This window comes from Paraglaciecola polaris LMG 21857 (assembly GCF_000315055.1).
GTDB lineage: Bacteria > Pseudomonadota > Gammaproteobacteria > Enterobacterales > Alteromonadaceae > Paraglaciecola > Paraglaciecola polaris.
In genome coordinates this window covers 1-49,292 of sequence record NZ_BAER01000013.1, presented here as the reverse complement: position 1 = coordinate 49,292, position 49,292 = coordinate 1, and the positions used below count along the sequence as shown (strand labels likewise).

General features: G+C 43.7%; 34 protein-coding genes and 1 pseudogene. 21 read left to right on the top strand and 14 right to left on the bottom strand.

Annotated elements, in window-relative coordinates; all coding sequences use genetic code 11:
- Positions 1 to 612 (bottom strand): Ig-like domain-containing protein (locus GPLA_RS22855; protein WP_193362930.1); only part of this gene is annotated, 612 nt, incomplete at its 3' end.
- A gap of 77 nt (positions 613 to 689) precedes the next feature.
- Positions 690 to 1,913 (bottom strand): retention module-containing protein, encoded by a 1,224-nt coding sequence (locus tag GPLA_RS22850; protein WP_007102943.1) that lies wholly within the window; start codon positions 1,911 to 1,913, stop codon positions 690 to 692.
- Between the two features lie 247 nt (positions 1,914 to 2,160).
- Here GPLA_RS22850 and GPLA_RS01070 point away from each other — a divergent pair, with 247 nt between their 5' ends.
- The 3 genes from GPLA_RS01070 to GPLA_RS01060 all read left to right on the top strand — a co-directional run bounded on the left by GPLA_RS01070 (position 2,161) and on the right by GPLA_RS01060 (position 7,271).
- The gene (locus GPLA_RS01070; protein WP_007102942.1) at positions 2,161 to 3,516 is read left to right on the top strand and encodes a TolC family outer membrane protein; all 1,356 of its coding nucleotides are present in this window, start codon (positions 2,161 to 2,163) and stop codon (positions 3,514 to 3,516) included.
- Positions 3,517 to 3,705: 189 nt separating this feature from the next.
- A complete protein-coding gene (locus GPLA_RS01065; RefSeq protein WP_007102941.1) occupies positions 3,706 to 5,844 on the top strand; it encodes a type I secretion system permease/ATPase in 2,139 nt (712 codons plus the stop codon).
- Positions 5,841 to 7,271 carry an HlyD family type I secretion periplasmic adaptor subunit gene (locus tag GPLA_RS01060; RefSeq protein WP_007102940.1) on the top strand — a complete coding sequence of 477 codons (1,431 nt, stop codon included), beginning with the start codon at positions 5,841 to 5,843 and terminating at the stop codon, positions 7,269 to 7,271. The genes GPLA_RS01065 and GPLA_RS01060 overlap by 4 nt, the downstream gene beginning before the upstream one ends.
- 95 nt (positions 7,272 to 7,366) lie before the next feature.
- Here the strand turns inward: GPLA_RS01060 and GPLA_RS01055 are convergent, their stop codons facing one another.
- A complete protein-coding gene (locus GPLA_RS01055) occupies positions 7,367 to 9,289 on the bottom strand; it encodes a bifunctional diguanylate cyclase/phosphodiesterase (RefSeq protein ID WP_007102939.1) in 1,923 nt (640 codons plus the stop codon).
- A 31-nt stretch (positions 9,290 to 9,320) separates the two neighbouring features.
- Complete coding sequence (locus GPLA_RS01050; RefSeq protein ID WP_007102938.1) at positions 9,321 to 10,073, bottom strand: transglutaminase-like cysteine peptidase; 753 nt, start codon at positions 10,071 to 10,073, stop codon at positions 9,321 to 9,323.
- Positions 10,074 to 10,280: 207 nt separating this feature from the next.
- On the opposite strand from GPLA_RS01050, the gene GPLA_RS01045 reads away from it, so the two are divergent.
- The 3 genes from GPLA_RS01045 to rimO all read left to right on the top strand — a co-directional run bounded on the left by GPLA_RS01045 (position 10,281) and on the right by rimO (position 15,285).
- Positions 10,281 to 12,422 carry a TonB-dependent siderophore receptor gene (locus tag GPLA_RS01045; RefSeq protein WP_007102937.1) on the top strand — a complete coding sequence of 714 codons (2,142 nt, stop codon included), beginning with the start codon at positions 10,281 to 10,283 and terminating at the stop codon, positions 12,420 to 12,422.
- Between the two features lie 129 nt (positions 12,423 to 12,551).
- Complete coding sequence (locus GPLA_RS01040; protein ID WP_007102936.1) at positions 12,552 to 13,670, top strand: PepSY-associated TM helix domain-containing protein; 1,119 nt, start codon at positions 12,552 to 12,554, stop codon at positions 13,668 to 13,670.
- Positions 13,671 to 13,878: 208 nt separating this feature from the next.
- Positions 13,879 to 15,285 carry a 30S ribosomal protein S12 methylthiotransferase RimO gene (rimO, locus tag GPLA_RS01035; RefSeq protein WP_007102935.1) on the top strand — a complete coding sequence of 469 codons (1,407 nt, stop codon included), beginning with the start codon at positions 13,879 to 13,881 and terminating at the stop codon, positions 15,283 to 15,285.
- Positions 15,286 to 15,501: 216 nt separating this feature from the next.
- Here the strand turns inward: rimO and GPLA_RS01030 are convergent, their stop codons facing one another.
- Entirely contained in the window at positions 15,502 to 18,285 is a 2,784-nt protein-coding gene (locus GPLA_RS01030; RefSeq protein ID WP_226993025.1) for a TonB-dependent receptor domain-containing protein, read from the bottom strand.
- Between the two features lie 467 nt (positions 18,286 to 18,752).
- A complete protein-coding gene (locus GPLA_RS01025) occupies positions 18,753 to 20,873 on the bottom strand; it encodes a winged helix-turn-helix domain-containing protein (RefSeq protein ID WP_007102933.1) in 2,121 nt (706 codons plus the stop codon).
- 389 nt (positions 20,874 to 21,262) lie between these two features.
- On the opposite strand from GPLA_RS01025, the gene GPLA_RS01020 reads away from it, so the two are divergent.
- The 10 genes and pseudogenes from GPLA_RS01020 (at position 21,263) to fghA (ending at position 29,033) form a co-directional block, all read left to right on the top strand.
- The gene (locus tag GPLA_RS01020; RefSeq protein ID WP_007102931.1) at positions 21,263 to 21,958 is read left to right on the top strand and encodes a hypothetical protein; all 696 of its coding nucleotides are present in this window, start codon (positions 21,263 to 21,265) and stop codon (positions 21,956 to 21,958) included.
- 2 nt (positions 21,959 to 21,960) lie between these two features.
- Positions 21,961 to 23,832, top strand: coding sequence for a 2Fe-2S iron-sulfur cluster-binding protein (locus GPLA_RS01015; RefSeq protein ID WP_007102930.1), 1,872 nt, complete (start codon positions 21,961 to 21,963; stop codon positions 23,830 to 23,832).
- Positions 23,833 to 24,010: 178 nt separating this feature from the next.
- Positions 24,011 to 24,298, top strand: a pseudogene (locus GPLA_RS01010) (30S ribosomal protein S12 methylthiotransferase); the annotation flags it as partial.
- Between the two features lie 3 nt (positions 24,299 to 24,301).
- Positions 24,302 to 24,751, top strand: a complete 450-nt coding sequence (locus GPLA_RS01005) for a DUF2721 domain-containing protein (protein ID WP_007102928.1) — start codon at positions 24,302 to 24,304, stop codon at positions 24,749 to 24,751.
- Positions 24,752 to 24,800: 49 nt separating this feature from the next.
- Positions 24,801 to 25,568, top strand: a complete 768-nt coding sequence (locus GPLA_RS01000; protein WP_007102927.1) for an SDR family NAD(P)-dependent oxidoreductase — start codon at positions 24,801 to 24,803, stop codon at positions 25,566 to 25,568.
- Positions 25,569 to 25,588: 20 nt separating this feature from the next.
- Positions 25,589 to 25,867 carry a hypothetical protein gene (locus tag GPLA_RS23800; RefSeq protein ID WP_226993024.1) on the top strand — a complete coding sequence of 93 codons (279 nt, stop codon included), beginning with the start codon at positions 25,589 to 25,591 and terminating at the stop codon, positions 25,865 to 25,867.
- 52 nt (positions 25,868 to 25,919) lie between these two features.
- Positions 25,920 to 26,444: an amidohydrolase family protein gene (locus GPLA_RS00995; RefSeq protein ID WP_264370802.1), complete on the top strand. Its 525-nt coding sequence runs from the start codon at positions 25,920 to 25,922 to the stop codon at positions 26,442 to 26,444.
- 104 nt (positions 26,445 to 26,548) lie between these two features.
- Complete coding sequence (locus tag GPLA_RS00990; protein WP_226993022.1) at positions 26,549 to 26,989, top strand: hypothetical protein; 441 nt, start codon at positions 26,549 to 26,551, stop codon at positions 26,987 to 26,989.
- 56 nt (positions 26,990 to 27,045) lie between these two features.
- A complete protein-coding gene (locus tag GPLA_RS00985; protein WP_007102925.1) occupies positions 27,046 to 28,164 on the top strand; it encodes an S-(hydroxymethyl)glutathione dehydrogenase/class III alcohol dehydrogenase in 1,119 nt (372 codons plus the stop codon).
- Positions 28,164 to 29,033, top strand: coding sequence for an S-formylglutathione hydrolase (gene fghA, locus GPLA_RS00980; RefSeq protein WP_007102924.1), 870 nt, complete (start codon positions 28,164 to 28,166; stop codon positions 29,031 to 29,033). The genes GPLA_RS00985 and fghA overlap by 1 nt, the downstream gene beginning before the upstream one ends.
- Positions 29,034 to 29,139: 106 nt before the next feature.
- On the opposite strand, the gene GPLA_RS00975 is transcribed toward fghA, so the two are convergent.
- The gene (locus GPLA_RS00975; RefSeq protein ID WP_007102923.1) at positions 29,140 to 31,845 is read right to left on the bottom strand and encodes a M14 metallopeptidase family protein; all 2,706 of its coding nucleotides are present in this window, start codon (positions 31,843 to 31,845) and stop codon (positions 29,140 to 29,142) included.
- A 482-nt stretch (positions 31,846 to 32,327) separates the two neighbouring features.
- Here GPLA_RS00975 and GPLA_RS00970 point away from each other — a divergent pair, with 482 nt between their 5' ends.
- The gene (locus GPLA_RS00970; RefSeq protein ID WP_007102921.1) at positions 32,328 to 35,213 is read left to right on the top strand and encodes a TonB-dependent receptor; all 2,886 of its coding nucleotides are present in this window, start codon (positions 32,328 to 32,330) and stop codon (positions 35,211 to 35,213) included.
- A 135-nt stretch (positions 35,214 to 35,348) separates the two neighbouring features.
- Here GPLA_RS00970 and treF read toward each other — a convergent pair whose 3' ends face one another.
- The 3 genes from treF to GPLA_RS00955 form a co-directional block, all read right to left on the bottom strand.
- Entirely contained in the window at positions 35,349 to 36,890 is a 1,542-nt protein-coding gene (gene treF, locus GPLA_RS00965) for an alpha,alpha-trehalase TreF (RefSeq protein ID WP_007102920.1), read from the bottom strand.
- A gap of 4 nt (positions 36,891 to 36,894) precedes the next feature.
- The gene (locus GPLA_RS00960) at positions 36,895 to 38,142 is read right to left on the bottom strand and encodes an MFS transporter (protein ID WP_193362929.1); all 1,248 of its coding nucleotides are present in this window, start codon (positions 38,140 to 38,142) and stop codon (positions 36,895 to 36,897) included.
- Positions 38,143 to 38,245: 103 nt separating this feature from the next.
- A complete protein-coding gene (locus GPLA_RS00955) occupies positions 38,246 to 39,271 on the bottom strand; it encodes a LacI family DNA-binding transcriptional regulator (RefSeq protein WP_007102918.1) in 1,026 nt (341 codons plus the stop codon).
- A 260-nt stretch (positions 39,272 to 39,531) separates the two neighbouring features.
- On the opposite strand from GPLA_RS00955, the gene GPLA_RS00950 reads away from it, so the two are divergent.
- Positions 39,532 to 41,808, top strand: a complete 2,277-nt coding sequence (locus tag GPLA_RS00950; RefSeq protein WP_040513706.1) for a TonB-dependent receptor — start codon at positions 39,532 to 39,534, stop codon at positions 41,806 to 41,808.
- A gap of 74 nt (positions 41,809 to 41,882) precedes the next feature.
- Here the strand turns inward: GPLA_RS00950 and GPLA_RS00945 are convergent, their stop codons facing one another.
- The gene (locus GPLA_RS00945) at positions 41,883 to 43,247 is read right to left on the bottom strand and encodes a pyridoxal phosphate-dependent decarboxylase family protein (RefSeq protein ID WP_007102916.1); all 1,365 of its coding nucleotides are present in this window, start codon (positions 43,245 to 43,247) and stop codon (positions 41,883 to 41,885) included.
- A 104-nt stretch (positions 43,248 to 43,351) separates the two neighbouring features.
- On the opposite strand from GPLA_RS00945, the gene GPLA_RS00940 reads away from it, so the two are divergent.
- The 3 genes from GPLA_RS00940 (at position 43,352) to GPLA_RS00930 (ending at position 47,495) form a co-directional block, all read left to right on the top strand.
- Positions 43,352 to 44,797 (top strand): aminotransferase-like domain-containing protein, encoded by a 1,446-nt coding sequence (locus GPLA_RS00940; RefSeq protein WP_007102915.1) that lies wholly within the window; start codon positions 43,352 to 43,354, stop codon positions 44,795 to 44,797.
- Between the two features lie 161 nt (positions 44,798 to 44,958).
- The gene (locus GPLA_RS00935) at positions 44,959 to 46,257 is read left to right on the top strand and encodes a YHYH protein (protein ID WP_040513696.1); all 1,299 of its coding nucleotides are present in this window, start codon (positions 44,959 to 44,961) and stop codon (positions 46,255 to 46,257) included.
- Positions 46,258 to 46,583: 326 nt separating this feature from the next.
- Positions 46,584 to 47,495, top strand: coding sequence for a 2OG-Fe(II) oxygenase family protein (locus GPLA_RS00930; protein WP_040513700.1), 912 nt, complete (start codon positions 46,584 to 46,586; stop codon positions 47,493 to 47,495).
- A gap of 162 nt (positions 47,496 to 47,657) precedes the next feature.
- Here GPLA_RS00930 and GPLA_RS23020 read toward each other — a convergent pair whose 3' ends face one another.
- The 3 genes from GPLA_RS23020 to GPLA_RS00915 form a co-directional block, all read right to left on the bottom strand.
- Positions 47,658 to 47,819, bottom strand: coding sequence for a DUF1328 domain-containing protein (locus tag GPLA_RS23020; RefSeq protein ID WP_007102912.1), 162 nt, complete (start codon positions 47,817 to 47,819; stop codon positions 47,658 to 47,660).
- A 350-nt stretch (positions 47,820 to 48,169) separates the two neighbouring features.
- Positions 48,170 to 48,367, bottom strand: coding sequence for a CsbD family protein (locus tag GPLA_RS00920; protein ID WP_007102911.1), 198 nt, complete (start codon positions 48,365 to 48,367; stop codon positions 48,170 to 48,172).
- Between the two features lie 240 nt (positions 48,368 to 48,607).
- Complete coding sequence (locus GPLA_RS00915) at positions 48,608 to 49,063, bottom strand: MmcQ/YjbR family DNA-binding protein (RefSeq protein WP_007102909.1); 456 nt, start codon at positions 49,061 to 49,063, stop codon at positions 48,608 to 48,610.
- Positions 49,064 to 49,292 lie beyond the last annotated feature (229 nt).

Genomic DNA, 49,292 nt, shown 5'->3' with positions numbered 1-49,292 from the left:
GTCATTGCTGTCATCTGGGGCGTCTACCGTTAGCGTCGGTAAAATGGTATCCACGCTGCCAGTATCGTTGGCGATGGCCTCGTTACCCGCGGTATCCGATACCGTGGCCGCAGCACTATAATTGCCTTCCGCTAAATCTACTGGTACCTCTACGCTGTACGTGCCGTTTGCTTGCACTGTCGCGTTAAGTGTTTGCACAGCACCGTTATTGCCAGTGATCGTAAGATTAACCACTGAATTGACAGGCGCGTCGGTTGTGCCGGTAATAGTCGGGGTCGGGTCATTGCTATTATCCGGGGCGTCCACGGTTAAAGTTGGTGGCAGGGAGTCTATATTACCTGTTGTCGTATCTGAGCTGGTGTTACCCGCACTGTCAGTGACTTCGGTAACAAGGGTAAATTCCCCTTGGGCTAACGCGTTCGCTGGGCTAGCTGAATAACTTCCGTCTTCTTGCACAACCGCATTCATAACTTGGCTGTCGCCATTGGCATCCGTCACCGTCATCGTCACCGCACTGCCTGGCTCGGCATTTGTGGTTCCGGTAAATGTAGGCGTATCACTATTGTTGTCGGTTGTTGTGGTATCCGTCACCACAGGTGCGCTGGTATCCACATTGCCTGTGCTCGTATCAGAACTGGTGTTACCCGCACTGTCAGTGACTTCGGTAACAAGGGTAAATTCCCCTTGGGCTAACGCGTTCGCTGGGCTAGCTGAATAACTCCGTCTTCTTGCACAACCGCATTCATAACTTGGCTGTCGCCATTGGCATCCGTCACCGTCATCGTCACCGCACTGCCTGGCTCGGCATTTGTGGTTCCGGTAAATGTAGGCGTATCACTATTGTTGTCGGTTGTTGTGGTATCCGTCACCACAGGTGCAGTGGTATCCACATTGCCTGTGATCGTTGCAGATGTGGTATTGCCTGCGTTATCCGTCACTTGCGCAACAAGGGTAAAATCGCCGTCGACTAAAGGACTTTCAGGTATGGCACTGAAACTGCCATCACCTTGTACAACTGAGTTCAATAGTTGACTATCGCCATTGCCGTCGATCAGTGTAACTACCACAGCTGTGCCAGGCTCGGCATCTGTGCTGCCAGATATAGCTGGCGTATTGTTACCCGCTTCAACAGTCAAGTCAGCAATAATTGGGGCGGTAATATCCACCGAAGAGCTAACAGAAACTGTTGTGGTATTACCCGCATTATCGGTAATGCTCGCTTCAACTGTGAACGTCCCCTCAGGCAAGGCGTTACCTACATTGACGGTAAATGTGCCATCGTCTTGTACTACACTGGTCACATTCTGCGTGGTGCCGTTTTGATCGGTAATAAGCACATCGACTGCACTGCCAGCGGGTGCAGATGTGGTTCCAACAAAGGTGGGAGTGACTTCATTAATCACAGATCCTAAGTCAAACTCAATATCAAAGTCAGCTGCTGACACTTCTTGTGTCTCAAGCTGAACTGAGTCGTTTCCGGTTTGCGCATATTCAAAAGCGACTGGGTCAACATCTTCTGAAATACGCTCCACACGCACAAACGATGAACCGTCGGTATCCTGACCACTAGAGTCTGAACCAGCAGCAGTCGACTCTAGTGAGTCGAGTAAATCACCGTCGCCATCAAGTGCTGCCAGAAAATCATCATCAACATTGATTTCTTCCGCTTCGTCATCTTGATTACCTTGTTGCGAAGCTAAATCTGCAGTAATAAAAACATCTACGCTATTATCGATAACAATGTTTTGACCACCGGCCGTTAAAACAACTTGGCCACCTTCAAAAGATAGAATTGTGTCACCGGCATTAATTACCTCGCCCACTGATGCAAATCGAATATCACCGTTTTCACTAATTACAGTTATTGAATCATCACCTTCAATACGCTCTACGGTATATTCTAACTCAGCCATAAACACCTCTAACACCACCAACAATAATTAGATTGTAGTGTCTATATCAGCACAGTCTATAAGACCTAAGTTCAAGAATTAACTCACTTTAAAACATCAAATATTTAAAACTTGATAAATATTTTTTTACCGCTACCGTTAGGAAATGCTAATAAAAAACAGCCCCCTTAGGAGGACTTATTTTAATTTATTTCTTTTCCATTACTCCGCACTTTATTTTATTTACCTTTTCACATGAGCATTATTTATGAAATTTATTTTTCTTACCGTATCTGTTGTTTTATTAACATCTTCAATGACTTACGCTCAAGAAACGGATGACATTTCCAGCGCTATTTATGACGCTATTGAGACTAATCCTGAAGTACAAGCAAACTGGCATACATTTTATGCCGCTAAACATAGCCTTAGGGCAGCCAAGGCGGGCAATAAACCTACCGTAGATTTGGTCGCAAATTCGCAGTATAAAGATCGTAATTACGGCAGCGACACAGAGTTTTCTAGCAATGATGTTGAGGTAGTATTAACCCAGTCTTTATACAATGGCTCTAAAGTAAAACATGAGGTCAATCGCTTCCGTCAGGTACAGATGGTGAGGTACTTTGAGTTCATCAATAGTGTGGAAAATACTGCCAGAGAAACCGCCCTTGCCTACCTAGACGTGCAGCAATATCAGGCACTGGTTAAGCTTGCCAACGACAACCTCAATACCCACGAAAAAGTATTCTCACAAATTGAAGAAAGTGTTAGCGCAGGCGTATCCCGTGCCGCTGATTTAGAACAAATAAACGGCCGTTTGGCTTTGTCCGAATCTAACGTAATTACAGACACTAATAACTTGTATGATGTGAGCGCACGGTTCCTTCGTATTGTCGGCCGTCAACCAAAAGACAATCTGCAAACCATATCAACACAAGGCATTGTAATAGCTAAAGAATTACCAGTAATACTTGAACAAACCTATCGCACAAGTCCCGCTTTTTTCGCGACTATGCATAACATAGAAGCTGAAAAAATAGGCGTTAAAACGCAAAAATCAAACTATAAACCACAGCTAGATTTTGTGGCCAGATATGGCAGTCAGAGTAGAGACCAATTTGGCTTAAACAACACCATAACCGAAGGGTCTGTGGGGCTCCAATTTCGGTATAATTTGTTTCGAGGCGGGCGTGATAAAGCCACTATCAAACAAGCACAAGAGCAAGTGAATGTGGCCAAGGATCTACGAGATAAAACTTGCCGGGATGTTCGTCAAAATATTCAAATCGCGTTCAATGAATACACAACGTCAAATAGACTTATTCCAGTTTTGAACCAACACAAATTGTCTTCAAGTCGGGTGAAAACAGCGTATAAAGATCAATTCGATATTGGTCAACGTACCCTACTCGACGTACTGGATGCGGAGAACGAATATTTTGAATCGAGCCGCGCCTATATCGATGCTCAGTATCGCCAAAAGCAAGCACTAATAAATGTATTGGCTGAAATCGGAATATTAGTGAAAAGCTTAAATGTAACATTAAATAACCTCCCAAACATTAACGACTTAGAGAAAGCTCATATTCAATCTGATATTCAGTACTCATGTCCAAAAAATTAAAAAACAACATTAATGAAATAAAGGAATACTACTTTACAGCATTAATTAAAATTATAACTCGGGCTAAATAAAATAATATATGAAGTGATTCCATCAACAGCTTATGTTTCAATTTTTATACATAGGTATGAAAATTAATAACTAAAATTTTTTTAAATTACGCATACAGAAGTTTATCGAGAATGAATTATGGAAAACCCTTCAGGGAAATTAGAAAGAGAAGAGTTAAGTAATTGCTTATATGTAATATGTGAACACTACAACTTAACATTCTCTAAGGATGTACTGCTTTCAGGGTTACCGTTAATTGCTGGTGATTTAACACCGTCAATATTTTCCCGGGCAGCAAAACGAGCTGGGCTGAAATCAAAAATTGCCACTCGTTCATTAACCCAAATTAATACCTCGTTACTACCCGCAGTGTTAATTCTTAAGGGGAATAAATCCTGCGTGTTATTAGAATTCGACGCAGCTCAAAAAACAGCTAAAGTAATATATCCTGACTTACCTGGCGCCTCAGTAGACGAGTCTCTCGAGACATTAGCTCAGCTATTTACCGAGCAAGTGATATTCGTACGCCCTAAACATCAGTTTGACAAACGTGCTCCCACTATAAATCGTAAGACCACTGGACATTGGTTCTGGAGTGTCATACGTGAATGTCGCGGTCTCTACCGAGATGTCATTTTATCCGCTGTGGTGATCAACCTATTCTCAGTTGCCATGCCATTATTCGTAATGAATATATATGACAGAGTCGTTCCTAATGGCGCTATCGAAACCTTATGGATGCTAGCCTCAGGCGTGGCTATTGTATTATTGGCTGACCTAATACTCAAAATGGTACGTAATTATTACGTCGAGCTTGCGGCGAGTCGCATCGATGTAAAAGTATCCTCGTCCTTAATGGAGAAAATTCTCAATATTCGCCTAGCGGATAGGCCTCCGTCTTCCGGGGCATTTGCCAGTGGCATACAATCTTTTGAATCCATTCGCGGGTTGTTGAGCTCGCTAACATTGGTTTCATTTGTTGATCTACCTTTTGTACTGTTATTTAGCATTATCATTGCCATTATTTCTCCGGTACTCGTGATACCCATAGTGGTCGGCTCGTTACTAATTGTGGGATACGCATTTTCAGCCCAAAAGAAACTCCACGCTTTAGCAAATGGGGCTATGCAATCCGGTGCACTACGAAATGCCATATTGGTAGAAAGCATCGATAATATTGAAGAAATAAAGAGTTTTCACGCGGAATCGAAAGTCCAGGTAGATTGGGAAAAAAGCACGATATTTCTGGCACGTACCCAATCACAAATTCGCTTTATCTCCTCATCCATCAGCAACGTCTCGCAATTTATTCAGCAGGTGGTCGGCATCCTTATTTTGATTGTCGGTGTCTATCTCATTATTGAGGGCAACCTCACCCAAGGTGCCCTTATTGCGGCCTATATGCTTAGCAGCCGAGCGATGAATCCAATTAATTTAGTTGCCGGTGTGATTGCCCAGTACCACAGTGCAGCGACGTCAATGGAAGTGCTTAATGCCTTAATGGAGCAACCTTCAGAACGCCCTATCAACACCCATAAAGTTAACCACGCCACGTTCAAGGGCGAAATTGAGTTTAAAAATGTGTCGTTTCGTTACGACGACGATTCCAAAGATGTGTTATCCGATGTCAGCTTTAAAATTAATGCTGGGGACCATGTGGCTATTTTAGGTAAAAACGGCTCGGGTAAAAGTACCATTCAGAAATTATTGCTGGGTTTATATACCCCCACAGCAGGACACATCTATATTGATGGCATAGAACTGCAACAACTCGAATTGTCCGAACTTCGTAACAATGTGGGTTATGTGCCCCAGGAAATATCTCTGTTCTTTGGCTCGCTCAGAGACAACATCATGTATTTAGCTAAACATGCAGAACCTCGTGCATTGACCCGTGCATTGAAGTTAAGTGGGCTAATGTCGGTGGTAAATAACCACCCTGATGGCTTAGACCTGCAAGTGGGCGAACATGGACATCACCTTTCCGGGGGGCAAAAACAAGCGGTTGCTATTGCACGAGCCATTGTTGCCAACCCACCATTTTTACTGCTTGATGAGCCTACTTCATCCTTGGATCACCTAGCCGAGGATCAAGTCAAACGCGCATTAGAAAGTGTCAGCGAAAACCGTACTATGTTAATGGTTACCCACCGAGTGTCGTTACTTTCCATGGTCAAGAAAATCATCGTTTTAGATGCAGGTAAAATTGTCATCCAGGGCGAAAAAAACCAGGTGCTCGAAGCCCTAAAAAGCGGCAAAGTAAAGGCCACACTATGAGTGATAAAAAAGCACATCAATCCACAACCGAACAACAATCATTTGATAAGCTCGGCGCAATTTTTGGCTCCAATAACGAGCCTAAAACAAGTTACGTTGGACGCATATTTAACCGCTGGTTATCGCCACCCAAAAATAATGACTGGGTACTTGACGCCGACTGGGAGCAACTGCAACAAAACCCATTGCGCGCCAGAATGTTGCTGTACTTTATCGTGTTTGCCTTTGCAGCCCTGTTAATTTGGGCCGCTAACGCAACGCTCAACGAGGTTACTCGCGGCGACGGTAAAGTGGTGCCGACCAACCAATTACAAGTGGTGCAATCCTATGATGGTGGCATAGTCAAAGAGATTTTAACCCGGGAAGGACAAACGGTGAATGCGGGTGATATTTTGCTTAGGCTTGACCCTACGCGTTTCATGTCAACCCTGCGAGAGAATCGCAGTCAGTTTTTATCATTAAGTGCAAAATTAGCGCGCTTAAAAGCGCTTACTGAAAATATTGACCCGGTGTTTTCAGAAAAACTGGTGAAACAAGCACCTGAAATCGTGCGACATGAGCGAAATCAATACGCAGCGAATGTGGAAGAGTTGGCCCAACATATCTCCATGTATCAGCAGCAAACACGCCAGCGGGAACATGAACTGCAAGAAGCCCAATCGGCAAAAGAGCAGTACACCCGTACTAAAGCACTCATACATAGAGAACTCGCGGTCACGCGTCCTTTGTTAAAATCTGGGGCGATTTCTGATATCGATATCATTCGTCTCGAGAGGCAGTTGGTTGAAATAGAGGGCGAGATAAAACGTAATGCGTCAGTCATCAGGCGCAACGAGTCCGAAATAACCGAAGCCAATTCCAAGATAAGAGAGAAAGAACTCACAACCACTAACCGCTGGCGCAATGAGTTAAGTGACGTGGCAACTGAGCTTAACTCCATCAAAGAGACTGAATCTGGCTTAGCGGATATCGTCTACCAAGCGGATCTTAAGTCACCGGTGAAAGGGACGATAAAACGTTTGTTTACCAACACTATTGGCGGAGTGGTACCACCAGGAAGCGATGTTATCGAAATTATCCCCCTCGATGACCAGCTGATCGTCGAAGCAAAAGTAAAACCTAAAGACATTGCATTTTTGCGCCCTGGGCAAATTGCTATGGTCAAATTTACCGCTTATGATTTTGTTATATACGGCGGCCTAGAGGCCAAAGTAACCCACATAAGCGCTGATACGATCACCGATGAGAAGGATGAAACCTATTATGTTGTGCGCCTGCAAACCGATTCCAATAGTTTTAAAAATGGCATGCAAATCATTCCGGGTATGACAACCCAAGTGGATATCATTACCGGTAAAAAAACCGTACTAGATTACATTTTAAAACCATTATTACGCGCCACGTCTATCGCCATGACCGAACGTTAATAATGCCACAGCAGACACATGGGCAACATATTGCAAACCATTAGCAATAAGCGGCCCACAACATAACATGTACCAAAACGCGTGAATTGTGCCAGTTAAAACTGCTGCATTAACGATATCATGCCATCAAACCCACTCTCAAAGAGTGTATCGCCATCCTCTTTACTGGTCACCCCGTCCGCTATCACCACTATCCCCAGTGAATGCGCTAACGAGCATAAGCCACGCAGAAAATTCTGATTCGACACATTAATCGACACGTTATACACAAACGCACTGTCAATTTTAATGTAATCCAACCCGAGCTCTTGTAAATCAAGTAAAGTTGAGAATGAATCCCCTACTCGTTTTAAGCCTATTTTGCAGCCTGTGTCCTTGAGCGTCAGGGTAAAATGTTTGAACAGATCAAAATGCGCCGATGCAACACTTTCTCTAACTTCAAGGCAGACATGTTGCGCCAAGCTTTTATCGCGGTTTAATAAATTTAATATGCTTGTTAATGCTGGCTCGTCAATCATGGTTTCGTATGACAACAATATGGCGTAATCGTAAGCGTTTTCCTCACGCTCAATTTTTGCCAGTATATGTTCAATCATACGTACATCAATTTGCGGGATCATATTCAGCCGTCGTGCCCAGTGTACAAAATAGCCGCCTTTGCGAATATCGTTGTCCAGTTCCAATCCCATCAAGGCTTGATAATGAATAGCACTGCCATCTTTTCTCACCACCGGGAACGTCAAGGCGTGAATGTTATCAGACAAAGCGTTATTCAACGCTTTACGCCATTGAATATCATCATTAAACGGCGCCACGATTGTTAGTTTGTTGTCGATTAACGCCATAGCTCGCTCTTTTGATGCCTCAATAAGTAAGGCCTGAACCCGGCGCATTAATACAGTTCGTGTTTCGTCTGGGGAGAGATAGACACCCGCATGCAAAATATACAGTTCATACATGTCGCGAGAACGGCCTTTAAAGGCACGAACGGCCTCAACTAATACATCACTAAGCTGTTGAATATCTTCTGCTTCAGTTAACAAAATACAAAATTCAGAACCATTTAAACGCCCAAAGCGTACATCCGTAAAACGCCCTTCAATTTGCTTGGTGAAGTCAAATACGACTTGGGTGAACTCCACAATAATTTCATCTACCCTTTGCTTTTCAAGGCGCAATGAAATTTCACTCATGCCGAAAATTTTCAACATAAACAGAACGTTATGCCCTTCTCGATCCCGATATTTTAACTGGGCGTCGAGTAACGTCTCAAATGCCTCACAATTAGCCAATCCCGTTAACTCATCATGCTGACCTCTATATCGCAGCTCATCCAGGCGTTTATTACCATCTTCAATAATGCTTTTAAAGCGCTTGGCTAATGAGTTCATGGCCAAAACGACTTTGGCAAATTCTTTGGTACGTGGCAGGGGCAATGTCATAAAACGCTTTTCCGAGAAGCGGTGGGCTTGCTCTACTACCATGTCCAGTGGCTTCAAAATAAAATGCAGCACTAATGAGCCTATTAACCCTGCAACGAGGCTGATAATGATAAAGCTCACAAAGAAGGCTTGGGTACGGTGCCATAGTGCTTCATGTACATACTGAGTATGACTTTCTAGATACAAGGTACCAATTCGATTCCAACCACTGCTGACTTGAGCGATACCAGGCTCGACCTCAAAGTGAAATACCTTTTGCGCTAAAGCAGGCACGTCAGTAGTGAGCTCACCTCTATACTGGCGTTTAAATATGCTATCGCCCGCTGGATCAATTAACTCAATCCGTTGGTAATGCCCAGCATCAAAGGTTGCAGCAATCAATAATTCAATATCGGTGAGTTGCTTATCATCTTGGGAGAGCATCAAGGCCAAGGAATTGACATCATCGACATTTTTTAAATACAACTGCTCTTGCAGATTTTTACGTTCAAAGTAAGTACTGATGAAAAAGTTGGTTAGCGAGCTAGCCAGCAAAATTAAAATGACTGATAGCCATAACTGCCTGACTAACGACATGTATCATTTACCTTTGTGTTGATGAGATAAATTACCCCCACGAGATCCCCTCTAGTTTTATTTTATCCAGGGCATTTCGCCATCTAGACAAACGTGCAGTGGGACTCGCTACTGAGTTTGTTGAGCCTTTAGCCCACAATCCTTGGGTATTAAAACTAAACACAGGCAGTAGGTCTGGGCGTTGGGAAGCAGGCACCACATCGGCCAGTAAACTATCCAAAATAAGGGGCTCACTTTGTTTAGGTAAATAGTAGGACAATACCATATGTGCTTGGGTAATTTTACTTCTAGGTCCACCGATTCTTGCTTTGACGTAGACTAAACGCAATTGGCTTTCGGCCACGCCTAAGTACCGCAACATAAAGTACTTAATAATGGCGTAATCTTCGCAATCGCCTCTGCCCTTTCCTAAGGTCTCTAACGGCGTCGCCCAGTAATCTTTTTCATGCCATAGGGCAATATCGGTCTGGTAGGTAAGTTGATTATCGAAAAACGTATTGACGGTATTCACCTTGTCTATTTCAGACGCATTATGCAAACCTTCCAGCATCTTCTGAAGTTCACGTCCCACATCTGCACGCATGGGATCGTAACGCTCATGTAACAGCGAAATGAATAGGTCAAACTCCACATTGACTTTTTGCGCGCTGGTTAGCATTGATGCAAACAGGGCCACAATGCAAAAACGAGTAATATTTGTCTTTTTGAAACCGGAAATAATATAACCGGATACTACTTCAAAGGAACATGCTCGCTCCAGCCAAATTAAAAGATTAATCCCCATCACTCCACATTAGTCTCGAATATCACTACCTTTATAAGTCATCCGAATTGATAACTGCAAGTTAAATCAGGCAGATAGTTAAGTTAAATTAACTTCACCCATAACTCAAATGCGAATAGCTATTATTTACATTACCTTTTTGATATGTAACAATCTTTGTCTCGCAATATTTCAACTTGATTTAATATAAAGGCACTGCTCAAGATCATGACCAACCACAGATTCAGCTATTTCACACTGTTCACACTGTTCACACTTTTTTCCAACATAGCACTTGCGCAAACAACAGATAACAACGACTCAAAGGCGATTGAGAAGATAGAAGTAACTGGTTCATATATTGATGGCTACGGTGCTCACTCCGCGAGCGGCGCATCACGCCTAGATTTGGATATATTTGACATTCCCCAATCGGTTTCAGTGATCACCAGCGCGCAGATGCAAGATTTCCAGTTAAACGATATTAATGACGCCCTAGACAGTGCGACCGGGGTGAACGTACAGCGTATTGAAACCGACCGTACCTATTACACCGCTAGGGGTTTCGATATAACTAACTTTCAAATCGACGGCATTGGATTACCGTTAACCAGCGGCAATAACCACGCAGATGAAGACACCGCAATTTATGAAAGGGTTGAAGTCATACGCGGGGCGAATGGCCTGATGACCGGTGTAGGTAATCCATCAGCCACTATCAACTTTATTCGCAAACGGCCCACGGCTGAGACACAAGCCAAGGTAAACGCCACGGTAGGCTCATGGAATAACCACCGTATTGATGCAGATGTATCCACCCCCATTACCGACAACATAGCCGCTAGAGTCGTGGCGGTTAAACAAGAACAAGACTCGTACCTTGATCGCTACGAGCAAGATAAAACGTTAGTTTACGGTTTTGTTGAGGCCAATCTAACCGACAGCACTAAGCTATCGTTTAGCCACAGTTATCTTGATAACAAAGCAAAAGGCAACAACTGGGGTGCCCTACCCTTATTTTACACAGACGGCAGCGCAACCAACTATGATACGTCGACCAACACGTCTGCGGACTGGTCAAACTGGACGGTTATCAAAAACAATACCGTGATAGAGCTGAGCCATTATTTCAACGACAATTGGTCCCTTCGCAGTACGTATTCCCATAAGACCACAGATGAAGATACTGAATTATTTTATGTGTTTGGTACCCCTGATAAAGAAACCGAGCTTGGCTTAACCGGTTATGGCAGTGAATATGACTTAGACGATGAACATAACTTATTCGATGTCTATGTGAGTGGCGATTTCAGCTTATTTAACCGGGATCACCAAGTGGTATTTGGGCTTAATTACGCAAAAATGAGCTACACAGACTCATCATTATATGACTACACCACAGGTAATGGATTTCCTCCCATCACCAATTTGAATACTTGGAACGGCAACACGCCTAAACCCACCTTCGCCGATGCCTTAACTGGCAGTGACGTACAAACGAAGCAAAAAGCCGCTTACTTTACCGGACGTTTTAATGTTGCCGATGGCTTACATATCATCGCAGGCGGTCGTTTTAACGAATGGCAGGCACAAGGGACATCTTATGGAGTGTTGCAAGATGTCAATAACGATGAATTTATTCCTTATTTAGGTGCGGTATATGAATTCATGCCCAACACGGTAGCCTACGCCAGTTACACCGAAACCTTTGTGTCGCAAACTCAAGTGGATATTAATGACAACATTCTTGCCCCCATAACCGGTGAAAGCCGTGAAATCGGGGTTAAACGTCAATGGCTAAATGATTCACTTATCACCTCACTTGCGTACTTCGATATTGAACAAGTCAATGTGGCCATTATTGATCCCGCCACCGCGGATTTTCCAATCGCGGCACAACGCTATATTGGCGCAGACGGCATAAACAGTAACGGATTTGAACTGGATATTGCTGGGCAACTGACCGATGGCTTACAGGTCAGTTTCGGCTATACCGATTTCGATATTGACGGCGATGAAACAGTAAAAGCCTATACCCCCAGTCAGCTATTAAAGCTCGGCGCTACCTATCAGTTTCAGCAATGGGATCAATTCAGTGTGGGCATTAACATGCGCTGGCAGAACAAGACATCACGCGATCAAGGTGTTGTCGGGGAAGGGTTCACTAACGCGGGAGACACCATAACCACCACACAAGATGCCTATAGCGTAGTGGATTTAATGGCCCGATATCAGTTTAACGACGCCATTACCTTAACGGTGAATGTCAACAATGCCACAGATGAAAAATACATTAATAGTTTGTATTGGGCACAAGGCTTTTACGGCGCACCGGTAAATTACAATGCCACCTTGAGCTGGAAATTATAAATAGTTAACGCGATATCCGATATTTACATTACACAAAGAGCGCTTTTTAACTCAAGAGGCAGGCTCGATTGAAAACGATATGGCACCTAATGCATATCGTTTTTTTTGCTTAGTTAAGGATCTAACATCATGCGAAAAACACTCCATAAATGGCATGCTTATAGCGCCCTGATTGCGCTTATTCCCCTGCTGCTTATTTCCTTAACCGGCAGTATTTTAGTCTTTAAGTCTGAAATCGACAGTCTACTAATGCCAGAAAAATTGCAAGTCAATGCAGCAAACACTGCTGAACGATTACCCTTGGACACGCTTATCCGTTCAGTGAAAAGCGCGCATCCCAATTTTGAGGTCGGCACTTGGGAATTATTTGACGACAAGCAACGCTCTGATGCCGCCTATATTATTCAGCATAAAAGTAATGACTGGTTTAAAGTGTACGTTAACCAGTACACTGGGGATCCGCTATCAACACCAGTAGGCCTGCACAGTGATTTCACCGACTGGTTATTGGACTTACATTTCACCCTATTATTGCATGACGCAGGCATAGCCGTAGGTTTTGTGGTGTCGTGCATATTGCTGTTTTTAGCCGGTAGTGGCCTGATTATTTATCGTAAGTTCTGGCACCGCTTCTTTACCTTACGCTGGCAAAGCGCGAAACGCATTTTGTTCAGCGACATGCACAAAATGCTCGGCATTATTGCCTCCCCCATTTTATTGATTTTAGCCATCACCGGTGGTTACTGGAATATCACCGAACTGATACATGAGTTCACCGATCATGCCCACGACGACATTCCTAGCCAAGTGGCCCCCAGATACAATGAGCAACTTTCCATTCAGCGCTTACATGACAAAGCGAAAACTCGGATAAATGACTTTACCCCTACTTACTTGGTACTGCCGTATGAAGACGGGATGCAGATCACCTTCTTTGGTGATGTCCCGACAAATAATCCCCTTAACAGCGAATACGCCAGTACCGTCACCTTCGACAGCCAAACAGGAGAATGGGTCCACCAGCAAGATGTTCGCAATAACACCACCAGCGCCGTAATCATTGACAGTTTTAGAAAACTGCACTTTGGCGATTTTGCAGGCTTGTTGAGTAAAGTCGTATGGTCTATTTTGGGTTTAAGCCCATTGCTGCTTGGCTTCACCGGCGGCTATTTATTTTATAAAACCCGTAAAATGAAAACCCAGTCCAAGCGTAATCGCCAGCAAAGGCAAAGCCAAAAACAATCATGACCAGTCGACCTTCCTAGGGACAGCATACACGCAGCTAACTGACCTTAATATCCATAGACTCACTCACCAGCGAATTTACCTGTCACTGGTGAGTGTATCTTGCCCAATATGACAGACCATCTGTTTGTCATGACATTCACAACGCAATTCCGCTATAATCCCCGCAATTGGCAAACGCCGCGATACACTACTTTATTTTGAGCATTTGATGACTGTTGAAACCTTTAATCCCAAGCAAACTACCACCCTAGAAACACCGGTAAAGATCCTAGAAGCCGACAAGCCAAACACCTTATCGACAGGTTCACGAATTGGTTTTGTTAGCCTGGGCTGCCCAAAAAACCTGGTTGATTCTGAGCGTATTTTGACCCAACTTCGCACCGAAGGGTACGACGTGGTAAACACCTACAATGACGCAGATTTGGTCATCGTGAATACCTGTGGTTTCATCGATACGGCAGTACAAGAATCACTGGATACCATAGGTGAAGCATTAGCGGAAAATGGTAAAGTGATCGTCACTGGCTGCTTAGGTATAAAAGAAGACGAAATTCGCGAAGTACACCCAAATGTACTCGCCATAACCGGACCTCACGCCTACGAAGAGGTGGTTAATCAGGTTCACGAGCACCTGCCACAACCGAGCCATAATCCTTATTTAAACCTAGTGCCAGATATAGGCGTGAAACTAACGCCTCGCCATTATGCGTATTTAAAAATATCTGAAGGCTGTAATCACAGATGCACCTTCTGCATTATTCCATCCATGCGCGGCGATTTAGTCAGCCGTCCTATTGGTGAAATATTAGATGAAGCCAAACGTTTAAAAAATGCCGGTGTAAAAGAATTATTAGTCATTTCACAAGACACCAGTGCCTATGGCGTTGATGTTAAAAATAAAATGGGTTTCTGGGACGGCATGCCAGTTAAAACCAACATGACTGAATTGTGCAAAAAGCTCGGCGAAATGGGCATGTGGGTACGTCTGCATTACGTTTACCCCTACCCGTCAGTAGACAAAGTCATGCCACTGATGGCGTCTGGTAAAGTGTTGCCTTATCTAGATATTCCATTTCAACACGCCAGCCCACGTATTCTAAAATTAATGAAGCGCCCTGCTGCTGCTGAGCGCACCATGGAGCGCATCAAAAAATGGCGTGAGCTATGTCCCGAGTTAGTGATTCGTTCAACCTTTATTGTTGGCTTCCCTGGTGAAACAGAAGAAGACTTCCAAATGTTGCTGGATTTCTTAGATGAAGCGCAATTAGACCGAGTGGGCTGTTTTAAATATTCTGATGTGGAAGGCGCCAAAGCAAATGAATTGCCAGACCCCATAAGCGAAGACGTTAAGCAGGAGCGTTTTGAGCGTTTCATGCAAAAACAATCACAGATCAGCACAGCTAAGCTAAAAGAAAAAATTGGTTTAGAATACCAAGTAATTATTGATGAAGTCACACCAGAAGGTGCTGTGGGTCGTTGTTACGCAGATGCCCCTGAAATTGATGGCAATGTGCATTTAACTGATGGGTTTGATGTAGAGCCAGGCGATATCATCTGGGCACAAATTATTCATAGCAACGAATATGATCTTTGGGCAGTAAAAGTAGAAGAGTAATGCCGGAAAAATATAAATGAGCGTTAACTAAAATCGTTTTTTTGTAGAATTATTAAAAAGCCCGCAATAATATATTGCGGGCTTTTTGTTTTATTCGAGTTGCGGCTTGCAAACCTTAGTAGCCAGAAATACACCAGTATAACCTGTGATTTTGACTACTCATTTTATTCCTGATATTTATAGCTCGGCTGAACCTTTATTAACTATCTCAAACGATTAAAAGCTATACGTCCCTTTTAAGTAATACGTACGGCCTAGTTGGTCAACATATCTTGGGTCATAACCAACTTGATAACCACCACCTGAACTACGCAGAGATAATGGAGGCTGACGATCAAGTAAGTTCTTGATACCGAAACCTACACTTGCACTGTCGTTAACATCCCATTGAGTCAGATAATCAACTGTCAGATAACTACTTACATTACGTTCAATTGCCTGTTCAAAGCGCTGATCAATATCAGACTGATAGCGAATTTGTGAAGCGTTAGCCGAGTAAGTTTGATCCTCGTAACCACTGCGATAGTTTAGATTAATTGAGTGTGCAAAATCCCCATGACTAAAATTATTAGTCCACTGGATAATGTGTGGAAAAGTTACTTTACTATCGGTACCAAATTTACCTAGACTGGTGTCATAGATATCTATCGTACCCACTCGTAAGGTTTCACTCTCAAGGATATAAGCACCTCGCAAAGTTGAACGAAGGTATACCATAGAGAAATCATGCCCTAGGGAAACAACCCAATCTATCCCCTGGTTATTCGATTTGCCAATGTTTACTGGCGCTTGCAATACTTGAATTTCCAACTCCCCACTTAGCTCATTTAAAAGCGTGCCATAAAGGCTATTGTAGGTAACTGGATCCGCAAATATTTGCTGTTGAGTCACTTTCTTAACCTGATTGGTGAGATTAATCTGCCACCAATCAACACTAACGCTAAACTCATTGGAAGGCGCATAAACAAAACCGGCTGAACGTTGTTTTGAGGTCTCTGGCTGCAGTTCATCATTACCTGAGGTTGCAATCGCATACTGCGATAACTGCGGGAAACAATATTGCGCTAATGGATGTGACGCGGCGAGAGGACAATCATAGTTTTGAGATGTGACCCCTGCATCTACTTTTGGCCCTGCAATATCGATCATTGACGCAGATTTAAAGCCTGTTCCAATCGAGCCTCGTAGCAATAAATCATCATTTGGGCGATATGATAAAGATATTTTATAAGTTGTGTCTGATGCATCATCGTTAACTTGCTGCGCATTCGCGGCACGTTTACCATCATTAACCGCACCGATATTATCGTAACGAACCGCAGTGGTAACTTCTAAGCCATCAATAATAGGCGCAACAGCTTCAAGGTAAACACCATAAGTCTCTCTAGACAAGTCATACTCGGCGTCTGGTGAGCCTGTTAATATCGAGTCCTTATTAGCCTGACTGGTAACACTAATAAACTCATTTTCCCGGTAGTCAAATCCCCCTCCGACATAAACAAGACCAGCTGGCAATTCAAAAGCTGGAGCTGAGGCACTGCCTTCAATAGCACTTGTTTTAGTTTTGAGGGTATCCCAGTTACCACTGTAAGTAATCGCGCGTAATGCTTCATTCATGCTTTCGGATAATTGTTCAGGTCTGGCAAATACATCAATCGCCCCGCTATCTAGCAAAGCAGATAGTTGATCTGTAATTAAATAACCGGAAACCATGTTTCTGTCACGGGTACTATTTGCTTGGGTTAACGCAAAATCATAAGAAACATCGCCATAGTCACCTCGTAAGCCAGTTGTAAAATTGAAAGTATCAGTGTCATATTCGTTAGAACGACTGCCAGCAGGACGCGTACGCCAGCGGATTTTAACATCAGCAAGTGCATCATATTGTGCATCAGTTAACAAAGGTTGAACCAAGTTAGTGACAAAAGGCGAGTCCAATTCAAACTTGTAATTATTGAGTGTATTAGCCGCAATGCGGGTTGTTATACTGTAGGTTGAATAACTACCTGAGGCATATAATTCGGTATTATCATTTAAATAAACACTGCCTTGTAGATACAAGTTATCGCTTTCACTTTCAGGCGAGATTTCTAGATTCTCAGTATAGTCATAGATACAAGTAGAGCCTGAAGCGTAGTTATATTGCGCACATTCACCGTTGATTTCTGCATATGGATTATATGCTTTACTGGTTGAGCCATCGATTTCTTGATCAAAGGTTAAATATAAATTTGCTGGAATGGCATTCGATGAAGCGCGTAATAAAAATAAATCTTCACCGTTGTAATTAAACGGCACAATACCGGTTTTACCAAACTCACGATCAAGCGAGCGTAAATTTTCATTTTCTGAATGACTATAAGTCATCAAAACATTGAAACCATCCGAATTTAAGTTACCAAATCCCCCCGTAATACTGAATTCAGAACTTTCGCCGCCAGTTTCTTGTGGTTTGTCAGCTCGCGCACTGACCGTTAGGCCCTGAAAATCATCTTTCATGATGAAATTAACCACACCCGCAATTGCGTCAGAGCCATATAACGCTGAGGCGCCATCCATCAACACGTCTACTCGTTTAATCGCCGCGAGCGGAATGGAACTAATATCGACTGTGCCGCCACTATCTGCAGAGGCCATACGACGTCCATTGAGTAACACTAGCGTATAGGAACCGCCAAGGTCTCTCAGTGACACAGTTTGTTTACCATTGTTACCACTGCTATCCCCGCCACCAACAGACTGAGCTCCGACTTGATACCCTTGCATCGCAGGTATTTTTTGAATTAACTCTGATACTGAAGTGACGCCAGAATTGGCAATGTCTTCTGCAGAAATAGTTGCTAAGGGTAAAGCTCCCTCGATATCTGTTCGTTTGATACTAGAACCAGTGATTTGAATTCGTTCAACCGCAACCCGATCATCTACTGCACTTTCGTCAGCTGTCGCTGTACCAAGTGCGGTTAATAGTGATATAGTGATTAAGGATAGTTTTTTGTCCATTATATTTATTTTTTTTCTGTACATTTTAATCCCCAAAGAATTACATTTATTTTACTGCTTTACCTTTTCCCAGAGTTGCTTTTATTGAGCACGTCAATTTAACCCACACCAGTAGTAATTCGAACGAAAGTAAAACTCAAATATCGAGTCTCTTTTTAAGCTCTATTGTATGTCTTTTATTTATCTTTTTCTTTTAATACAATGAGTTAAAGTTGTTCTCAAGATTGGCTCTGGATATTTACAATCACAAAATAGTTAACTGTGACTAACATCTCCGCACACCCGTATTGGTTTTCAAAAGGTTTTAAGTGGAGATGAGGAATGACAGTTTTCGATCGAATGTTTTTGCTGCATTCACTCAAAGGTCATTAATACAATGAATCAACGACTGGGATAGAGGTAAAAATTTTAAACTCTCCCCATACATTGAGCTGCCATTAGACTTTACTTTTGAGTATTTACACTTTTTATAAACTTGAATGAGATAACTGTTTTATATCTGTATTAACAAATTCTTGCTCGGCAATCACAAGTTTTTTGAGATTAGGAATATAAGTAATGGATGACTTACGGGAAATGGTGCCAAATGGCAGTTTTACCAGCGTTATAATTTCTTGGGTATTAAAATTAAAATACTGTATTTGATGGTAATTAGCGTAATCATGCTGGAAAAAAACGCCATCCTTGGTTAACTCCCAGTGATGTTCAACCTGAAACACCTTATCGCTGAGTACCTGTATTGGCTTATCTGCTTTATTAAGTGAAGAATACCGCCACAAGCCAAGATTACGGCCTTTAGAAAACCATATATCACCGTTTTCCGCTTGCTCTGCGTAAGTTATCGATTGATTTATGATGACGTAAGGTGGACTTTCATTTATTGGAAAACCATAAAGCGCTGAACTGCCCTTAAACTTAGCGCCCGCAATAAGCCCGCTATCGTCTCGTAACCAAGAAGGCCTAAAGTACTGTTCAAATTTACTATCCATCTGGATCAGGTTACTTTCTTTAAGATTAAGTACAAACAAGGCACTGCGCTTAGTTTCTTTATCTGGCGCTAAAAACGCAATATATCTACCATTATGTGACCACCTTGGAGACGACAGATGTCTTTTCAATTTAGTCAGTTGTTTTCGATTACTTCCGTCGGGATCAGCACTCCAAATCTCTTCATAACCCGATTCCGTAGAAATAAAGGCTATGCTGTTATTTGCCTCACTATAATGAGGGTCTTTATAGATATAATTGGAATGTATCAGTGGAAAAAGTGTCGCACCAGTTGCTTCACTTAAGTCCAATGTGGACAGTTTACTGATGTCTTCACGGCTGTGATAAACAACCTGATGACTGTTAGGAATGAAACTTGGATAACTAAAACCAGGAACATTAAGGTTAACTGTTTTTCTATCCCTTAAAGCAACAAGATAAGCGTTCCGTTGTCCTGACTCTTCCCCACCATAAAGAATACGTTCGCCATCTGGATGCCAAGTTAAACCGCGTAAACGCCCTTCAGTAGCGACAAGATGTTGTAATTTTCGCTTGTTTAAATTATATAGAAATATGTCTTCGTTCATGCCGTCACTTGCAGTACGAGATAAGGCTAATTGCTGACCATCAGGTGAAAAAGCTAAATCCAAATCCTGGAAATTGCATTTTTGATGACATGGTAAAAGTGTAGCTTCCATCGCATTACTATTAAGATTGATTAACTTGACGTTAAGGTGTTGATTACTTTGTTTTTTAACCACATAAGCTAAAAAAACGCCGTCAGCTGAAATTGCCAACGAAAAATCTTTTTCAGCATCACATGTGGCAATTTTTTTCTCCACCATAGTAACAATGTTTAACCGGACAACATCACAACGCTTGAAATCCCAATGTTTGCGCTGGAAGTAAACCACCTCACTATTGGGATGCCAAACTGCTCGCCCCTCATAATTTTCAGTAAAGGTAATTTGCCTTGATTTTGACAACGTATCGCTAAGGTCTTTAATATATAAATTTGGTGAGCCAGTAATGTGACGCCAAGTAAAAATCAAATAACGTTCATCAGGCGATACCATAGGATAAACCTCGCGCCCAGGCTCTGAGGTCAAGCTTACGATATCAGTGTTTTTTGTTATAATTGATTGCGATATAAGTTGCCAAAGTAAAGTGATGATCACCACTGCAACGGCAGAAACAGCAATTTTTTTGCCTAAAACACCAGCTTGTTTATTGACTTTATCTGCAGCAACACTCTCACTACAACTTTCATTATCCGGATAGATATATTCTGGTTTTGTTAATAATCGATAACCCTTTCTACGTACAGTTTCGAGATTAATATTCTCGAATTGCTTAAATTCATTGCGCAAATTCCAGATAGCATTAGTAAGGGCTTTTTCTCCCACCGGGAAATTCCCGTCCCATATCTCTTCAATTAACTCTTCTCGGGTAACTAATCGAGGAAAATGTTCGGCTAAGTAGGCTAATACATAGATAAATTTAGGTTGCAGTAATTTTGCCTGGCCATCGGGAAATTTTATAGAATAATCGTGAGGTTTGATTATGCACGACTCAAGTTTAAACGGACCATATACTGCCATGCGTAGACATCACTTCAAATCAATAGGTTAGCTAAAAGGTTGCAAAATTTTTCGCTGGATAATATATCCCAATTTGAACAAGAATAAAATTTCTACGTAGCACAACAAGTATTTAAAACATAAATCTGGAGGCTTCAAACCATTTAATAATCCCAAATAGGCAACCACACCTTCCATACTAGACTCCTCCTAAACCATTGTAATATAGAGTAAAAAAAGAAAAAGACATATAAAAGATGTTTAATTGAGCCAAAAAAGAGTTCCAATGTTTGAATACTCAAAGATAAAAATACAATAATGCGTTCGCGCTTGTTAAAGACCCATATTAAGCGGTGCCAAAAGTGACAGGCCTGCCCTATCTTAGAAATTAAAGTTGAAGGTTAAAGTGGATGAAGTTAGTAAATAAGATCCGTCAATATCATAAGTGGATGATGCTGTTTTTAGGTACTCAATTTGTCATTTGGTCAGTCACTGGTACATATATGGTAGTGATTGACCTTAACTATATTCATGGCAACAACTTAATTAAAGAGCATCAACCAAATATCGACTCTGAGGATGTTAAATTCACTCTGACTGATATTTTAGCTTTATACCCTGGAGCTACCGATATTGAATTGGCAACGCTAGCCGGCCAAACTGTTTATCATGTGATCAATGGTAAGCAACAACTGTTACTCAGTGCCCTTACAGGTGAACGCCTTGCTCCATTTGGCGAAAAGCGGGCAACGGAAATCTCAAATTACTATTACAGCGGTACATCTGCAGTAAAAGAAATTAACTTAATTACACAAAACCCACCTTACGGATTAAACAAAAAATTTTTACCGGCATATCGAATTGACTATGATGCCTTTAGTAGCCCTTCAATCTACATCTCTGCAGAATCAGGCAAATTAGTTCGTTACCGTCACAATTTTTGGCGAATATTCGACTGGATGTTTCGCTTTCACTTGGCTGATTACAATAATCGCGAACACGACAATTGGCTGCTTTTTTGGCTAACTTTATTCAGTATTGGCGCATGTTTACTGGGTTTGGGATTAAGTTACTTTACGGTTCTACGTAAAGCTAAGGAGGCGTGAAGATGCAGCTTATCAAATTGATACATAAATGGGCCTCCGTTTTAGTGGGAATACAGTTACTAATTTGGTTATTAAGTGGTTTTTATTTCAATATTATGGATGTGAATAAAATTCACGGAGACCAGTATCAGAACAAAATTCCATCAGTGGCAAGATCACTCGCCGCATACCAGCCTAAACTTAAAGATCCACAGGCTATTTTAGAAAATATTCGAGCAAACAGCGGTTCGGTTCCACTCCCTACCCAATCAATTAAGTTTATTTCTTTACAAGAAAAGCCTTACTACTTGTTAACTCACCACAAAGGATTGAGACGGCATTTCGTGAGTGATTATACCCTTGTCGATGCTTATACAGGCCAACCAAAAATGATTGATGCCGAGTTAGCTACATATATCGCCAATCGCTCATATAATGGCCCAGGAGAACTATTATCAGCAACAAAGTTGACGCCGCCCATAGACGACATGGTAAGAGAGAAAAACCAAGTTTGGCAAATCAACTTCGGCGATAATGTTAATACAAGTGTGTACGTTGACGCACGAACTGGCGAATTGATCTCCCATAGTGATGACGACAAACGTTTAGCTGACTTTTTCTTCATGTTGCATTTTATGGATTATAACGGTGTTGGCGGGTTCAATAGTTGGCATATTATTCTATTTGCATTCATTACTCTTTGGCTGTGCCTCTCAGGCTTTATTTGGACAATCCAATTAGCATTTGGCGGCAATTACCGTATTCGCTTTTTAGCTAAAAAATATCCTGTATCAGTCAAAAACCCATTAAACCAATCACTAGCTAAATTGAATATTTCTAGTCATAAAAACTTAATGGAGAGCCTAAATGCACATGACATTCTTATTCCATCCACTTGTGGCGGTGGGGGTACATGTGGACAATGTAAGGTAAAGTTAAATCCCACTTTAAGCTGTAATTCAGCAGAGCGTGCTTTATTGACTCAGGACGAAATTGATGCGGGTCATCGACTCGCTTGTCAACATAACAGCAGCGAAGTTAAAGAAGTTGAATTATTGGCTCACAACGCAAAAAAACAAAAGTTAATATTAACTCATTCAAAATTTTTGAGCCCTTATATAAAGGAGTTACGCTTTAAACGTAATAGCGAAAAACCTCTAAACTTCAAAGCGGGTGCCTATATACAGTTTAATATTCCAGCTGCAAAGGGAAGTGCCGTGCCGCCAACACTTCCTAGTGAGTTTCAGCCACTCTGGGAACCTATTGTAAAGTTAAATTATAAACACCCAGCAATCAGCCGCTGCTATTCACTGGCTAATTATGATACTCAAACAAATGAATTGGTTTTCTTAATAAAAATGCAACCTGCCCCTAAAGCAGACTTATCCCCTGGCTTTGGCTCAAATTACATTTGTAACATGCAGCCTGGCGAAAGCATTGAGGCGATTGGCCCGTTCGAAAAATTTCATGTTAAAGACTCGCAGCATGACGTTACAAAAACAATGGTTATGATAGGGGCAGGCTCGGGAATGGCTCCACTCAAATCGATAATTCTGGAACAGTTAGAAAAACTTAAATGCCAACAAAATATGCACTTTTACTTTGGGGCACGTCATAAAATTGATTTAATTCATCGAGAGCTATTTGAAAAACTTTCCTCTGAACATCAAAACTTTTATTTTACACCTGTGTTATCAAAACCCGAATCAGATTGGCACGGTGAAACTGGTTATGTACAGCAGATAATAGAGCATTCATTTCTTACGCTTGGAAATTTAAACCAACTTGAATTTTATTTATGTGGCCCTAGAAAAATGATGTTAGACACTATTGTTATGCTGAAAAATCAAGGCGTAAAGGATTCCGAAATACTATGTGATGACTTTTCCAATTAATGGTTAAGGTAGTCGTTGCTGGTTAGGTCGCGAGAAGTTGGGACATATTGGTAGGCAAGTTAATGTGGAAGGGGTAAAGTATATGTTTTGCAAAAAAATACAATTCGAAGTGAACCTTCCAACTACATTAACTTGAGCTGCAACCAATATGCTTAGAAGTGACCATGAGTCAAACGCAAACCTAAAACAACAACGTTATGACCGTTTCATGCAAAAACAACAACAAATCAGCACAGCTAAACTTAAACGCCGTATTGGTCAAACCATACAAGTATTAATCGATGAAGTCGACGAAGAAGGCGCCATTGGTCGCAGCTTTGCCGATGCTCCTGAAATTGACGGTTTGGTGTATTTAAACGGTGATGTTGAACTCAAACCTGGCGATCTCATTACTGCGACAATTGAGCATTCTGATGAATACGATTTGTGGGCCGCTCGCGTGGCAGTTAACGACATGAGTGCCTAATTAATGGAATCGTCGATTTCTGATTTAGCCCAAGTCATTCAAATCGTCGTCGCGCCGGTCTTTATGTTGACCGGCATAGCGGGCTTTTTAAATGTTATGTCTGGCCGTTTAGGCCGTATCGTCGACAGAGCACGCATTATCGAAAGACGTGTCGCGATTTTGAAAAATCCTGAAAAATTAAAAATATCCCAGGTTGAATTGAAATATCTTTGGCGACGTATAAAAATCATTAATCGTTCAATCGGCATGTGCACCGCCTCAGCACTTTTTGTTTGCGCCGTGGTGTGCTGCTTGTTTATCGGTGAGTTCTTATTGATTAACCTTACCCAAAGTGTGGTTATTTTATTTGTTATCGCATTATTGCTGCTTATTGTTGCCCTCGTATCATTCTTAAAAGAAGTACAACTTGCTACCCGTACATTACAAATGGGTAAAGAGTTTGACGACGAATAAACCCAAGGGGCTCATAGCCCCTCGTCAATCAGCTAATTCATGAGGCGTTATGACTGAACAATTACAGCAAAAAGTGTGTATCGTCACCGGTGGTAGTTTTGGTATTGGCTCAGCGATTTGTCAGCTGTTTGCCAATAAAGGTTATCGGGTATTCAACTTAGATTTACATGCCCCGACGCCTATTCTGGGCGAGCAATCCTCTAATATCCAATGGTTACAATGTGACGTATCACAGATTAACCAAGTACAAAACGCCATGCAAAATGTCCTCGCCCTGAGCCCTAAAGTAGATTGCTTGATATCAAATGCCGGAGTACACCTGTCAGCGAATATTGAGCAAACCAGCGAAGCAGATCTCGATCGTATGTTCGCCATCAATGTCAAAGGTGCATACGGAGCCATACAAGGTGTGCTGCCCAGTATGGTCAAACATCAAGGGGGGTCGATTATCTTAATGGCATCGGATCAGGCACTTATCGCCAAACATAACTCCTTTGCCTACAACCTGACTAAGTCGGCCTTAGCATCCATGGCTAAAACCACCGCATTGGATTACGCCATGTACAATATTCGCGCTAACGCAGTGTGTCCAGGCACCATAGAAACTCCCCTATACCACACGGCTATCGACAAATATCTCGCCCAGTCTGGACGTGATGCACAAGAAGTTCATGCCGAAGAAGCCGCTTTACAGCCGCTCGGACGCTTAGGTCAGCCTGATGAAGTCGCCCAGCTATGTTATTTTTTAGCCAGTGAAAATGCCCAGTTTATTACCGGAAGTTTGCAGGTAATAGATGGCGGCTACACAGCCCAATAAGCAATAAATGGCCCCTAAAAATGGACATAATTGATCCCCACCTGCACCTTTTTAATCTTGATAATGGGCAATACGACTGGCTAAAGCCCCAGCACCTTCCAAGCTGGCCCGACAAAAACAAGATAAATCAAAATTTTGCTGAACACGATTTAAGACTTTCACCTGAACATACACTCGCCGGCTTTGTGCACATCGAAGCCGGGTTTGATAACGCACAACCTTGGCGCGAACTTGACTGGTTAGAGCAACATTGTACGTTGCCGTTTAAAAGTGTTGCGGGGGGGGGATTTATGCGCTAAAAATTTTCCAGCCGTACTGAGTAAACTACAAACCCATTCATCTTTAGTGGGAGTGCGTCACATACTCGATGATGACGCGCAAGGCCTATTAACCACGAAAAGGTTTCAACAACACCTGGCGTTACTTGCCAAGCACGGACTTAGCTTCGATGCACAATTTTCATTGCAAGATATCTCCGCCACTCAGGCTCTGTGCAAGGTTTTAGAAAACACACCTGAGCTGCGGATCATTATAAACCATGGCGGCTGGCCCCCCACTTCGAATACGAGTGCTGCGTGGCAAGTCTGGCAGCAAAACCTCACGTTATTGGCACAATATCCTCAAGTGGCGATTAAACTATCTGACTGGGAAATGCAAAACCGTACTTACTCGCGAAACGATATTCAAAGGGTACTGGTAACATGCCTGGAAACTATGGCACAAAGCCGGGTAATGCTGGCGAGTAACTTTCCGCTTAATACATTTAGCTGCTCTTACGCCGAATTATGGCGAACTTATACCGCACAGTTAGGCCTAAGTGACTCCACCAGTGAATTGTTAGTGCATAAAAACAGTGCATTTTGGTATCAATTTTAAACAATCACACCTGGCTATATCGCTCAGCAGGACACGTCAATTGCGCTGCCCCCACCAAAGCGTTTAGACTAACCCTAGATATCTAAAAAAGTGAGTAAATTTAAGTGAAAACACACACAAAGAACGTGTATACATTGTCCTTAATCCTACTCGTTGTCGGCTTATCCGGTTGCGCGAGCAATGAACCTAAGCCCATCGAAACCACAGATAAATTTAGTACCCAAATTGGACCTGAGGGAGAGACCCAATTCGCTTTTGCTTTATCATGGTTTAACTTACCCGAAGAAGAATCAACAAACCGAGGCGGCCGAGACGGTAGACACGATGGCTTGAGTAATCGCCCTGCTCGCCCTATTGGCTCCAATTTTAATCCCCAGCCAGACAACGAAACAAAACTAGCACTGGAAGACAAGGCCGTGCATAACCTTAAAAACACCCTAGAAAAACGGGATTTATGCCCCAATGGTTATAGCATCGATGACATTATTTGGGAGTCAAGACGTATCCGGTTAATGGGTGCGTGTAAGTCAGTGGCATCTCAATAGTAAATTTATCTAGCCTGTATCAATCGGCTCAATAGAATCTAAAAGGAATACACCATATGCAAAGCATTAAAACTCGTGCAGCGGTTGCTTGGGCAGCCGGAGAACCATTGTCCATCGAAGAAGTTGACTTAATGCCGCCGCAAAAAGGCGAGGTATTAGTTAAAATCATCGCCACCGGTGTATGCCATACCGATGCCTATACCTTATCGGGAGATGATCCAGAAGGCATATTCCCCGCTATTTTAGGTCACGAAGGCGCAGGCATAGTAGAAGCCATCGGCGAAGGTGTTACTTCTGTTGAAGTAGGCGATCACGTTATTCCGTTATACACCCCTGAGTGTGGTGAATGTAAATTCTGCTTATCGGGTAAAACCAATTTATGTCAGGCGATCCGTGCCACCCAAGGAAAAGGTTTGATGCCAGATGGCACCACGCGTTTCTCCAAAAATGGCAAACCTATTTATCATTATATGGGCACCTCAACATTCGCCGAACATACAGTAGTCGCGGAAATAGCGCTGGCAAAAATACCCAAAGAAGCTCCCCTTGAAAAAGTCTGCTTACTGGGCTGCGGCGTCACTACAGGTATGGGGGCAGTGACTAACACAGCTAAAGTACAAGAAGGCGACACGGTTGCCGTGTTTGGTTTAGGCGGCATTGGTTTATCTGTGTTAATCGGCGCCAAGATGGCGAAAGCCGGTCGTATCATTGCGATAGACGTAAATGAAGATAAATTCAAGATTGCCAAACAGCTAGGCGCCACCGACGTAGTTAACCCAAAAGATCATGACAAGTCAATTCAAGAAGTCATCGTCGATATGACCGATGGCGGCGTAGACTTCTCGTTCGAATGCATCGGCAATGTGAATGTCATGCGTTCTGCCTTAGAGTGTTGCCATAAAGGCTGGGGCGAATCCGTGATCATTGGTGTTGCTGGGTCCGGTCAAGAAATATCCACTCGTCCGTTTCAGTTAGTAACGGGCCGAGTATGGCGTGGTTCAGCATTTGGCGGGGTAAAAGGCCGTAGTCAGTTACCTGACTATGTGCAGCGTTACATGGACGGTGAATTTGAGTTAGATACCTTCATCACGCACACCATGCCACTTGAAGATATCAACACAGCATTCGATTTAATGCATGAAGGCAAATCAATCCGCTCCGTGGTGCATTATTAATGAATACTGCCACTAACCTGAACGAGCTGGCGGCTAACCGCTGTTTTGGCGGCTGGCAGAAACGTTTTAGCCACACTTCTAGTGTCTTAAACTGTGAAATGACGTTTAGTGTCTATGTACCCCCTGATGCCGCAAACGGAACAACCGTGCCCGTAGTTTATTGGCTAAGTGGTTTAACCTGCACTGACGAAAACTTTGTCAGCAAAGCAGGGGCACAGCGAATTGCCAGTGAACTGGGCATCATGCTGGTTATACCAGACACTAGCCCGCGAGGCGACGATGTACCAGATGCGGATGACGAAGCCTACGATCTTGGCTTAGGCGCAGGCTTTTACATTAACGCGACACAAGCACCTTGGGCTAAGCATTATCGTATGTACGATTACATAGTTGATGAGCTACCGAATGTGATCCAACAACATTTTAACGTGCATGACAAAGCCGCTATTGCTGGACACTCAATGGGGGGGCATGGCGCGTTAATGATTGCCCTGTCTAACGTCAAGCGTTTTAGTTCGGTATCGGCATTCTCCCCCATCGTTAATCCCATGGATTGCCCATGGGGCCAAAAAGCCTTTAGCCATTATTTAGGCGACGATAAAAGCGAATGGCAACAATACGATAGCTGCGAATTAATGCGTGAGCAGGGGAAATTTTTGCAGATCCCCATGCTTATTGATCAAGGTTTAGCAGATGACTTTTATACTACGCAAAAGTTGGCCAAACCTTTGGAGGACGTCGCCCTAGCAACAAGCTACCCGGCTGAATTCCGTTATCATGGAGGGTATGATCACAGTTACTTTTTCATCAGTAGTTTCATTGAAGACCATTTGCGTTTTCATGCCAAACACCTAGCCGAGTACGTTTAACTAAATCGTTCACTATTCTACACATAGAAAAAACGCCAAGTGGCTTAGGACACTTGGCGTTTTTTATTGCGTCATGACGGCGCATTAACAAGATACCTGTTAGCTATTATTTTGCTACGTGCGCATGAGCAGACGCACTAAATATACTGTTCAGTAACATGACATTCAAACCGTCTAAATACGCCCGAGTGGTTGGCTCTTGGGTGAAGCCAATGACCATTCCATTACCCCTAGGCTGATGTATCAAAAATGGTTTATACGCCAGCTGTTGCTTGTTTTCTTGCCACAAAAAGCCACTGGCTAAGACATTCTTCTCATCCGCAAACCAAGCCAGATTCTTACCGGATGCTAAACGGATAGGAGTGTAAATATCATTGCCGTACACCATAGCCACAACGTCAGGAGCCACACCTGCGGTCAACCAATGCTCTTGGTCGACTTCGACGTTGGCGAGAATACCGGCAACAAAATCAGGGCTTTCTTCCACATTTTCACTGTCTTTAACCAAGGCTTGGCGATTGGCGTACACTTTACCTGCAACCGTGGAAGATTCACTGTCAGGCTTGTCTTTGGCCTCTTCGACCTTTACCGCAAGCTCGCGTTTCACATCTAATAAAGCAATGTCTGCATCGGCGGCAAAACGTGTGGCGCTGCCAAGTGTAATAAGCACACCACCCGCTTCAACCCACTGCTTAATATTGTCAGCTCCTACTTTACCCAATCCGTCTTGGTAACGACCCGAAGGGAGAATAAGCACCTGATAATGGCGTAAATCAGCACTGACCAGTGTTGACGTGCGAATAGCGTTCACTGGGTAGCCAAATTGCTGCTCGATAACAAAACGAGTATTACCTGCGCTTAACGATGACGTTGGCTCATCCCAGGCCATGGCTATTTTGGGGGCGCTGATAACATAGGTATCATTGCTACCAAAACTCGGACCATCGGTGACCCAACTGGTGTTAACTCCATCCACTAACGCTCCGCTGTTAGCGGCTATTTCCTGCACCTTAGCCGCAATGTCACCTGAATTAGCCGCAATTTCGATAATAAGACTACCCGCAGGATACTGTGTTTTGCTGTCTAAGGTGAAAGCACGATCAGCCGTTTTTAAAACGACATCTTGTTGCAGTGCCTCAGTTAAAAAACGCCCTGCTGCCATGTCGCCCCAAGGTACAATAAAAGCGACATCAGCATCAGGATTAGTCACTTTACCCTTGAGTGTATCGCTCATGGTGACTAAACGATGTTTACCGGATGGGCTCTTGCCACAAGTGTCTACGTCAAGGTTAAACATTAAAGGCAATGACCAGCCAGTCACGTCGTATATCTGATCGCCTAGTTTACGTTCCCGGCGACGCTCTTGTTCGGTAATAAAGGATTTGTCCATATCCACTTGTTGTGTGAACGTCGTTTTTACGAAACGCCCTCTTGGTTGAGCGCTATCGATATAATAACTGCCTGGGGCGTAGTTTACTCCGCACAATTTGAGCTTGTCGGTTGTTTCATACACATCCACACCGTGCTCAGTCATCAGTTTGGCTAACTTAAAGTTGCCTGCTCGGTCGCGTTTATTAGGTAAAATAAACAGACGCTCTTTTTTGTCAGATTCACCCGCATCAATGGCATCTAGCTGATACTGATAATAATCTTTTAATAGTTTACTACGATTATTCGCTGTGGTTTCAATCGTAGACATAGAGGCAACAAAGTGACGTAACACCGTATCTTCGTAGCTTAAATTCTTACCGTCTAAGCGACGAAATACTTCGCCGCGAGAGGACGCCACTTCATAGGTAGATGCGGCCGCACCGTAGAATGTAGGCCAACTGTCGCCGTAACCAGGGTAAAAAGCGTCAAATATTTCTCGGGTAAAATAATCGAAGCCATTGGCATCAAAATGCTTGGCATTGTTGCGTCCGACCAAATTGATATTGTCAATTTGGTCTTGGCTCATATGAGGGTTAAATGGTTGAGCTGCTGGAGCAAAGTAGTAACTTTCGTCGCCACCCATTTCATGTAAATCAATGACCACTAACGGGCGGTATTTATTCATACTGGCAATACGGCCTTTGGTTTCAGGCTGAGTAATGGCTAACCAGTCGCGGTTCATATCAAACAAATAATGGTTTGCACGGCCACGGGGCCAAGGCTCGTTGTGCTCAGCGGTTAAACGGTCACTGCTGTGCACCATGCCAACGGTAGCATAATAGTTGGCGATAAAACGACTGCGACCATCTGGGTTTTGCAGGGGGTCGATAAATACAATACTGTTTTGCAGCGCATTTTTGACAATGGCATCATCGGTAGCGGCCAGTAAATGATATGCCGTCATCATGGCGGCATCAGTGCTACTGATTTCATTGCCATGCACGCTGTATTCTAACCAAACTGAAGCGGGCAAATCAGTCATAAGATTTTTAGCTTGGTTTTTATTGGTCACTCTGGGATCAGATAACGCCTGCATATCAGTGGAAAACTGGGCTAAATTAGCAATATTCTGCTCACTGCCAATCGCCGCAAAAATCAGCTTTCGCCCTTCCCATGTTTCACCGTACTCGAATATTTTAATCCGCTTGGGCGCAGCTTGTTGCAACGCTGCAAAAAAACGCAGCATATCACTGTGAGAGGTAATACGTTGCCCAGTCTTATAACCCAATACCGTTTGTATATCAGGGATCTTGTGGTCGTATTGTACGTCAGGCCATTTAGCTGGCGAGTTGTCCGTGCGGTTATCTGCCGCAAGCGTTAGCGCGCTAAAACACGCCAGCGCGCTGAATAACAGTGGTATAATAAAGTGTTTTACGTTCATTTTGTTCCCTGTTTTTTATCTACTTCTACGCGTCATTTTTATGACTTTTATAGTTCCGCCGTATCATACCCAAACTAACGAATGATCCTAAGTCAATCGGCGAAATAATCCCTAACTAAACTATTTTTACTGCAAATAAGCTGAGTTACGTCGCTGACGAACTGATTTTAAGGGAATTTATATGAGTAAGTCGCTTTGAACTCTAGGGTCAAAAATCGAGCGCTTTTCCTAAATGCTCAGATAGATTTCTAACGGTGCCCTTAAAACCAAGCAAATAAAAATCGCCTGCTCTTAAGCGACGCCAAGTCTTTCTTCCTAATTTCATCGCATTCAGCCGTGCCTTATCGTAAGCCAATTAAATCAGCAATAAACATCATATGTTTGACCTGTTAAAATGTTTGATTCTGTTAAATTACACGCCATTAACAACTGAGTACCATTTGCACAACGCGTAAATGGTCTGAATACATAAGGATCCTATAATGATTTTAGCCAGCCACTACCGTTTATTGCCGTTAAGTATTGCCGTTGCAGCGGCGCTGTTAAGTACCAGCAGTTTTGCCCAACAAGACGAGCAAACCGAAGTGATTCAAGTGCGTGGAATAAGAAGCAGTCTTAGCGAAGCCATGGCTCTAAAGAAAACGGCCCCCTCAATTCAAGACAGCATAGTGGCTGAGGATATAGGTAAGTTTCCCGACCAAAACGTAGCTGAGTCATTGCAGCGTATTACTGGCGTGATGATTTCCCGTAACAACGGTGAAGGGTCAAAAATTTCAGTACGCGGTATGGGGCCACAATTTAATGCAGTAAAAGTAAATAATCGTACGATTGCCACCACAGATCGAGGTCGTGAATTTGATTTTCAATCCTTGCCGTCTGAATTAATTTCTGGCGCAGATGTTATCAAAGCTTCTCGCGCCAATATTGCAGAGGGCAGTTTAGGCGCCTATGTCAATATCAGTACTGCCCGCCCCCTTAATAGCACCGGCTTTCATGCGGCTACATCGGCAAATATCAGCTACAACGATTTAGCCGAAGATTATGGCAATAAAGTGTCGGCGATTGTGAGTAACACCTTTGCTGATGATGAATTTGGTGTGTTATTTGGGTTTTCTCGCCAAACAAGCACCAACCGCATTGATGCAGCGGGCACCACACACTGGGGATCGTTCCAAGCAGACAACGATACCTGGATCACCGGACCAACCACTGACGTCAATGGCCAAGCGGTTACGCAAGGCACCATTTGGTATCCTGGACGCGGCACCTTCACCCTAGACACTGAAGAGCGCGAGCGCACCAGTGCCAACCTAACATTTCAGTGGCAACCGAATGATGACACGATACATACCTTCGATGTGCTCTACACTGACTTGAGCCGTCAAGCGGGCAGCAATGGTATTCAAGTACCATTACAAGGTTCTGGTTGGAACGATGTAGTGGTATCGGAAAACTATACCTTGCTTGAAGGAGCGCGCAATCAAAAGCCCATCGATATTTTGATGCAAGAACGTGGTCAAGAATCAGACACCTTAGCCCTAGGCTTAAACAGTCAGTTTTATCGCGGTAGTTGGAAATTTGCCACTGACTTCGCTTATTCTAAATCAACTGCAACGCCGAAAGCCAATACCCTGGTTGCCCATGCAATCAATCCTAATTACGACGACACATTAGGCATTTACGATCCCAACTATATCGACGGACAGATCAAAGGGTTAACCGCCCAAGACTACTTAAATATTGATAACTATGGCGATATTATGTCGATCGACACATCCGTTGAATACGAGGATCCAGCCGCCATCCGCACCCATTGGAATGATATTCAACACAAAGAGCTCGAAGATGAGATATTCGAAGCCAAACTCGATGCTAGCTATACCCTCGACTCAGGTATGTTGACGTCAATTGACATGGGCGCGGCCTATTCGGATCGAGAGAAGTCCCAAGCTGTGTATAAAATTAATCACGGTTGTTACAACACCGAATTATGGGTTCAACCAGACATTACCACAGCACAAGAGCAATACGACTTTGACAATACCCTTCTACCGTATAATACCTGTGGTCAACATATAGATTTAGACGACAGTTTATTCCGGGTTAATAGCGGTAACTTTTTGGCCAATGAAAGCGGTGATTTTCCCCGCAACTTCGTCTTACTCAACGATTTTAACGCGTATAAACAAGCCATCGCAGACATCCGTCAGGAGCCAAACTGGACACAAGAGTACCTAGCTCCGGCAGAATCCGTGGCAAACACCGAAGAAACCATGGCGCTGTATTCTCAATTGAATCTAGAAACCGACTTTGACGATATTAGCGTTACCGGCAACGTAGGGCTGCGCTACGTGAAAACCAAAACGTCATCGACCGGCCATCGTAAATTCCGCGATTCAATTAACGATGTATACGAGCAAAACGAAGGGGTAATTGTTGAGATTCAGTACACCGACCCTGAAGCCTTAACGGTAGACAAGGACTATTCCCACTTATTACCTAGCGCGAACGTTAACATTGATTTAGCCAATGGCTTCTTTATAAAAGGAGCAGCAGCAAAGGTGATTACCCGACCAGCCCTGGAAGATACCGGAGTGAACAGTACCTATCCACTTAGAATACGCGCTGACCAATACAATACCAAAAGTGGTAACCCGTATTTAGAACCCTATGAAGCGACCCAGTATGATTTATCATTAGAATATTACGCTGATAACGGCAACGCTTATTCCGCGGGTTTATTTTACAAAGACATTGGCACCTTTATTTCGCAAAAAACCGTGCAAAAAGACACAGGTTACGTCGCGGTAAATCAAAATTGGGGCACCTTCTATGAATATTCAGAAGAGCAAGCCAATCGCAGTGGCGGTAAAGTCAGCGGCATCGAAGTTGCCGCATTGCATTACTTCGATTACCTACCCAGTTGGTTAAGCGGTTTTGGTGTGCAAGCAAACTATACCTTCACCGACAGCAAAGATGATGAAGCCGCCAAGGACGAAATAGCCCGTGAAAATGTTCTTTCAGCAGGCAGCGGCTTAGAAGGATTCTCAGAAAATGCTTACAACATTATTGGCTTTTACGACAAAGACGGTTTCCAGGCACGATTGGCGTATAACTGGCGTGACAGTTATCTGAAATATCGTTCAGGTCCGGTGATTGGCAGCAATGGTTTACCACAACACGTGCAAGATTATGGTCAGTTTGATTTCAGTACTTCTTATGACATTAACGAGATGTTCACCCTAAGCGCTGAGGCAATCAATTTAACCAATGAAAAAATTGTCGAATATGCAGATGTGCGTGAACGAGTAACCTTAGTGCAGTATTCAGGACGTCGCTTTCAAGTGGGAATAAAAGCGAAATTCTAACCCTTTGTGCCCGATGAGCCCCAGCGTCCACTCAACCTGGGGCTTATCATTCTTATTCAGACATGCCCCTATTTTATTAAGTCAAACATGTCTGTGTTTTCATGCCTTCTACCCTACACTGGGGATAAAATGCTATTAAGTATTCGATTTAGCTAACAAATCATAAAATGCCATCGTGACGCCATTGGTCCAACCAAATCCGTGCTGCACCTCATATTCGCCACCGTCAGCCAGGCTATCCAGAGATTGAACGTTATATTTCTCCATGATATTACCGCTTGCCGCAAAGTGCCCCTGCACGGTTTTTAACCAGCGCTGCATAATGTCATCGCCGTCCTGTATATAATCATAATTGCGTAATCCGACAACGGCGAACCACTGCAACGGCGCCCACCCGTTTGGCGAGTCCCATTGCTGACCACTGGTATTAAGCGTCGTGACTAAGCCCCCATCCCGTAAAAATGTAGACATGAGCGAGTGCTTCACACATTTGGCTTGTTGTTCGCTTGCGATATTAACATACAAGGGCAACGCCCCCGCTAGGGAGCGCACAGGTAAAGGTTGTTGTTGTTCAAATTGATAATCAAAATAATAGTTTTGCTCAGCAGACCAAAAATAACGGTTTATCGCCTCTTTGCGTCGATTAGCAAGGGCAACGAACTGTGCCCCTTGAACATCTTGACCTAACAGTTTGTGATACTTACCCAAGGTCACTTCTAAGCGATACAGCAAGCAGTTTAAATCCACAGGGACAATTTTTGTCGTTTGAATGGATGACAACGTGCGTTCATCTGCCAACCAGCGAGAGCTAAAATCCCAACCGGATTCACAGGCTGCGCGAATATTACGATAAAACTCCGGACGCTGGGGCGCTGAAAATTCGGCCGCTAATTCGACATCTTCTAAATAAGACTCACTGCGCGGCGTAGCCAAGTCATCCCAATAACGGTTTAACACCGCACCACAAGGCATGCTTACTGTTCGATAACATGCTTCTCCTGGGCCGTTTAGCTGGTCTTGCCCGCGCATCCAGAAACGGTATTCTTGCTCCATGCCAGTGAGGCAGCGCTGCATGAAATCATGGTCAACCGAGTCGCTGTTTTCCATGCACAAGTCAACCATCATAGCCAATACAGGGGGTTGAGAGCGGGAATAATAATAGCTGCGATTACCGTTTGGTATGCAACCAAGCGTGTCTTGTAAGTCGATAAAATTCAGTACCATGGATTCAATCAGACGGGTGTGCGAGGATAGTTTAAGCCCCAACGCGGTAAAATAGCTGTCCCAGTAATATATCTCGCGAAAACGACCGCCGGGAATAATATACGGGTGATGTAACGCCATCAATGTACTGTTGCTTTGATTGTTATCCGGTGCGCGGGTCAATTTCGGCCACAGGCTTTGAATATACTCAGCCAATGAGGCCGGACTACCACTGGCATTTAACACGATTTCTTGTGGCAAGGTAAAATGGGCGCCAACAAACTCGCTAAGTGAAAAAGCAACTTGATTTTTGTCTTTTTCGTACAGGGTTACCAGCTCTAACCAACTGCTGTTAGGCTTGGCATCGCATATGGTTTTACTGTCGTTAAATAACCCTTCAAGTTGAATTCGTTTAAATAATTCCGTTTCGAAAAAGGCAATGCTCTCGTGGTGAAATGAACTGGAGTGACGCATTCGATTAGGCTCCTTGAAGACAATTTTTATTCGGCCCTGCCGATAACTTTTTAAACAAATACAAACTGATAATGATCATCACTATGGGGATAAGCGACATATAAAACGCGTGCTGGCCACCGAATGTCTCGAAGATAGTACCGGTTAAAATGGAGCCAAATGTACCACCCAAAGCCGAGAAAATAACGATAAGACCGGTCATTTTCGCATGCTGCTGATTTGGTAATGCACTGAGCATGACTGAATTAATCAAAGGGTAAATGGGCGCCATAAATAACCCGATAGCAGGTAACAGATACGCGGCAAGTGGTGCGTCGAATATACCGCTGACCACCCCGTGCGGGAGGTTTTCAGTCATAGGTAAAGTCAAAATAATGGTTAGAAACATCATGACTAAACAGCCATTAACAAATATATACCAAGGCACAAATCTTAAAATGACGCCTGCTAACAAACGGCCAATGGCAATCATTGCGGCAAAAATACTGGTGATTTGAATACTAATATCCACCGGTAGACCTAGCACTTCACGATTAAAGGTCGGTAGCCATGAGCCTATGCCTTGTTCAACCAGTACATAGAGAAAAATCGATATAACAAAAATCAATACTAAGGGCTGGTAGGTTAACTTGAGCATATCGGTAAATTCGCTCAACGCCCCGGCTTCATGTGGCACAAACGGTTCCCGCTCAATCGGTGCAAAGTAGACAAACACTGCCGCCAATACGATTAAACCACCCAATAAATAATACACATTCAACCACTCAATCGAGGCTGGATTATCCGCATTAATGAAGCCGCTGAACACCCAATAGCCTGAGAGCACGCCAACCATAAAAATCCCCTCTACCGTGTTCATCAGCGATGAATGACTTTTAGTATCAACGCTTAACTGACCGATAAGGGAATAGACAGATATTTTAACCAAAGCGAACGCCGTGCCTATGGTGGCAAAAAGGATCTTTATAAAGAAGAATTCGGCAAAAAGAGGGGTCAAAAGGCACACCACAGCAACCATCGCTAGCCCGAGACATAACGCCACTTGATAACCAATACGGGGAATAAACGAGGCCACAAAAAATGATACAAAAGCGATGGAAAGATCCTTAAAGCCTTCTAAGGTACTCGCATCGGTTTTTGATACATCAAAACTGGTGATCGATTGCAATATCACCGTGCCCACACTGTTAAGCAAAACAGCAAACACAAAATAACACAGTGAGATAGCAACAATGGTGAGCATTCGATTCATAGTTTAGGTCTACGCTGGAGTGATTATCCTAAAGTGTAAAGCGTAAGTTAAAAAAATGCAAACGATTGCATTACTGATAAAAGCAGTACCTATGTAGCGCAATTTATACCTTGTGTTTCGTCGATTGTCGCGTCACAAGTTCTATATCCACCACAGATGAGTTAACTTCTTGGCCGTCGAATTGCGCAATGAGCTTGTCTACCATGATCTGGGAGGCACTTTGGGTATTTTGTTTAATCGTTGTTAATGAAGGGTAAGACAACTCAGCCATCAAAATGTCATCAAAACCGACCACGCCCACATCACTTGGAATACCGACATAACGTTCTTTCAATGCCCGCATAGCCCCTAATGCCACCATGTCGCTACAGGCCACTATACCGTCAAAAAATAACCCTCGGCTTAAAATCAACTCACTGACTTTTTCATAGGCGGCGCGGCTCGTAATGTCGATGGCGACCGTAAAGGTAGGGTCAAATATCACGGCATTTTTTTCTAACGCGTCTTGATAACCGAGATAGCGTCCGGTCATTTCCATGTGTTCAGGATCACCCAAAAATAAGATATTTTTGCATCCGCCTTGCAGCAAGTGCTCGGTTGCAAGCTCTCCGCCAAGTCGGTTATTACTGCCCACAATAGGGTAACTTGACTCACGTAGCGGATCGCCCCACACCACCATAGGCACAGCCGTTGCTGCCACTTCTTGCACTTTTTCGTCGCTCTTGCCCTGCCCTACGACGATCAATCCGTCGGCTCGCTGACTATTGATAAAATAGTTAGCCCAATTATCCGTGGCCATAAACGAATTAGACAACAATAAATCATAGCCTTTACTGTTTAGGGCTTGATTCAAGTCGGCGACAATTTTTAACAAAAACGGATCACCGATGCTTTGTTCTGTGTGATCGATTAAATTAAGGATCACCGCCACAACCTTGGTCTTTTGTGTACGCAAACGACTGGCCGCAGTATTAATGCTGAAGTTATGTTGCTCGGCTAATACTTGTATGCGCACCCGAGTTTCTTTCTTGATCAGCGGATTATCACTCAGGGCGCGTGACACAGTAGACGTAGACACTCCGGCCAGTTTCGCTAAATCGTTCAAGGTTAATTTTTTATTGCTTTTCAATCGATTACCTAAGCTAAATTGTGCGCTACACGCGCAAGCCTTCTTTTACCAAAAGGCAAAACTACGCACTATCAATAACATCTGTTAGCCCTAGTGTAATCGTTTTTCTATAAGACTACACCTTCCCCCTGAGCCAAATAAAAACAAATTTCTAATTAAATCAATTGATTCCATACGAAAATGCAAACGATTGCAAAATACCAATTGCAAACGATTGCATTTTTACATATCGTTTACAACACATTAAGAAACAGATGGCTATGCACATGAATTTAACAACACATAAACAACACTCTCTTGCGTTAGGCGTTGCACTGGCATTGATGGTGCCTAGTGCAGTGTTTGCACAACAAAAAGCCGAGCAGCAAAAACAAGACGAAAATAATTTTATCGAGCAAATCGTAGTAACAGGTAGCGCCAGTGGTACTGCGGTGCGTAAAGTCGAAGCCAGTTACGCCACAACACTTATCAGCGCAGCCGACATTAAAAAGCTCGCTCCCAAGAGCACCGCTGATTTATTCAAAGCCATACCTGGTGTGTGGGCAGAAAGCTCTGGTGGTGTGGCGGGAGCTAACGTATTTGTACGTGGATTTCCGGGTGGCGGCGATGCGCCATTTTTGACCTTACAAGTTCAAGGTGTGCCGATTTTCCCGCCTTCTACTTTGTCATTTTTAGAAAACTCATCCTTGTTTCGTATTGACGAAACCATCGAAATTGTTGATGCCTTACGTGGTGGCCCGGCGTCGGTGGTATCCAGCGGACAACCTGGACTAACCACTAACTTCTTACTCAAAGAAGGGTCTGATGAAACCGAAGGCTCAATCAAATATTCAACCTCAGATTACGACTTACAACGTATAGATGCAGTGGTCTCAGGCAAACTAGCCGAAGATCTTTACTTTATGTTTGGTGGCTATGTACAGCAAAGCCCAGGGATCCGTGATGCGGGTTTTAACTCTGAAAAAGGCAATCAGTTCACCCTAAACATCACTAAAATTTTAGACAATGGTAAAATTAACTTCTTTACCCGCAGCACAGATGATCACGGTGCATGGTACTTACCCACGCCTTTGGTTGATGGGGTTGATAATAACTACACACAATTAGGCACCTTAAATCGACAAGCGACCATCCAATATGGCCCTGATGGTACTTCTGAGTCGGTAGATTTTGGTGAAGGACGCGGCTGGAAAGGAACTGTTACTGGCGGTAGCGTCAACTTAGAATTTGCTGAAGGTTGGACATTCGTTGACCGCTTCGCTCATCTTTCAGGTGATGCAGATACCTTGGGCTTAGTGCCAAATGGCAATCCGGCTTTGCTATCAAGCGTGGCAGACAACGGTGTGTCAGCAATCGGTGCCGTGACAGGTGACGTATATGACGGTGACACACTCGTTCAACAAGTTGGCCGTTGGGTAGTGCGTAAAGACATAGAGTCATTCACCAATGATGTGGCAATCACCAAGCAAACAGATAAATTCAAAGCGTCTTTGGGGTTATATGTAGCGAACTTCTCATCCAATGATTGGTGGAGCATAGGTAACCAGTCGTATCATGTTATTCGCCCTGGCGGAGAAAACCTAACAGGTATCGCGTGTAATGACAGCCAAGACAGCTGTGACTGGAACTACGACATAAACGCCACTGGCGATGGCACCACAAAAGCCATTTACGCGGCATTCGAATATAAGTTAACTGATACGGTCACCGCAGACGTGGGCGTGCGCGATGAGAACCACACCATTGATTATACTGTAGATGAAGGCTTAGACGGCGTTATCACCAAAGCCGTGCAATATGACGAGTCAGATGTGGCGTTTACCGCTGGGATTAACTGGCAAATACAGCCTGAGCAAGGTGTATTTTTACGCTACAGCGAAGGCAGTAAAATGCCCTACTTCGATGACTTGCGTGAAAGCTTCGATAGTTTCTCTGCTGGCGACGATTTGATCATTGACGTAACGCAATTAGAATTGGGTTACAAATTAGCCAAATCCAATTACACCCTATACGCCACGGGTTTTTATAACGAAGTAGAAGGCGATCGTTTTCAAACCGTCCCGGGCGCACCGGTGCAAACGCTGACCAACGAAGCCTATGGTGTTGAAATAGACGCTAACTACTTTGCTGACAACGGTTTTTCTCTTTCGTTAAATTCGACCATTCAAGAAACAGAAATAACCGCCAGCCCCACCAATAAAGGTAATGAAGCCCAGCGTCAACCAGGTTGGCAAGTGCGCTTAACGCCCAGCTACGATTTTGAATTCAAAGACTTCTTTGCCACCCTATACGGCACTTTTTCTATGGTAGATGACAGATTCGCCAACAATGAAAACACCGTGGTATTAGATGGGTATGAAAAATTCGACATTGGGTTGATATTACAAGGTGACTCAGGATTAACCTTCGAGTTGGCGGTGCAAAACCTCACCGATGAAGACGCTTTAACCGAAGGCGACCCACGCAGTCCAAGTGCGCCCAATGGCCGTTATATTTTACCTAGAACTGCCACCTTTAGTGTGAGCTATGCATTTTAAAGGGGTTTGATTGAGTGACAAAAGCGCGTTATGCCCAAAGCATCACGCGCTTTTTTGTATCTCCACGTTAACGCTTAGATACCATCGAGGGCAGCAATCACACGCTGTACATCGTCAACATTGGTAGCCCAGTTGCTTAAGGCGGCACGAATGATAGGTTCCCCCTGCCATGCGCCTGGGGTCAGAAATACCTGACCCGATGCATTCAATTTGGCCATACACTGTGCACTGGTAAGGTTAAGTACGGCAGCATTCGGTTTGAACAACACCACGTTTAGCTCGCAGGGCTTTAGCAATTCATACTTATCGGATTTGTCTAACCAGTTAGCGAGCTGCCGTGCATGGAGCATGTTTGCCTTAATGTTGTCGGTCACCCCTTGTTTACCATACGCCAATAAGGTCGCCCAAACCGGAAATGCACGAAAGCGACGGGAATTTTCAATGCCCAAAGACATATACGACAAAGTATTTTCCGGACTGGCCAAATACGCAGCACTCACCTCACAACACTGGGTTAATAAGTCCATATGCTGGGTTAAAAACACGCCACAATCATAAGGCACATTAAGCCATTTATGGCAATCTAACGTAATACTATCAGCCCGTTCGATACCACGGGTTTTGCCGTCTTTACCGTTTATTAAACGTTCGAATATGCCAAAAGCAGCATCAACGTGCAGCCAAGCATGATATTTTTGACACAAAGTGGCGATAGCCTCAATGTCATCAAAATCAGTGCCAGTCACTGTCGCGGCGCTGGCAATAACAATTTTACTGGCAGCTTTGCATTCAGCAAGGGCAACCTCTAAGGCGTTAATATCCATCGACTCATTATTCGGATTGCACGCTATTTTTTGCCAGCCATTTTGACCAAACCCAGCAAAACCCAAACTTTTCACCATGCTTGCATGGGGCGTCGCGCTGAATATGCCAACGTCTAAATCGGCCATACCCGCTTGGGTAATATCGATATTCTGTGCATGTCCTGCGTACTGCCTTGCAGTAAAGGCAACCAAGACATTTGCCGCAGTGGCGCCGGTGGTAAAAATACCGTTAAACGTATGGGGCAAGGCAAACAGCTCGCATAACCAACCGAGGGTTTGACGTTCAATATCAGAAGCAATGGAGTCGCCCCCTTTTGACACATTTTGATTAAAGGTCGTGACGAGCCAATCTGCATAGGTCGCAACTGGATTTGCCCCTCCGGTGACGAATCCCCAATAGCGGCCTCCATTACTGGCCGATAAGTTTGGTCGCACCTGCTCAGTAATAAGCGTATTTAGTGCCTCGAATGACACGCCCACATCTGGTAGCTCTGCTACCACTGGGCCAGTGAAAACACTGGCAACAGGTTGCTCAGTTAAATTTTGATGAAACGCCTTAAACTGTTCACCCAAGGCGGTAAGTATGATGTCGTTGCTGCGCTTACAATATTGCATAGTGTTCTCCTGTTTATCGTCATTTGATTAGTTTATGCTTTACATAATTAGATAACAGATACAGTTTTTACGTATTTATTATAAATTTTAGATAACAGAAAAATATGACCGCAAAATACATTCAAATCGCGACGCAGTTGATAGGGCAAATCGAACAACAGCTAATAGACAGTGGTGCAAAAATGCCATCGTTACGAAGCTTCTGCCAACTCCACAATATCAGTATGACCACCGCACTGGCGTGTTATCGCTATTTGGAAAAACGTGACTACCTAACACCAGAGTATAAAAAAGGTTACTACGTACAACGCCCTTTGCCCCAAGAAGGCTCTGGGATAAAAAGGCATACCTTTCCTGTTTTTAAAAGTGCCGTTTGCAACATAGACAAACGCCCAGAACAACGTCCCGTTGCTGACAGTGACTACTCATTGGCCACAGCCCAATTAGATGCAAAACTGATTGACCGAGACGCACTGGCTCGATGTCTAAAAGCAGCCACTAAACAAGCTGATTTTAATCTATTGTATGATGAAATAAACGGCAGCTTAGCGCTGCGAAAACAACTCTCAGGTCATTTCACCCAACAAGGTTTTGCCGTCAACGCAGATGAACTGGTCATTACGAATGGCTGTTTAGATGCCGTATTAATTGCCCTGGAAACGGTTAGCCAATCAGGCGATGTGATTGCGGTTAGCTCCCCATGTTATTCCGGCTTACTGGATATTTTAACCACCCTTGGCCGCGCCGTGATTGAAATTCCCAGCACTGAGCATGGTATGGATCTCATGCAGCTTGAAAATGCCTTAAAAAACACAGGCGTTAAAGCGTGTCTGTTTACCGCTAATCATCAAAATCCCACTGGGCATAGCCTTTCCCATCAGCAAAAAAAGGCTATTGCTGGGATGGGCGCAAAATACCACGTGCCTATCATTGAAGACGATGTATTTAGAGAGTTAAGCCACCAGCGTACTGTGCCCCTGCCCATAAAGCATTATGACCAAGATGGATGGGTCATGTGGTGTGCTAGCGTTTCGAAAACCCTCGCCCCTGGGTTACGTATCGGTTGGTGCTTGCCTGGGCGCTTTACGGATAAATTTATTCAACAACGCATGGTTAGAACCTTAGGAGTAAATCAACCTATTCAACTCGCGCTGGCGCAATATATTGCAAAAGGATATTACACAAGGCACCTGCATAAGGTGAACCGTGCGCTGCGTGTTATCAGTACCCAATACATTTCCTTTTTGCAAACGCATTTACCACCACAGGCTCACGTTTTCCCGCCTAGCGGAGGACTGGTTTTATGGCTCAAACTGCCAAAGGTGAACACCCAAAAATTGGCCGTAACACTTGCCCAACAAAATGTTTATGTCAAAGCAGGAAATATGTTTTCAACCACAACGCTGTACCAGGATTGCTTGCGCATAAACATGGGCAATATTCCCAATCAATCGATTTATACCCAGTTAGGTTTATTGTGTGAATTGGTTTGCGAGCAAGAAACTATCGATGATGCAGGGCCAATAGACACAGATACATATCTGCGCTAATTCTGCACACTTGATGACTAAGCAGCGAATGGAAATTACGTTATCATTCCCTGTCGTAAAATAAGACCAACAACCGAACTTATGTTTACGCTAGCGTGCCCTTGGGTTCACTATTTCACCTCTTCGAGACCAAACCAACTCGTTTTATCACAAGGTAATGTATGACAAGCCGTCACTTATTAAATTCTAGGAATATACCCTTCACACGCTCTGGCAAAAACATATGTGCTAGAGCAGGTAAAATGGCATTCGTCGCACTGAGCGCGCCATTATTGTTATCCGCTTGCGGCAGTGAAACAACCACCACAGAAGCACCATATTCAGCGCAAGTCGCCAACGCGTCACAAGTGGATATAAACTTATTTAGCTTGAACGCCTTGGCCAAGCAACCAGAAATTGTTGACTGCACACTAGAAAATGGCGATGACGCCCAGTGTGCAAAACTGGTGTTGAAGTATCTGCCTGATGACATGCAAATAGGCCCGTTTTGCCCCAAAACCTTAGACGATAAAGGCGGCATATGGGACTGGGATGGCACCAAGGCAGGTCTATACCGATTAGATAAAGTATTTTTAAGCATGTTAAATGAACAAGGCTATACCTTTTACGATGACGACGGCACAGTGCACATCGTTGATAACGCCACCTCAAAGCCCACAGTCGATCATGCCTGCATTCAAGTATCAGAAGATCGAGACGTTAAGATCACCCTACTCATACCCACCACGCCGGTCATGGCACAAAAAACAACGCGTTTAGGCGTGGTATCAAAAGTGGGCATTGCCCTCGCGGGTGTACCAATATTTTCTGATGCCCCCAGTGTAAAACAAACCGGTCACTTACCCGCCCTTGATACCTGCGCAGGTCACGTTGACCCAGGCGGCTGGTACCATTATCACGGCACCTCAAGTGATATTGATACTGTGTATGCACATGCACACGTGGATACCAGCTGTACTAACTTGCCCCAAGATCCAGCGGCACTATTTGGCTATGCCTTTGATGGCGTGCCGATATACGGCAGCGTCGATGCAAATAACTTGATGCCCACTGACTTAGATGAATGTAATGGTCACACAGGCACAATTAGCGAAAGCGGTATCAGTGCATATCACTATCATTCAAGCAATGAGTTCCCTAACTTACCCAAGTGCCTTAAAGGCGTGGTGGCTAAAAATAACTTTTCGACCACTGCCCAAGCAGGTGTGGGTGCCCACCCACCAGCGGGGACTAAAATCACTCGCAACGAACCACCCGGAGGCCGCGGTGAGCGCCCAAGCAATATGGTTCCTCCAGGCTTTGAACAAGCCGCGGAAAAACTGGGGGTTTCACAACAGAAATTGATGCAAGTCATGCGAGATGCTGGCGGCCCAGAAGCGGATCTGGCGGTCGTTGCCGATAAACTAAAGGTCAGTGAAGCTGCATTAAAGTCTGCCCTACCCCGGCGCCCAGAACAATAACGGCCATGGAATCAAGCATAGCCTTTTAACTATGCTTGATGCCAAATAAATCCTGTCACGGCTATTTACTCGAAGCGCTATGCACATGCACTGTAAGCCGACGTCGCCCGTCGCACGCCGTTTCAATAATAGCAAGCAAGCTCTGCCCCAGCATACCCAGCGATTTCGACAAAAGCACACCTCCTTAATCCCAACCGATTATATACAAAAACTAAATTCTGTTTACCTAATACCCCCATTTATTTAGACTGCAAGGTGTAATAAATTAGCGTCCTAGCCAAGGTAAAAGCGATTACCTAGCAACCTATTTGGAGTTAATTTAAATGATGTCACTTAATCCCTTACAAAGCGCACGCGCCTTAACATTACCTTCGCGAGAAGCAATGCTTTACCGCGAGCCGTCCGTAGAGCAGTTTTGGAACACAAATCAAGACTTACTCAGTCATGCGTGGCAAGAATGGGAAGTGGACCAGAAAGACGACCTACTTCCCCTCGACAGCTCGTTACTGGATAAAGATTTACGCAACGCCGTAACACAGGCATGGCAAGACCCAACAAAAGAACTAGCAGTGCAAGATTTGTTGCAAGAAGTCGCATCTGACGTTTTCCGGTTTCAATTTTTCGATCCTAAGCGTCTTGCTGACTTGCGTGATTACCTTGAAAGCGTATGGGATGCACAGATCCCCCTGCGTCCGCCCTATGGAATAGTGCTAAACCGCCGCGGAGCCATGCTCGACAGCCGCTCAGAAGGATATCTGGCGGCCCCTAGCTTTCAAACGTTTTATCGTCAAATGATTGATATGTATATGCGTCCCATAGCCCGTATGCTGTTTCCAGAAATAATAGGCTACGACGATCAAGCGTTTGGCTTTTCTATCCATTATCGACCAAACACAGACAATTCGATTCGTCCGCACACAGATGCCTCGGCAGTCACGCTTAACATTAATTTGAACCCGCCAGATGCGCTATTTACCGGCTCAACTGTGGACTTTTATGACTCAGAAACAGGCAAAATGAAAGGGATAACATTCACGCCTGGCAGCGCTATATTGCACCGGGGCAAGGTGGTACACGCGGCCCAGCCAATAACCAGTGGCGAGCGCACCAACTTTGTACTCTGGTTGTTTGGCGAGCAAGGTAGATTGCCGTCTCAAGGAGCCCAGCCTATTCCTGTCGACGCGAATGAACGCTGGACCTTACCCACAACAGCACCTGACGACTATGCCCCGTTCTAGTGGCAAATTTATTGTTTTAATCATGAGGGAATAAGTGTGAATACGGTATTCAATGGGTTAAGGGAAATATCAAGATGGGATGGTAAAAGGCGTCGCGGCTATTTGGGTTGAATAAACGAACAAAAAAGGCTGCCATCGGCAGCCTGTTCAACAATAAATTCGCTAAACTTTTCTTCTGCCCATCACCAGTGAAATCACCAGTAAAACGAGAAATACAAAGAAAATAATCTTAGCAATACCGGCTGCAGAGCCTGCAATGCCGCCGAAACCTAGCACTGCTGCAACCAGTGCGATAACGAGAAAAATAACAGCCCAACGTAACATACACATTCCTTATCATGATTTATGGACTTTAAGTAATGCTTCAACTGTGCCAAATGGCCTATGTTTAAAGAAACACGATACCCGACGCGGCTTAACCGCTCATGTCTTCACCTTAATTGAATGTCTGGTGGTGCCAGCATTATGAATAAATTTATTACCCAGTTGTAATATTTTCACGATATCGAGTAATCAAATTGTCTAGATTTTTAGAAGTGTAAGTGAAGGGTTGATTGCATTTTCTGGAGAGTAATATCGCTAAAGATAGATCAAAAAAGCGCCTGAAAAGAGACTTCCCCGTATTTTGGGATCATCTCCGTCAGGCGCTTCATAAAGGCTATTTAAACTAAATATTAGTTACTATTGTAGAAGTCGTCTACCTCTCGCTCCGCCTCTTCCTTGGACTTGCCGTACTTCTCTTGAATTTTTCCAACCAGTTCAGTGCGGCTACCTTTCATTTTATCCACATCATCGTCAGTTAAATCACCCCATTTCTGCTGAGCTTTACCTTTTAACTGTTTCCAATTTCCTTCAACTTGATCTTGATTCATGAGCATCTCCTTCATGGCGAAAATTGTCTGAACACCCGCTGTGTGCAGACGTACTTCAAAGGTTAAAAAGCAAGCAACGTGCCACTGGAGTCAAAATAGGTAAACACGCTTTACCGAGCAAAACGGTAGGTCAGTATGTCCATCTGCCGTTCACTGCCATTATTTGTGTTTGCCAACACAGTCGTAATGTCGTGGCATCAGGTTGAGAAGTGAGTTATGTGGTGGTCTTTGGAGCAATGACTATAGGTGGATCAAAATCGACACTTGGTCTTTCTTTGGCAACTTATTGACCACTAACATGTATGAGTTGTAGATCATGCGCTTAATCTCACCTTGCGGTAAGCTGCCATCCAGTTTCACCGTGTTCCAATGTTGCTTGTTCATGTGATAGCCAGGTATGACGGCACTGAATACGTCACGCAGCATAATTGCTTCTTGTGGGTCACATTTGAGATTTATCCAGTATTCATGCGCGGCATTACTATCTCTTGCTGGTGTGTTAACGTCTTTTTCCTGCTTATTGCTTTTATCCTTTTTCCCTAAAGCGAGCGTCGCATACATTTTTCCTTTAACTTTAAACACGGCTACATCGGGCCCGAACGGAAAGTCCTCCGCGGTTTCTGGAAAGTCTAAAAGCCACTGGCGAGCGTCAGCGTGCACTTGACTAAGATCTTGATGATTAGGGTGAATGTTCATATTCAATTAAGTACAATGTAGGCAGAATAACGGTCTTTTACTATAAACCTTATTTTAGATATTGACCTATAACAAAGCCCATAAGCTTTCGTATTTCCCCACCTTTTTACCTTTTGTGTATAGAGCTTTTTACCTAGTCTTTGCAAGATTATTGCTGCTTACCTTGTCTCTACCAATACAAAATAACAATTCTTCCAAAAAGGACTCTAAAAGATGTTCAGTAATAAAT

Bases quoted from the DNA above. Each gene is read 5' to 3' on its own strand.
- GPLA_RS22850 (WP_007102943.1), bottom strand. From the start codon at position 1,913: ATGGCTGAGTTAGAATATACCGTAGAGCGTATTGAAGGTGATGATTCA.
- GPLA_RS01070 (WP_007102942.1), top strand. From the start codon at position 2,161: ATGAAATTTATTTTTCTTACCGTATCTGTTGTTTTATTAACATCTTCA.
- GPLA_RS01065 (WP_007102941.1), top strand. From the start codon at position 3,706: ATGGAAAACCCTTCAGGGAAATTAGAAAGAGAAGAGTTAAGTAATTGC.
- GPLA_RS01060 (WP_007102940.1), top strand. From the start codon at position 5,841: ATGAGTGATAAAAAAGCACATCAATCCACAACCGAACAACAATCATTT.
- GPLA_RS01055 (WP_007102939.1), bottom strand. From the start codon at position 9,289: ATGTCGTTAGTCAGGCAGTTATGGCTATCAGTCATTTTAATTTTGCTG.
- GPLA_RS01050 (WP_007102938.1), bottom strand. From the start codon at position 10,073: ATGGGGATTAATCTTTTAATTTGGCTGGAGCGAGCATGTTCCTTTGAA.
- GPLA_RS01045 (WP_007102937.1), top strand. From the start codon at position 10,281: ATGACCAACCACAGATTCAGCTATTTCACACTGTTCACACTGTTCACA.
- GPLA_RS01040 (WP_007102936.1), top strand. From the start codon at position 12,552: ATGCGAAAAACACTCCATAAATGGCATGCTTATAGCGCCCTGATTGCG.
- rimO (WP_007102935.1), top strand. From the start codon at position 13,879: ATGACTGTTGAAACCTTTAATCCCAAGCAAACTACCACCCTAGAAACA.
- GPLA_RS01030 (WP_226993025.1), bottom strand. From the start codon at position 18,285: ATGGACAAAAAACTATCCTTAATCACTATATCACTATTAACCGCACTT.
- GPLA_RS01025 (WP_007102933.1), bottom strand. From the start codon at position 20,873: ATGGCAGTATATGGTCCGTTTAAACTTGAGTCGTGCATAATCAAACCT.
- GPLA_RS01020 (WP_007102931.1), top strand. From the start codon at position 21,263: ATGAAGTTAGTAAATAAGATCCGTCAATATCATAAGTGGATGATGCTG.
- GPLA_RS01015 (WP_007102930.1), top strand. From the start codon at position 21,961: ATGCAGCTTATCAAATTGATACATAAATGGGCCTCCGTTTTAGTGGGA.
- GPLA_RS01005 (WP_007102928.1), top strand. From the start codon at position 24,302: ATGGAATCGTCGATTTCTGATTTAGCCCAAGTCATTCAAATCGTCGTC.
- GPLA_RS01000 (WP_007102927.1), top strand. From the start codon at position 24,801: ATGACTGAACAATTACAGCAAAAAGTGTGTATCGTCACCGGTGGTAGT.
- GPLA_RS23800 (WP_226993024.1), top strand. From the start codon at position 25,589: ATGGACATAATTGATCCCCACCTGCACCTTTTTAATCTTGATAATGGG.
- GPLA_RS00985 (WP_007102925.1), top strand. From the start codon at position 27,046: ATGCAAAGCATTAAAACTCGTGCAGCGGTTGCTTGGGCAGCCGGAGAA.
- fghA (WP_007102924.1), top strand. From the start codon at position 28,164: ATGAATACTGCCACTAACCTGAACGAGCTGGCGGCTAACCGCTGTTTT.
- GPLA_RS00975 (WP_007102923.1), bottom strand. From the start codon at position 31,845: ATGAACGTAAAACACTTTATTATACCACTGTTATTCAGCGCGCTGGCG.
- GPLA_RS00970 (WP_007102921.1), top strand. From the start codon at position 32,328: ATGATTTTAGCCAGCCACTACCGTTTATTGCCGTTAAGTATTGCCGTT.
- treF (WP_007102920.1), bottom strand. From the start codon at position 36,890: ATGCGTCACTCCAGTTCATTTCACCACGAGAGCATTGCCTTTTTCGAA.
- GPLA_RS00960 (WP_193362929.1), bottom strand. From the start codon at position 38,142: ATGAATCGAATGCTCACCATTGTTGCTATCTCACTGTGTTATTTTGTG.
- GPLA_RS00950 (WP_040513706.1), top strand. From the start codon at position 39,532: ATGCACATGAATTTAACAACACATAAACAACACTCTCTTGCGTTAGGC.
- GPLA_RS00945 (WP_007102916.1), bottom strand. From the start codon at position 43,247: ATGCAATATTGTAAGCGCAGCAACGACATCATACTTACCGCCTTGGGT.
- GPLA_RS00940 (WP_007102915.1), top strand. From the start codon at position 43,352: ATGACCGCAAAATACATTCAAATCGCGACGCAGTTGATAGGGCAAATC.
- GPLA_RS00935 (WP_040513696.1), top strand. From the start codon at position 44,959: ATGACAAGCCGTCACTTATTAAATTCTAGGAATATACCCTTCACACGC.
- GPLA_RS00930 (WP_040513700.1), top strand. From the start codon at position 46,584: ATGTCACTTAATCCCTTACAAAGCGCACGCGCCTTAACATTACCTTCG.
- GPLA_RS23020 (WP_007102912.1), bottom strand. From the start codon at position 47,819: ATGTTACGTTGGGCTGTTATTTTTCTCGTTATCGCACTGGTTGCAGCA.
- GPLA_RS00920 (WP_007102911.1), bottom strand. From the start codon at position 48,367: ATGAATCAAGATCAAGTTGAAGGAAATTGGAAACAGTTAAAAGGTAAA.
- GPLA_RS00915 (WP_007102909.1), bottom strand. From the start codon at position 49,063: ATGAACATTCACCCTAATCATCAAGATCTTAGTCAAGTGCACGCTGAC.